The organism is Oceanobacillus sp. CF4.6, assembly GCF_051262635.1.
In the GTDB taxonomy this organism is placed as follows: Bacteria; Bacillota; Bacilli; order Bacillales; family Amphibacillaceae; genus Oceanobacillus.
Window position 1 is genome coordinate 1 of sequence record NZ_JBIMEX010000019.1, and the last position, 50,050, is coordinate 50,050.

General features: G+C 37.6%; 47 protein-coding genes and 1 other annotated feature. Of the genes, 44 read left to right on the forward strand and 3 right to left on the reverse strand.

Annotated elements, in window-relative coordinates; all coding sequences use genetic code 11:
• Positions 1 to 477 precede the first annotated feature (477 nt).
• The gene (gene rsmD, locus ACHABU_RS19865) at positions 478 to 1,029 is read left to right on the forward strand and encodes a 16S rRNA (guanine(966)-N(2))-methyltransferase RsmD (protein WP_435766699.1); all 552 of its coding nucleotides are present in this window, start codon (positions 478 to 480) and stop codon (positions 1,027 to 1,029) included.
• 11 nt (positions 1,030 to 1,040) lie between these two features.
• Positions 1,041 to 1,526 (forward strand): pantetheine-phosphate adenylyltransferase, encoded by a 486-nt coding sequence (coaD, locus tag ACHABU_RS19870; RefSeq protein ID WP_379495727.1) that lies wholly within the window; start codon positions 1,041 to 1,043, stop codon positions 1,524 to 1,526.
• 24 nt (positions 1,527 to 1,550) lie between these two features.
• On the opposite strand, the gene ylbJ is transcribed toward coaD, so the two are convergent.
• Positions 1,551 to 2,765, reverse strand: coding sequence for a sporulation integral membrane protein YlbJ (gene ylbJ / locus ACHABU_RS19875; protein ID WP_435766700.1), 1,215 nt, complete (start codon positions 2,763 to 2,765; stop codon positions 1,551 to 1,553).
• A 191-nt stretch (positions 2,766 to 2,956) separates the two neighbouring features.
• Between ylbJ and ACHABU_RS19880 the strand changes: the two genes are divergently transcribed.
• Positions 2,957 to 3,976, forward strand: a complete 1,020-nt coding sequence (locus ACHABU_RS19880; protein WP_435766701.1) for a SepM family pheromone-processing serine protease — start codon at positions 2,957 to 2,959, stop codon at positions 3,974 to 3,976.
• Positions 3,977 to 4,021: 45 nt separating this feature from the next.
• Here ACHABU_RS19880 and ACHABU_RS19885 read toward each other — a convergent pair whose 3' ends face one another.
• On the reverse strand, positions 4,022 to 5,230 hold the full coding sequence (locus ACHABU_RS19885; protein WP_435766702.1) for a nucleotidyltransferase: 1,209 nt from the start codon (positions 5,228 to 5,230) through the stop codon (positions 4,022 to 4,024).
• A gap of 183 nt (positions 5,231 to 5,413) precedes the next feature.
• On the opposite strand from ACHABU_RS19885, the gene ACHABU_RS19890 reads away from it, so the two are divergent.
• The 4 genes from ACHABU_RS19890 to ACHABU_RS19905 all read left to right on the forward strand — a co-directional run bounded on the left by ACHABU_RS19890 (position 5,414) and on the right by ACHABU_RS19905 (position 7,569).
• Complete coding sequence (locus ACHABU_RS19890; protein ID WP_435766703.1) at positions 5,414 to 5,944, forward strand: YceD family protein; 531 nt, start codon at positions 5,414 to 5,416, stop codon at positions 5,942 to 5,944.
• 46 nt (positions 5,945 to 5,990) lie between these two features.
• Positions 5,991 to 6,164 carry a 50S ribosomal protein L32 gene (rpmF, locus tag ACHABU_RS19895; RefSeq protein WP_379495722.1) on the forward strand — a complete coding sequence of 58 codons (174 nt, stop codon included), beginning with the start codon at positions 5,991 to 5,993 and terminating at the stop codon, positions 6,162 to 6,164.
• A 153-nt stretch (positions 6,165 to 6,317) separates the two neighbouring features.
• The gene (locus tag ACHABU_RS19900) at positions 6,318 to 7,025 is read left to right on the forward strand and encodes an enoyl-CoA hydratase/isomerase family protein (RefSeq protein ID WP_435766704.1); all 708 of its coding nucleotides are present in this window, start codon (positions 6,318 to 6,320) and stop codon (positions 7,023 to 7,025) included.
• 64 nt (positions 7,026 to 7,089) lie between these two features.
• Entirely contained in the window at positions 7,090 to 7,569 is a 480-nt protein-coding gene (locus tag ACHABU_RS19905) for an RsfA family transcriptional regulator (RefSeq protein WP_435766705.1), read from the forward strand.
• A gap of 199 nt (positions 7,570 to 7,768) precedes the next feature.
• Here the strand turns inward: ACHABU_RS19905 and ACHABU_RS19910 are convergent, their stop codons facing one another.
• Complete coding sequence (locus tag ACHABU_RS19910) at positions 7,769 to 8,245, reverse strand: N-acetyltransferase (protein ID WP_435766706.1); 477 nt, start codon at positions 8,243 to 8,245, stop codon at positions 7,769 to 7,771.
• Between the two features lie 272 nt (positions 8,246 to 8,517).
• Here ACHABU_RS19910 and ACHABU_RS19915 point away from each other — a divergent pair, with 272 nt between their 5' ends.
• From ACHABU_RS19915 to pyrE, 37 genes are all read left to right on the forward strand, one after another.
• Positions 8,518 to 8,901 (forward strand): DUF3397 domain-containing protein, encoded by a 384-nt coding sequence (locus ACHABU_RS19915; RefSeq protein WP_435766707.1) that lies wholly within the window; start codon positions 8,518 to 8,520, stop codon positions 8,899 to 8,901.
• An 88-nt stretch (positions 8,902 to 8,989) separates the two neighbouring features.
• On the forward strand, positions 8,990 to 10,612 hold the full coding sequence (gene bshC, locus ACHABU_RS19920) for a bacillithiol biosynthesis cysteine-adding enzyme BshC (protein ID WP_435766708.1): 1,623 nt from the start codon (positions 8,990 to 8,992) through the stop codon (positions 10,610 to 10,612).
• 202 nt (positions 10,613 to 10,814) lie between these two features.
• Entirely contained in the window at positions 10,815 to 11,246 is a 432-nt protein-coding gene (gene mraZ, locus ACHABU_RS19925) for a division/cell wall cluster transcriptional repressor MraZ (RefSeq protein WP_435766740.1), read from the forward strand.
• Between the two features lie 61 nt (positions 11,247 to 11,307).
• Positions 11,308 to 12,285 (forward strand): 16S rRNA (cytosine(1402)-N(4))-methyltransferase RsmH, encoded by a 978-nt coding sequence (gene rsmH, locus ACHABU_RS19930; protein ID WP_435766709.1) that lies wholly within the window; start codon positions 11,308 to 11,310, stop codon positions 12,283 to 12,285.
• Positions 12,285 to 12,659: a cell division protein FtsL gene (gene ftsL / locus ACHABU_RS19935; protein ID WP_435766710.1), complete on the forward strand. Its 375-nt coding sequence runs from the start codon at positions 12,285 to 12,287 to the stop codon at positions 12,657 to 12,659. Before rsmH ends, ftsL begins: the two co-directional genes overlap by 1 nt.
• A 16-nt stretch (positions 12,660 to 12,675) precedes the next feature.
• Complete coding sequence (locus ACHABU_RS19940) at positions 12,676 to 14,922, forward strand: penicillin-binding protein (protein ID WP_435766711.1); 2,247 nt, start codon at positions 12,676 to 12,678, stop codon at positions 14,920 to 14,922.
• A 99-nt stretch (positions 14,923 to 15,021) separates the two neighbouring features.
• Complete coding sequence (locus ACHABU_RS19945; protein WP_435766712.1) at positions 15,022 to 16,956, forward strand: stage V sporulation protein D; 1,935 nt, start codon at positions 15,022 to 15,024, stop codon at positions 16,954 to 16,956.
• 121 nt (positions 16,957 to 17,077) lie between these two features.
• Complete coding sequence (locus ACHABU_RS19950; RefSeq protein WP_435766713.1) at positions 17,078 to 18,562, forward strand: UDP-N-acetylmuramoyl-L-alanyl-D-glutamate--2,6-diaminopimelate ligase; 1,485 nt, start codon at positions 17,078 to 17,080, stop codon at positions 18,560 to 18,562.
• Positions 18,563 to 18,564: 2 nt separating this feature from the next.
• Complete coding sequence (locus tag ACHABU_RS19955; protein ID WP_435766714.1) at positions 18,565 to 19,932, forward strand: UDP-N-acetylmuramoyl-tripeptide--D-alanyl-D-alanine ligase; 1,368 nt, start codon at positions 18,565 to 18,567, stop codon at positions 19,930 to 19,932.
• Positions 19,933 to 19,986: 54 nt separating this feature from the next.
• Positions 19,987 to 20,970: a phospho-N-acetylmuramoyl-pentapeptide-transferase gene (gene mraY, locus ACHABU_RS19960; RefSeq protein WP_435766715.1), complete on the forward strand. Its 984-nt coding sequence runs from the start codon at positions 19,987 to 19,989 to the stop codon at positions 20,968 to 20,970.
• Complete coding sequence (gene murD, locus ACHABU_RS19965) at positions 20,970 to 22,319, forward strand: UDP-N-acetylmuramoyl-L-alanine--D-glutamate ligase (RefSeq protein ID WP_435766716.1); 1,350 nt, start codon at positions 20,970 to 20,972, stop codon at positions 22,317 to 22,319. Before mraY ends, murD begins: the two co-directional genes overlap by 1 nt.
• Positions 22,320 to 22,455: 136 nt before the next feature.
• Positions 22,456 to 23,556, forward strand: coding sequence for a stage V sporulation protein E (gene spoVE / locus ACHABU_RS19970; RefSeq protein WP_435766741.1), 1,101 nt, complete (start codon positions 22,456 to 22,458; stop codon positions 23,554 to 23,556).
• Positions 23,557 to 23,744: 188 nt separating this feature from the next.
• Complete coding sequence (locus tag ACHABU_RS19975) at positions 23,745 to 24,557, forward strand: cell division protein FtsQ/DivIB (protein ID WP_435766717.1); 813 nt, start codon at positions 23,745 to 23,747, stop codon at positions 24,555 to 24,557.
• Between the two features lie 238 nt (positions 24,558 to 24,795).
• A complete protein-coding gene (gene ftsA, locus ACHABU_RS19980; RefSeq protein WP_435766718.1) occupies positions 24,796 to 26,076 on the forward strand; it encodes a cell division protein FtsA in 1,281 nt (426 codons plus the stop codon).
• 64 nt (positions 26,077 to 26,140) lie between these two features.
• A complete protein-coding gene (gene ftsZ, locus ACHABU_RS19985; protein ID WP_435766719.1) occupies positions 26,141 to 27,304 on the forward strand; it encodes a cell division protein FtsZ in 1,164 nt (387 codons plus the stop codon).
• Positions 27,305 to 27,963: 659 nt separating this feature from the next.
• Complete coding sequence (gene spoIIGA / locus ACHABU_RS19990) at positions 27,964 to 28,884, forward strand: sigma-E processing peptidase SpoIIGA (RefSeq protein ID WP_435766720.1); 921 nt, start codon at positions 27,964 to 27,966, stop codon at positions 28,882 to 28,884.
• 29 nt (positions 28,885 to 28,913) lie between these two features.
• On the forward strand, positions 28,914 to 29,618 hold the full coding sequence (gene sigE / locus ACHABU_RS19995; RefSeq protein WP_435766742.1) for an RNA polymerase sporulation sigma factor SigE: 705 nt from the start codon (positions 28,914 to 28,916) through the stop codon (positions 29,616 to 29,618).
• A gap of 121 nt (positions 29,619 to 29,739) precedes the next feature.
• Positions 29,740 to 30,522 (forward strand): RNA polymerase sporulation sigma factor SigG, encoded by a 783-nt coding sequence (gene sigG / locus ACHABU_RS20000; protein WP_435766721.1) that lies wholly within the window; start codon positions 29,740 to 29,742, stop codon positions 30,520 to 30,522.
• A 165-nt stretch (positions 30,523 to 30,687) separates the two neighbouring features.
• Entirely contained in the window at positions 30,688 to 30,951 is a 264-nt protein-coding gene (locus ACHABU_RS20005; RefSeq protein WP_435766722.1) for a YlmC/YmxH family sporulation protein, read from the forward strand.
• Positions 30,952 to 31,024: 73 nt separating this feature from the next.
• Entirely contained in the window at positions 31,025 to 31,834 is an 810-nt protein-coding gene (pgeF, locus tag ACHABU_RS20010; protein ID WP_435766723.1) for a peptidoglycan editing factor PgeF, read from the forward strand.
• Between the two features lie 27 nt (positions 31,835 to 31,861).
• Entirely contained in the window at positions 31,862 to 32,533 is a 672-nt protein-coding gene (locus tag ACHABU_RS20015) for a YggS family pyridoxal phosphate-dependent enzyme (protein ID WP_435766724.1), read from the forward strand.
• A 27-nt stretch (positions 32,534 to 32,560) separates the two neighbouring features.
• A complete protein-coding gene (locus tag ACHABU_RS20020; protein WP_435766725.1) occupies positions 32,561 to 32,992 on the forward strand; it encodes a cell division protein SepF in 432 nt (143 codons plus the stop codon).
• 6 nt (positions 32,993 to 32,998) lie between these two features.
• Positions 32,999 to 33,265, forward strand: a complete 267-nt coding sequence (locus tag ACHABU_RS20025; protein WP_379495699.1) for a YggT family protein — start codon at positions 32,999 to 33,001, stop codon at positions 33,263 to 33,265.
• A gap of 17 nt (positions 33,266 to 33,282) precedes the next feature.
• On the forward strand, positions 33,283 to 34,059 hold the full coding sequence (locus tag ACHABU_RS20030) for an RNA-binding protein (RefSeq protein WP_435766726.1): 777 nt from the start codon (positions 33,283 to 33,285) through the stop codon (positions 34,057 to 34,059).
• A gap of 95 nt (positions 34,060 to 34,154) precedes the next feature.
• Positions 34,155 to 34,658: a DivIVA domain-containing protein gene (locus tag ACHABU_RS20035; protein WP_435766727.1), complete on the forward strand. Its 504-nt coding sequence runs from the start codon at positions 34,155 to 34,157 to the stop codon at positions 34,656 to 34,658.
• Between the two features lie 63 nt (positions 34,659 to 34,721).
• Positions 34,722 to 34,938: a binding site (T-box leader), on the forward strand.
• Between the two features lie 143 nt (positions 34,939 to 35,081).
• Positions 35,082 to 37,838, forward strand: a complete 2,757-nt coding sequence (gene ileS / locus ACHABU_RS20040) for an isoleucine--tRNA ligase (protein ID WP_435766728.1) — start codon at positions 35,082 to 35,084, stop codon at positions 37,836 to 37,838.
• A gap of 177 nt (positions 37,839 to 38,015) precedes the next feature.
• Positions 38,016 to 38,492, forward strand: a complete 477-nt coding sequence (gene lspA, locus ACHABU_RS20045) for a signal peptidase II (protein ID WP_435766729.1) — start codon at positions 38,016 to 38,018, stop codon at positions 38,490 to 38,492.
• Positions 38,489 to 39,400: an RluA family pseudouridine synthase gene (locus tag ACHABU_RS20050; protein WP_435766730.1), complete on the forward strand. Its 912-nt coding sequence runs from the start codon at positions 38,489 to 38,491 to the stop codon at positions 39,398 to 39,400. The genes lspA and ACHABU_RS20050 overlap by 4 nt, the downstream gene beginning before the upstream one ends.
• A gap of 254 nt (positions 39,401 to 39,654) precedes the next feature.
• Positions 39,655 to 40,197, forward strand: a complete 543-nt coding sequence (pyrR, locus tag ACHABU_RS20055; protein ID WP_435766731.1) for a bifunctional pyr operon transcriptional regulator/uracil phosphoribosyltransferase PyrR — start codon at positions 39,655 to 39,657, stop codon at positions 40,195 to 40,197.
• 146 nt (positions 40,198 to 40,343) lie between these two features.
• Positions 40,344 to 41,273, forward strand: a complete 930-nt coding sequence (locus ACHABU_RS20060; protein ID WP_435766732.1) for an aspartate carbamoyltransferase catalytic subunit — start codon at positions 40,344 to 40,346, stop codon at positions 41,271 to 41,273.
• Positions 41,227 to 42,510 carry a dihydroorotase gene (locus ACHABU_RS20065; protein WP_435766733.1) on the forward strand — a complete coding sequence of 428 codons (1,284 nt, stop codon included), beginning with the start codon at positions 41,227 to 41,229 and terminating at the stop codon, positions 42,508 to 42,510. The genes ACHABU_RS20060 and ACHABU_RS20065 overlap by 47 nt, the downstream gene beginning before the upstream one ends.
• On the forward strand, positions 42,503 to 43,603 hold the full coding sequence (locus ACHABU_RS20070; protein WP_435766734.1) for a carbamoyl phosphate synthase small subunit: 1,101 nt from the start codon (positions 42,503 to 42,505) through the stop codon (positions 43,601 to 43,603). The genes ACHABU_RS20065 and ACHABU_RS20070 overlap by 8 nt, the downstream gene beginning before the upstream one ends.
• Positions 43,596 to 46,799, forward strand: a complete 3,204-nt coding sequence (gene carB / locus ACHABU_RS20075) for a carbamoyl-phosphate synthase large subunit (protein WP_435766735.1) — start codon at positions 43,596 to 43,598, stop codon at positions 46,797 to 46,799. The genes ACHABU_RS20070 and carB overlap by 8 nt, the downstream gene beginning before the upstream one ends.
• Positions 46,796 to 47,551, forward strand: coding sequence for a dihydroorotate dehydrogenase electron transfer subunit (locus tag ACHABU_RS20080; RefSeq protein ID WP_435766736.1), 756 nt, complete (start codon positions 46,796 to 46,798; stop codon positions 47,549 to 47,551). Before carB ends, ACHABU_RS20080 begins: the two co-directional genes overlap by 4 nt.
• Positions 47,548 to 48,465, forward strand: coding sequence for a dihydroorotate dehydrogenase (locus ACHABU_RS20085; protein ID WP_435766737.1), 918 nt, complete (start codon positions 47,548 to 47,550; stop codon positions 48,463 to 48,465). The genes ACHABU_RS20080 and ACHABU_RS20085 overlap by 4 nt, the downstream gene beginning before the upstream one ends.
• Positions 48,462 to 49,175 carry an orotidine-5'-phosphate decarboxylase gene (gene pyrF, locus ACHABU_RS20090; protein WP_435766738.1) on the forward strand — a complete coding sequence of 238 codons (714 nt, stop codon included), beginning with the start codon at positions 48,462 to 48,464 and terminating at the stop codon, positions 49,173 to 49,175. The genes ACHABU_RS20085 and pyrF overlap by 4 nt, the downstream gene beginning before the upstream one ends.
• Positions 49,159 to 49,773, forward strand: coding sequence for an orotate phosphoribosyltransferase (gene pyrE, locus ACHABU_RS20095; RefSeq protein ID WP_435766739.1), 615 nt, complete (start codon positions 49,159 to 49,161; stop codon positions 49,771 to 49,773). The genes pyrF and pyrE overlap by 17 nt, the downstream gene beginning before the upstream one ends.
• Positions 49,774 to 50,050: the final 277 nt, after the last annotated feature.

The window sequence follows — 50,050 nt, forward strand, 5'->3', positions numbered from 1 at the left end:
GAAGAAAGGCATAGGTGAGACTCTGAAATGCGTTAGCATGAAGGGGCTCACCAGCCGCCCGTGGAAAGCGAAGTATATTTCCCAGAGCGGTCGCCGAAGTAACTTATCCTAGTTCGAAGTTTATACATTTTGTGGAATAACAACAAATCTTTTTGGTGGGACGAGTAATCTTTTAGAATACAGCCTAAGACAAAAGAAAAACCTGCAGAATATTCTTCTGCAGGTCCCTTTGTTTTTCGCTTGAAAAACAAAAAGGCAAAGGGAGAGGAGAAACCGGAGGAAGAACTTATGGGGAAGTGTAAGTCTTCTCCGTTTTTGAAACAACCAAACTAACGATTAGTTGAATCATTATGATATTATGGACATTGAAAGAGATAATATACATATACAATTATTTATTTATATTTTAATTGGAGTTTTCTAAACAAGATTTTTATGGTAGGATAAGTGTCGAATACGTCAAGCTGAGGTGAATTTATGCGAGTTATAGCAGGCGATTTAAAAGGAAGACAATTAAAAGCGGTTTCAGGGAAATCTACGCGTCCTACAACAGATAAAGTTAAAGAAGCTGTCTTTCAAGTGATGGGACCATTTTTCGATGGGGGTAATGTGCTAGATCTGTTTGCTGGAAGTGGGTCCATGGGAATAGAAGCATTGAGTCGTGGAATGGAATATGGCATATTTGTTGATAAACATCCAAAAGCAATACATACTATTTATGAAAATTTAAGAACAATGAATTTGGATCAGTGCTCAGAAGTATTTCGTGCCGAAGCTCACAGGGCACTAAAAGCAGCAGCTAAAAGAGAACTGAAATTTGATTTAATTTTACTGGACCCACCATATGGAAAAGTTGACTATGAAGAAATTCTAAACGACATTATAAAATTAAATTTAATTCAATCGGGTGGAACAATTTATTGTGAACATGATTTATCCGAAGAGTTGCCGAGCAAAGTCGAACACTTGGAAGTGTATAAAGTGGAACGTTATGGTGGAACGATTGGTATTACTATATATAAAGCATAGGAGCGTTTACAATGGGAAAACTGGCAATCTGTCCTGGAAGTTTTGATCCTATTACCAATGGACATTTAGACATTATAACTAGAGGTGCAAAAATTTTTGAAACTGTTATCGTAACTGTGTTTAATAATCAGTCCAAGTCACCTCTGTTTAATGTAGAAGAAAGAATGCAATTACTGGAAGAATCAACAAAGGACATTCCTAATGTATCGGTAGATTCTTCAGATCATTTATTAATGGACTATGCAGCGGAAAAGAAAGCACATGCTGTTATTCGGGGTCTACGTGCTGTCAGCGATTTTGAATATGAAATGCAAATCACTTCAATGAACAGAAAACTGAACGAAGATATTGAAACATTTTTTATGATGACAAATAATCAGTATTCGTTTCTCAGTTCGAGCATGGTGAAGGAAATAGCTAAATATAATGGGAATATCTCTGGCTTGGTTCCAGAACATGTGGAAGAAGCTCTAAGAAGGAAATTTAACAGTAAGTAAAAAGATGGCTTAACGGCCATTTTTTTACTTACTTCTTTTATATAAGATCATTACGGATAGTGCCAAAAAGCAAATTGTTATGAATGGACCGAAATCTTTTAAGTAATGAAAAATGGTCAACCAAATATTCTCTGTAATCCCGTCTTGTGAAACAGGGATTTCATTCAAATCTATCGTATGCCTGTCCAAGTATAATGGCTTGTATAAAATGATCGTTAGGATAACCGCAAATGTGCCATGTAAAATTCGTGCAAAGAAATAGGGAGCGAATCGAATATCTGTTTTTGCGAGAATACTGGCTACTTGCGCATGAATGGAAAGCCCATTAAAACCTAGAATAAAACTGACAAGCATTGCTTTTGGCAGAAGAGAGTCTGTTGTTGTTTGTGAAATCATATTGGCACCAATCGTAATTTCAAACAATCCGGAGAAGAACGGGAGTGCCAGATCTTCTGGTAGGCCGAGTGTTCTTAATAGTACTTCCCCAAACATTGCGATTGCGGGTGATACGCCCACAAGAAATAATAATTTAATTAGGACTGAAAAGAGAATAATAAATCCTCCAACCATTACTAATGTTTTAATGGAATTCAAAACGGCGTCACCAAGAATTTCACCAAGCGGTTTATTCTCCTTCATCCGTGTTCGGTGCATTTCTCTAAACGCTCTTGTAATTGAATAGGTAGGTTTACCTCGCCATTCCATCCTTTTTTGCCTGTTTCCATCCTTTTTCCCATGGAACCTCATGCACATACCCACAAGAGCATTACTTGTATAGTGGGAGAATGCTAAAAGCGTTCCAAGCTTCAAATCGTGAAAGAAACCTGCAGAGATGGCTCCAAAAATAAATAAGGGACTGGAATTATTTGTAAATGAGACAAGTCTCTCTGCTTCAATCTTCGTCAATTGTTTTTCTTCCCGCAGACGAGCAGCTATCTTTGCCCCAGTGGGATAACCACTTGCCATGCCCATCATCCAACCAAAACTACCTGCACCTGGAACATTAAATAAGGGACGCATAATTGGTTCAAATAATATCCCAATAAATGTAACAACTCCAAATGCAAGCAGGAGTTCAGCTGTAATAAAGAAAGGTAGCAGTGAAGGGAAAACCACTTCCCACCACATATTCAGTCCTCGAATGCCGGCTTCTAATGCCTGGTCAGGAAAACTGATTAGAGATATAGTTAGAAAAACAGTTAAACCGGAATACATGAAAGTTTTAATGATATGCTTCAATAGAAAGCCCCCTAGTTAATGAGCCTAGCTCTGTACAACTTATTTTGTTAGTAGTAAAATTATTCTATTGTTTTAGGCGTAGCAAATTGAATAAGACAAGTCTGTACAATATACGCTCATACATAGGTGAATTATTCCATAGACATGAGAAAGAATTGTTTGGGGAATACAGGAAGGAGCTATACGATACGATGAAAGTGACTAAAAGAAATATAATATTTTTTATTATTACCGTTGTTATTGTCTATTTTTTGGGAGTGTATCAACTCCCGTATTACATTCAGAAGCCAGGAGGTGCAAATCCGTTGAATCCGATTGTTGAAGTCTCTGAGGGATTTGAAAGTGAAGGTGATATGCATCTAGTAACCGTAAGCGGCCTCCAGGCAACCCCTATTCAGTATATAATGGCTAGGATGTTCTCCTATCAGGATATTCTTCCGCTTGATCAGGTCTTTCCAGAAGGGATCTCTCAGGATGACTATATGCATGCACAGCTACAAGTGATGGAGAGTTCACAAGAGGCAGCAACCGTTGTGGCCTATGAAGCAGCTGGAGAGGATATCATCATCGATTATAATGGGGTATACGTTGTTTCTGTTGTAGAAGGAATGCCGGCAGAAGGAAAGCTTGAAACCGGAGATCGTATTATTGGTATTGATGGAAATGAGATTAAAGAGTCAGCAGATTTAATTGACTATGTAGACTCGAAAAAGAAGAATACTGTTATTACAATTGAATTTGTACGTAACGAAGAAACCTTGAGTGAAGAGATTACATTAGAAGAATTTACTGAGATTGAAAATAAAGTAGGAATAGGTATCAGTCTTGTAACCGATCGTAATGTATCGGTAGAACCGGAAATTGAATTTACAAGTGGTAATATTGGTGGTCCGAGTGCTGGTCTCATGTTCTCATTGGAAATATATGATCAACTAACAGAGGAAGATCTTACGAATGGTCTAGAAATAGCTGGAACCGGTGAAGTAGATTATGAAGGTAATGTTCTCCGAATTGGTGGAATTGATAAGAAAATAGTTGCGGCTGATAAAGAAGGAATCGATATTTTCTTTGCACCAAACGAAAATGGAGCTAACAATTCCAATTATCAACTAGCAGTAAATACGGCAGAAGATATTAATGCCGATATGGAAATCGTGCCGGTCGATACGTTTGAAGATGCTCTAGACTATTTAAATCAATTGCAGAAGTAACCCTCGGCACATAAACAAAAATAGACCTTTCAAAAAGGTCTATTTTTATAAGCGGATTGGGGACTGCAATTCTTGCTGAAACAATGAATTCCTTTTTTCTGGAGGAAGGACACTATAATAGGCCTGAGCAGCTTTCTCTTCGATGGCCAACACAGGGTGCTGATTACGTGTTAGTTTCGATAAAAGGGGTACGTGCATCTGTTTTTTTTGTCGATTTAAATAAGTACGTCCTATTTGTGTCATACCAAGCACACGAACATATGGAACAGAAGGTAGATGAACAGTTTCAAAGTCAGCTTTCTTTGTGTTCGTTAAAATATGAACGAACATACGCTGAATCCTTGTCCAAGTATAGCGTTTTGTTTTAATCGATTCTATCCATCTGTAAATAGAGGTTGCTTTTTTTGCCGTTTTTATAATTCGGTTTTCCAAGCCTTCATCTACACCCTGAATAGCTTTAATCTCGCTGGCAGACATGGTCATAACACGATATTGAAGGAGCGGAAAATAATTCTCCCACTGATGCCAAATAGATGATTTATCTTTATATACCATTAGCTGACTTTCCGTTTCTTTAGGGATTGCAGGTAGGATTTGTGCTGTTAACGCGTTATGCTTTAATAGTTCTTTTCTAATGCTTGTCGCACTAGCAATCGTACTCGTGATGGTTTGATCATGAAAGTCATTATTTGTACGCTTAATCGTTAATGGTGAAATAGACAAGTTATTTTCCATGATCGATTTTACATAGCTATAACCAAGTATATTATTAGGTTTAGTTAGATCTATATTTTGATCTGTTAACCCAATATTCGTATAAGCATGTTTACTTGCTTCTGGGAAGGAAATCCCTTTATCTAAATATTTTTTTAAGGTTTCCTCAAAAATTGCACGTTTTGCTTTAAAGGTGTGAAAACTTGTAATAAAATGTGAAATAGAACCAGATTCACTTCCGAAACAAATTGTGGATACGCCTGCTTCGTTCAGTGTTTTTACTGCACCATCTGCAAAAAGGTCACTATTTTGTACAGCATAGATATACGGGAGTTCCAATACGATATCAATTCCTGAATTTAGAGCAGTTCTTGTACGATGGAACTTATCGATGACAGCTGGTTCACCACGTTGCAGAAAATTGCCACTCATAACAGCAATCATACAGTCTGCTCCAGATGCCTTTTTAGCTTCCTGTATATGGTAGATATGACCATTGTGAAAAGGGTTATATTCGACGATTAAACCACAAGCATTCATAAACTCAACTCCTAGAGATTGTCTATTAATTATTGTAACAAATTATTAATTGTGACGCACGGAGGAGTATAGTATGATTAGTACAGACAGATGCGGGAAATATAGTAGTATGTGTAAAGAAAATATGTTGACAAAAGTTCTTTTTTCTTTTAAAATAACTCTTGTTGCCTAGAGGTGAAATTAATGAAATTAACATTAAGCCAAATCAGAAAAAACGCGGTTAAAAAACCATTTGAATTTGATGAGATGGTGGATGTTTCCGAACTGGAAACAATGAACAATGATATTCGCGAAATAAAACCTGTCCGGGTTCATGGAAAAGCTGACATTCAAGGAGATCAGTTCTTTTTCTCTTTTACGATAGAAGGGGAAATGATATTACCTTGTGCCAGAACATTGGTAGATGTACCTTATCCGTTTACAATCCAAGCAAACGAAGTATTTTCCACGTCTTCCTATTATGGAAGTGATGAAGTTGAACATGAAATTCATCCAATAGATGGAGAAGTTCTTGACTTAACACCTTATATAGAGGAAAATATTATATTGGAAATCCCTTTTCGGGTTTTTACAAAAGAGGATAACCCTGAAGGAGGAGCTCCTTCTCAAGGTAATGGATGGGAATTAGTTTCGGAAGTAAAAGAAGAAAAGACAATAGATCCCCGTTTAAAAAAATTGGAATCGTTGCTTGAAAATAAAAAGGAAGAAAAATAAGAATTACGATTCAAGTTTTACTTTCATTTTGAAGGAGGTGTAAGTCATGGCAGTACCTAAGCAAAGAACGTCTAAAAAAGTAAAAAATCAACGTCGTACTCATAAAAAATTACACGTACCTGGCATGGTAGAGTGTTCAAATTGTGGAGAATTAGCAAAACCGCACCATGTCTGCAAATCTTGCGGACATTATGACGGAAAAGAAGTAGTCAACAACTAATCTTCTAAGTGTATAAAGAGACAGATCACAAATTATGTGGTCTGTTTTTTTATATGTATGCTAATCTATATACATAAAAATGAGTGTGAAGGAGCGATCATTGTGTCGGAATTGGTTACATATAAAAGGAATCAAGGGTATGGGGAAATTTGTTTGAATAGACCTGACAAACGTAATGCTATTTCATTAGCGATGCGGGAAAGTTTGTCAGCCTGTCTTCAAAAGGCAAGAAAGGATCCGATTAAATTTTTGCTCATTACGGGAGCTGGCGATAAAATGTTTTGCTCTGGAGGAGATTTAAATGAACTGCACGGGGACCTAAAGCCAGAAGAAGCATATGCATTACTATCCCCGATGAAGGAATTATTATATCAAATTGTTAACTTTCCAGTTCCTACAATTTGTTTATTAAATGGCGATGCTTTAGGGGGGGGTTGCGAAATTGCGACAGCTTGTGACGTTCGAATTGCAAAAGAGAACACTACATTTGGTTTTGTGCAATCAAGCCTTGGTATCCTTCCAGGTTGGGGTGGTGGAACACTACTGTATGAAAAAGTCAGTCCCCATTTTGCATTAAACTGGTTAATTGAAGCGAAGAGATACGATGCAGAGGAAGTAAAGGAGCATGGTTGGCTACATACTATTGTGACTGTTGAAGAGTGGGATGATCGACCGAAGCTATTACAGAACTATATTTCAAAATCATACAAACAAATGATCATGCTTAAAGAGCAGTACCTGGAAAAGGTAATGGGAGACAATTTATCGGCTCACATGGATCAAGAAGTCCTGAATGCTGCCAATCTTTGGGATTCTGCTGAACACAAGGTAGCAGTGGGAAAATTTTTAACTAGGAAATAAGAATTCTATTCTAGCACCCCTATTTTTTGCATACATTGATAGCAAACATATTAGGAGGGGTGTTATGAACGATACAAGACAGGATGCTTGGACCCAGGATGAGGATATTATCCTCGCAGAAACAGTTTTACGCTTCATTCGAGAAGGTAGAACGCAGCTTGAAGCGTTCAAAGAAGTTGCAGCTCAACTTTCCCGTACGTCGGCTGCATGCGGATTCAGATGGAATGCAACAATCCGAAAGCAGTATCAGCATGCTATTCAGTCCGCAAAAGAGGAAAGAAAAAGTGGAACAAAGAAAGAAGCAGTTATATCTGATCATCACGAACCAAAAGAGAAGTATACAATAGATTCTGCCATACAGTTGCTTGAAAAAATGAAATCACAATTTCCGAATGAGAAAAGCGTGGTAGATATAGCTAATGAGGAAAAATTGAAGTATCTGGAAAAAGAAAATGAAAAGCTTAAAAGCCAGGTACAAAGATTTGATCAAGCATGGCAGGAATTGTATAAATTATGGACATCCGTTAGGGATGGAGATTTATAAAGTGTCAATTCCCCTCTGCGAACTTTATTGTTTCCCCACAATAAAAAGACATGAATGGAAATTAATATTCATGTCTTCTCCTTATGGACGAAACTTTTTTAGTTCTGTTTTATTTAGCAAGTAAGAAAGTATAAACTTTCTTACTTGCATAAGTGCAACTAAGGCATTCGCCGAAAAGGCTTGGCGGATGCCAAGTTTTCTAAGATTCTTTTTCTTTAACACCTTCTGGGAGCCATATGAGAGGATTTTCACCTAAATCTCTTTCCATGTTATAATGGGCTTTCACAAAGCCCATTTTCTCCCAGAACCCATGAGAATTAATTCGGGGGCTAGTCTTAATAGGGAGATTGGATTCCTTAGCGAAGTCAACGAGAGCTTTTCCATACCCTTTCCCCTGGTAATCGGGTAATACTTCAAGTTTCCATAATGTTAAATAGTCTTGAGGTGGTGCAAAGTAATCGTCATATCTCTTATCTACTTCGTATAGGCTCATTCTTGCAATCAAATTATTACCATAGTAAATACCATGAAATGGGGATTTACTGTCATTTTCGATTATATTATTTTGCAAATCCTCCATCATCGTAAGTTCCTGGTTTCCGTATTCTTTAAACCTTTTAAACTTCTCAAGCGTTTTATAATTAACTAAGAGATTTTCCACTCTAATTTGTTCCATAAAAACTCTCCCCCTATATCTAATGTATTCTCCCTTTTAAAACTGCAGCTTTTGGAAGAATGATTTTTTTAATAATACAAAGAAAAGCTATAAATCATTCCAAATTTATTATAATATAAAAGTGATAATTTTAAAAATATTTGACGCTTTTATATACAAGACATGAAGTTATGACGCTGAGGATAAAGTGGATTGCTATTTGTGAGCCATAAAGTTTTTTTATCTGATACAATATATAAAGGAAAATACGAGGAGAGGGATTCTGGAAAAATATGTTCAATTACATTATTTATTTCATATCATTATTTATAACACTCCCGATTTTTGCGACCGTATCTATTTATTTGATATCTGTTAAGATTCTACATAGTAAAAAATTAAAAGCAGTACATACGGCTGTAAATTGGACTACTATTTTATATATAATAGCTGTTGTGATACTGTTTGATCTTATTTTTGGTGGGATTTTTATTGGCTGGATGATTGTTTTTTTTATCATCTCGCTTTCAATAATCATTATATATCAGTGGAAAACTAGTCTAGAGGTAGAATTAGGTAAAGCCATAAAGGTTATCTGGAGATTTTCCTTTATTTTGTTTCTAATGCTATATATTCTTCTTGTATTAGTAGGGATTATTCAACAAATTTTTGGTTGAGTAATTTTACAAACAGATTAGATGAAAAGAATGAGAAACTTATGTACAATATAACATGTACATTCTGAATAGAAGGAGCATGGGATCAATGCGTATCGACCCTATACAATTAAAAGCTCAAAGTCAGTTAATAGCTGATTATCGAAATAACAGGGAAGAAATTATGAGTTTTTTTGATTACTCGCCTTATAACGATGTTTATGAACAGAGAGTCAAGGACTTAAAAGGTCGTACTTTTGACCGTGAGAAATTAACATATGTATTACATAAAATGAATCATCAGTGGGATGCTCCTATATCAACTTTTAATAATATTGATAAATTAAATGATGAAAAAAGTGTAGTTGTTATTGGTGGTCAGCAAGCCGGTTTATTGACAGGACCAATGTATACGATTAATAAAGTGATTTCTATTATTCAATTTGCCAGACAACAGGAAGAAGAACTTGGGATTCCCGTAATACCAGTTTTTTGGATAGCTGGAGAAGATCATGATTTTGATGAAATCAATCATATATACTTACCCAAAATACCGCAAATGAAAAAGTATAAATTAGGACACCATATGATGGAAAAAAAGTCTGTTTCGGATATACCAATTGATCGCTCTGTTCTATCTGCGTGGGTAGATAACTTATTTGAACAACTTCATGAGACGGTGTATACAAAAGACATATACGATACGATTCATACTGCTGTGGAAAAGTCACAAACGTATGCTGATTTCTTTGCTAGAATAATTCATCACCTGTTTAAAGATGCAGGCGTTGTATTAATTGATTCAGGTAATCAAGAAGTAAGACAATTGGAAAGTCGCTTTTTCCAGGATATGATAAAACACCAACCTGGAATAAGTGAGGGAGTGTTCTCTGCCCTGTCAGATCTAAATAAAAAGGGATATCAGGTATCTCTTGAGTCTGGTCCCCATGATGGACACCTTTTTTATCATAAGGATCATGAACGTATTCTTTTAACGCGTGATCATTCGGGTGATTGGGTCGGAAAGCAGAATGAAATTCGTTTAACGACGGATGAATTAATGATAATAGCTGAAAATAATCCAGAATTATTAAGCAATAATGTTGTAACGCGTCCTTTAATGCAGGAATTATTGTTTCCCACTTTAGCTTTTATTGGTGGGCCAGGAGAAGTAGGATACTGGGCAGGACTTAAACAAGCCTTTCATACATTGGACTTAAAGATGCCTCCAGTACTTCCTAGATTATCTATTACAGTAGTTGAAAGACAAGTTGCAAAAGCTCTCCAAAGGTACGAAATTGATGTTGTGTCTGCTGTTAATGAAGGGGTAAATAGTAAAAAAGATAAATGGCTGCAGTCGAAGAGTAATCCACAAGTCAATGAATTGACCTCTGAAATTAAAACAGTTATCGAAAAGGCACATAAACCGCTTCGAGATTTGGCTAAAGATATACGGAGTGACCTTGGGGATTTAAGTGAGAAAAATTTGTCCTATCTATATAGGGATATCGATTTTATTCAGGGTAGATTAGTTAAAGCGTTAGAAGAAAAATATGCAAAGGAACTATATGAATTTGACCTTATTAATGCTTCACTCCATCCTCATGGTGGTTTGCAGGAACGCGTATGGAATCCGCTGCAATGGGTTAATGAATACGGAATGGAATTCATTTCTTATATAACGATGACACCATGTTCTTTTGAAGAAGAACATTATGTAGTTTATCTTTAAATGTGGGATGAACACCCACTCTTTACCACAATAAAAATATATTTTAGAAAAAGCTGTCTATCATTGATATGACAGCTTTTTTTTGTGGATAAATAGTTGTTTAAGAACAAGACTTATCCACATCGGAAAAAATGTTAGTTATTATGTGGTAGATAGTGGGGGAATGTGGTATTATAAAAAATATGAAAGTGGGGCGGACTATATGTTCATGGGTGAATTCCTTCATAGCATTGATACAAAGGGTCGAATTATTGTCCCTTCCAAGTTCCGTGATGAACTTGGGCCAAGCTTTGTTGTTACTCGTGGACTGGATAAATGTCTATTTGCATACCCCATGGATGAATGGAAAATTTTAGAAGAAAAATTAAAAAAACTCCCACTAACTAAGAAGGACGCCAGAGCATTTACACGATTTTTCTTTTCTGGAGCTGTTGAATGTGAAGTGGATAAGCAGGGAAGAATAAATATTCCGCAAGGACTTCGCAAATATGCAGGTTTGGAAAAAGAATGTAATGTCATAGGTGTTTCCAATCGGATTGAATTCTGGGCAAGTGACAGTTGGGAAGATTATGTCACAGATTCTGAAGAATCATTTGCAGAGCTTGCAGAAAATCTAATGGATTTTGATATCTGATTATTGTTGTTATCCACAATCAGTATGAAATCATTCGAAAACTAATTAAGTGGGTGTATGTATGTTTGAACATTACAGTGTTTTAAAGAATGAAACGATAAAGGGATTGGCAATCAAACCAAACGGTACGTATATAGATTGTACGGTTGGTGGTGGTGGCCACTCATGGGAGATAGCATCTAGGCTTAATGAAAATGGATTGCTTATCGCTTTTGATCAGGATTTAGATGCATTGAAAGCGGCTAAAGAAAGATTGAAAACATACGAGGATCGGATTTTATTTGTTCATTCAAACTTTCGTGGATTAGAGCGAGAACTGTCCGGGCACAATATATCGACCGTTGATGGTATTTTATTTGATCTTGGTGTATCTTCGCCACAGTTGGATCGAGGCGAGAGGGGATTCAGTTACCAGCATGACGCTCAATTGGACATGCGCATGAATCAAACACAAGAATTGACTGCATATGAAATTGTGAATACGTGGACATACAATCAGATTGTGTCCATCTTTTTTAAATACGGGGAAGAAAAGTTTTCTAAGCAGATAGCAAGAAAAATAGAGGCACATAGAGAAGTGGAAGAAATTAGAACGACGCATCAGCTTGTAGAGATAATCAAGGAAGGGATCCCTGCACCGGCAAGAAGAAAGGGTGGTCACCCTGCCAAACGTATTTTTCAAGCACTACGAATAGCAGTAAACGATGAACTGGCAGCATTTAATGATGCATTGCATCAGGCTGCAAGGGTTGTGGATATTGAAGGCAGAATTGCTGTAATTACATTTCATTCACTTGAAGATCGTTTATGCAAGCAAGCTTTTAAAAAATGGAGTACGGAAAAACCAACTCCTAGAAACCTTCCAGTAGTACCAAAAGACCATCAAGCTCCATTTGAATTAATTACCAGAAAACCATTAATAGCAGCTGATCATGAACTTGAGGAAAATCGTAGGTCACGTTCTGCAAAATTACGGGTAGTAAAAAAGAATTCCGAATGGAGAGACGAATTTACTTATGAAGAAGGGTGGAAAAAATAATGAGTGCAAATCAAGCCCGCAGTTGGCAGCAAACGAATCCACAACATAATCCGACTAAAGAACCAAAAGTAGCAGTAAAGATAAAAAAGAATGGCTGGATTACAAAAGGAGAAAAGATAATTTATTCGTTGCTTGGTGTAACTGTAATTGTATCTAGTATTTTTATCGTGTCATATTCATCAACAACTGATACAATAAATAGAGAATTACAGCAGCTTGAACAAACCGTTAGTACCCAGCAAGTGAAGAATGAAGGTCTTTTATTTGAAATGAAAGAATTGTCGAGACCTGAAAGAATTATTCAAATTGCAGATAAAAATGGGTTGAAAATCCAAAATACGGAAGTAAAGCAAGCACAGTCATTTAACAACTAGGCAAGGGGCTTAACCTATGAAAAAAAACAAGACAACTCATTTGATGGCAGGTGTTTACATCATTATCTTTGTCGCAGTTTTCTTGGTTTTAACGGGAAGGTTTATGTATATACAGGCAACTGGAGAAATAGACGGCGTTTCTTTAAACGAATGGGCCGATCAAAAACGAACATCATCTTATTCGATAAGTGCTGAACGAGGTAAGATTTTTGATAAAAATGGAATGACACTCGCATACGACCGACCTACATACACGATGTATGCCATTTTAGATGAAGCTTATTCAGAAAACTCAGAGGAGCCCTTACATGTAGAAAATCCGCAAAAGACAGCGGAAACGTTGGCTCCTCTTTTAGATGTTGAAGTTAATGAAATATTGGAACCTTTACAAAATGGGATGGACAGGGAACTGTTTCAAGTTGAGTTTGGTAAGGATGGAAAAGAACTATCTCAACAGAAAAAGGATGAAATTTCCGATTTGGACATCCCTGGGATAAATTTCGAAGAAGAAGCAATTCGGTATTATCCAAATGGAATGTTTGCCTCACATATCATTGGCTTTGCCAGAGAAACTGAAGTGGAGACAGAAGAAGGATACGAAAATGATATTATTGGTATTGCCGGCATGGAGAATGAGATGAACGATCTTCTAAGTGGTAAAGATGGGTTTATTTCTTATCAGCGAGACAGATATAATAAAACATTGCTAGACCCTAATGAAGTCATACAAGCGCCGGAGGATGGCGATGATGTTTATCTGACGATTGATCAAAAGATACAGACGCTACTAGAAGACGTTTTAACCCAGGTTGATGAAGAATATAAACCGAGTAAGATGAATGCAGTAGTAATGGATGCAAAAACTGGACAAGTACTCGCAATGAGCAGTCGTCCAAGTTATGATCCAAACAATCCTGCAAATGTAGAGAACTGGTACAATGACATTATTTCCAACCCTTTTGAGCCTGGTTCCACGGTGAAGATGTTTACATGGGCCGCGGCGATTGAAGAAGGTGTATACGATGGTTCGGAAGGTTTTAAATCAGGAAGTTTCCAACCGAATGAACAAGTAAAAAAAATCCACGATCACAATGGTGGTAATGGATGGGGTATTATTTCCTATGATGAAGGTTTCCAGCGATCTTCCAATGTAGCAGCAGCAAAGCTGGTTTGGGAAAAAATGGGTACAGAAACATTTCTGGAATACTTACAAGCCTTTGATTTTGATGAAAAAACAAATATTGACTTACCAGGAGAAGTTGCAGGAGAGATTCTGTATAACTGGCCATTAGAAAAAATAACATCCTCATTTGGTCAAGGCTCAACAATGACACCTATTCAGCAGATGAAGGCTGCAACGGCAATTGCAAACGATGGGAAAATGATGCAACCCTATGTTATTGATAAAATTGTCGATTCATCAACAGGTAAACTTATGGAACAAAAATCTCCATCTGTTGTTGGTGAACCAATTTCAAAAGAGACATCGGATCAAGTATTGAAACTGCTGGAATCAGTTGTAAATGGTGAACATGGAACAGGGAAGATTTATCAATTGGATGATTATTCAGTTGGTGGGAAATCAGGAACTGCCGAAATACCGAATCCTGAGGGTGGCGGATATTTGAATGGACGAGAAAATTATGTTTTTTCCTTTCTTGGTATGGCCCCTATAGAAGATCCGGAGTTAATTATGTATGTATCGGTTCAACAGCCAGAATTGAAGCCGACGGAAACTGGATCTGTGCCACTTTCGTTTATATTTAAAAATGTTGTTGAAAATGGTCTGCATTATTTAAATATTGCCCCTGATAAGGACGAGATAGAGACAGTCGAACAAGTTACCATGCCGCAAGTAATCGGTGAGAAATCTACCGATGTAAAAGAAATGTTATCAGAACAAGATCTGAAAGTTTCATTGGTTGGAAATGGAGAAGAAATTGTTTCATCCAGTGCAATGGAAGGGGAAATGGTTCTGCCAAGCGACCGCATTATATTAGTTACGGATGAGCCCACAATGCCAAATATAATTGGGTGGTCACTAAGAGATGTTATGAAACTTACAGATCTTATGAGCTTTAAGATTGAAACATTTGGCAATGGTTATGTTATAACACAAAATATAGAAAAAGATACACCAATAAAAGAAAACGATTATTTGGGAATTGAGCTTGCGCCTCCAGATGAAAATGCAAATGCAGATAAGGAAAACAGTGAAGAAACAGAGGAAACGATAGATGAAAGCTCCTCGGAAACAGAATAAAATACCCTTCAAATCGTAATCAATAGACAAACAGTGTTCTATTCAGTTTTTTTTACTCATATAGTTGATACAAACCAGCCTAGGAAAAGGGGATGGAAAATGAAACGTGTATCAACTGTTACAGTTAAAAAACGAATAGTTACTGTTTTTCTTTTTGGGCTACTATTACTAGCAGTTATCGTAGTTCGTTTAGGTTATGTCCAATTCATAATGGGCGAACAATTGACAGGACAAGCCAATGATCTTTGGACAAGAGATATCATATTTGAAGCGGAAAGAGGGTATATTTTAGACACTGAAGGAGATATTTTAGCGGAAAATGTAACAGCTCCGTCAGTTGTAGCCATTCCAAGACAAATACAGGATCCTGATGATACAGCAAAGAAATTGGCAGGAATTCTAAATGTTTCTGAAGAAAAAATTAAGGGAACCATAACAAAAAATGCTTCTAGTGTTAGTTTAAGACCGGAAGGAATAAAAATATCAGAAGCACAGGAAAAGGCAATACGCGACATGAATTTAGCTGGAATATATTTAGCGAAAGACTCAAAACGCCATTATCCCTATGGGGATGACTTATCCCATGTACTCGGATTTACCGGTATAGATAATCAAGGATTAATGGGTCTTGAGCTCTCTTATGAAGAAAAGTTGAGCGGAGAAGAAGGGAGCCTTTCGTTTTATTCAGATGCAAAAGGTAGAAGACTTGATAGCCTGGCCGATGTCTACACACCACCTACTGATGGCCTAAATCTTAAAACAACGATAAATTCAAAAGTGCAAACCATTATGGAGCGGGAGCTTGATGCTGCAGTTTTAAAGTATAACCCGGACGAAGCCTTAGCGATAGCGATCAATCCTAAAACCGGCGGAATACTCGGTATGACCTCACGCCCTAATTTTCATCCGGAAAAATATCAGGAAGTCAATGCCTCTATTTTCGGGAGAAATTTACCCATTTGGAGTACCTATGAGCCTGGATCCACATTTAAAATAATTACACTTGCTGCTGCTTTGGAAGAAAACGAAGTTGATTTGGAGGAAGATGATTTTTACGATGATGGTGATATTTCAGTAGGGGGCGCAACGATACATTGTTGGAAAAGTGGGGGCCATGGACACCAAAGCTATTTGGAAGTTGTCCAGAACTCATGTAACCCAGGATTTGTAAATTTGGGACAAATGCTTGGAACTGAAAAACTATTTTCCTATATTGACGCCTTTGGATTTGGCGAGAAAACGGGGATTGATTTACAGGGAGAAGGGAATGGTATTTTATTCAAACCTGAAAATGTTGGGCCAGTTGAGCTGGCTACCACATCTTTTGGCCAAGGGGTCTCTGTAACCCCTATTCAACAGGTTAACGCAGTAGCCGCCGCAATTAATGGAGGCTATCTATATGAACCATATATTGCTGTAGAATGGATAGACCCTAAGACTGGTAAAGTAGTAGAAAAAGTTGAACCTAACCTGAAAAGAAGAGTTATTTCTGAAACAACTTCCGAAGAAATTCGTCTTGCATTGGAAAGTGTTGTTGCTCAAGGGACGGGACGACCAGCATACGTAGATGGTTATCGTGTCGGCGGGAAGACAGGTACCGCTCAAAAAGTTGGGCCTAATGGAGCGTATTTAGACAATAATTACATTGTTTCATTTATCGGGTTTGCTCCAGCAGATGATCCTGAAATGGTTGTATATTTGGCTATCGATAATCCAAAAAATACGGTTCAATTTGGTGGGGTCGTTGCGGCGCCAATTGTTGGAACAATCATTGGAGATAGCTTAAGAGCAATGGGTGTGGAACCGAGAACAGATGGACTGGAAAAAGAATATATGTGGCCTGAAATGCCAAAAGTGGAGGTTCCTGACCTGATTGGTCATTCCAAGCAGGAACTTGCTGAGTATCTGCTGGATTTATCGATTGAATCTAGTGGGGAAGGCGAATACATTACAGATCAGTCACCAGAACCAGGCACCAAGTTAGAACAAGGGTCCACGGTAAGAATATATCTATCCGATGAAAAACATCGTTAAAAGTAATGAAGTTTGCTATAATATATATGCAAATATACAAAAGAGGGTGAGTACCACCCTCTTAAAAATGGATAGATTCAAGAATACATATGTAGGATCTAAATTAGATAGGATGTTTATGATGAAATTAAAAGAATTGCTTCATGTATTACCTTTTTATGAAACTAATTCAGCAACAATAGATACCATTGAATTTAATAATATTGAAATGGATTCCCGTAAAGTAAAACAAGGAAATGTTTTTATTTGTATTTCTGGTTTTACTGTTGATGGACACGATTATGTGGCTGAGGCTGAAGCTAATGGTGCTGTAGCAGTCATTTCTGAGAAACCGGTAAGTGTAAAAGTATCTATTCCGATTATTATGGTATCGGATACTAACCGAGCTTTACCAATTCTTGCAGCAAAATACTTTGATTACCCAACTGCAAAGCTTCCGCTCATAGGTGTAACGGGTACAAACGGCAAAACAACTGTAACCTATTTATTGGAAAAAATATTTAATCTTCATAAAAAGAAAACGGGAGTAATTGGTACCATACAATTAAAAATTGGCGAAGATACGTATCCAGTTGCCAATACAACCCCCGACGCATTAATCTTACAAAGAATTTTTAACAAGATGCATAACGATAACGTAGAGCAGGCAATTATGGAAGTTTCATCTCATGCGCTTGATCTTGGAAGAGTATATGGCTGTGAGTATGACATTGCTATTTTTACGAATCTTTCACAAGATCATTTGGATTATCATACTGATTTGCAGGATTATCTTCGAGTAAAAAGCCTATTGTTTTCCCAACTCGGAAATAGCTACAGTAACGACTCTCAAAAATTTGCAGTAATAAATGAAGATGACCCATCAAGCAACCTATTAAAACATAGTACAGCACAACATGTTTTGACATATGGATGCAAGAATAAAGCAAATGTAATGGCTGAAGACGTTAAGCTAGAAGCAACTGGTACATCGTTTCATTTAAATTCTCCAGCAGGAAACATCCATATCAGCAGTAAACTGATTGGGATGTTTAATGTTTATAACATGCTGGCAGCAAGTGCTGCTGCAATAGCAGCCAGAGTGCCTTTACCTGTAATTAAAGCGGCACTTGAAAGTATTCAGGGAGTGAATGGACGTTTTGAACCTGTTGCTGAAGGACAGGATTTTGCGGTAATCGTTGATTATGCACATACACCGGATTCTCTTGAAAATGTACTCCAAACGAGTAAAGAGTTTGCTAAGAAAAAAGTATATGTTGTGGTAGGATGCGGTGGAGATCGTGACAGGTCAAAGCGTCCACTAATGGCAACCATTGCACTAAAGTATGCTGATCATGCACTATTTACTTCAGATAATCCAAGGACGGAGAACCCTAAAGAAATATTGGATGATATGATTGAGGGACTAGATGCATCTAATGGAAGTTTTGAAGTTATTGAAGATCGTCAAGCGGCAATTATAAAAGCTGTTAACTATGCCAAAAAAGACGATATCATCCTTATTGCTGGAAAAGGACATGAAACATATCAGGTAATCGGTCATACGAAGCACGATTTCGATGATCGTGAAGTGGCCAGAACAGCAATACATGCTAAGGAGAAATAAAAATGCTATTTACAACGAATTGGTTATCGCAAATTTTTACAGACAATCAAGGGCACGTCCAAGATAACAAGAAGATTAACGTAGTTACAACAGATAGTAGAAGTAAGGAAAATAATTCCTTGTTCATACCAATTATTGGAGAAAATTTTGATGCACATGTTTTTATCGAACAGGCGATAAAAAACGGAGCTGCTGCAGTCCTCTGGGATAGAAGTAAAAAAGTTCCTGAATCTGTCTCACCGAAATTCCCTGTTTTTTTCGTTGATGATACGTTAAAAGCGTTGCAGGATTTGGCAGCGCAATACAGAAATGAGGTAAACCCGTTTGTTATAGGTATAACCGGTTCCAATGGAAAGACAACAACTAAGGATCTAACGGCAGCCGTTGTGAAAACGAGCTATCGAACCCATTATACGAAGGGGAATTTTAATAATCACATCGGTTTGCCACTTACGATACTGTCTATGGACAGGAATACCGAAGTATTGATTCTTGAAATGGGTATGAGTAATTATGGTGAAATTGATTTATTATCCCGAATTTCCAGACCAGATTATGCAATTATAACGAATATTGGAGAATCCCATATCGAATTCTTAGGTTCAAGGCAGGGAATAGTAAATGCAAAGTTAGAAATTGTAAATGGGTTAAATGAAGCCGGAGTTCTAGTTATTGATGGAGACGAACCATTGCTTCAGGGTTTGCAGGTAAAACAAAAAGTAGTCAAAAATGGTTTTGAAAAAACAAATGATAATATGCTCTCGAATGTATTAATTACTCCAACAGGAACAGAATTTAATTTATCAGATGGAATAAACTATACAGTACCACTGCTTGGAAGACATCATGCGAAAAACGCTTCATTTGCTTTAACAATAGGAAATCAGTTGAAAATAGCTCCAGAAAAAAGCAATTCGGCTTTCCAGGAACTGGAGCTTACTAGCATGCGATTTGAACTAATAAAAGGAAAGAACGATGCTTCGATTATTAATGATGCATATAATGCTTCACCAACATCGATGAAAGCATCCATCGATGTTGTAAAGCAAATGGATGGTTTTCCACAAAAGGTATTGATCTTGGGAGATATACTGGAACTTGGAAATCATTCAGAATCACTGCATCGATCAATAGCAGATGCCATTGAATCCCCTATTACTGCTCTATTTACCTATGGCGAACAGGCAAGACTGATTTCAGAGGAAGTAGAGAAAAAGGCAAGCACTATTGAATGCTTGCATTTTGATTCCAAAGAAGAAATGGCTAAAGCATTGCATACGTACTTAACAAAAGATGCGCTATTACTATTTAAGGCTTCACGAGGATTGAAGTTTGAAACAATTATAGAAGGTTTACAGAAAAACGAATAAAGAAAAATATCATTCCAATCTTAGTTGGGCGGTTATGTATGAGGAGGATACGAAGTGAATATAACTGTACTATTAGTAGCAATAGCTATAGCATTTCTCATTACCGTTCTTCTATCTCCAATATTTATTCCATTTTTAAGAAGATTAAAGTTTGGGCAAAGCATTAGAGAAGAAGGACCAAAATCACATATGAAAAAAACGGGCACTCCCACAATGGGCGGCCTTATGATAATCTTCAGTGTTATCATTACATCTATTATTATGGCCAGTAGAACAGGTGATACGGGTATAGGTTATGAACTTTGGCTGTTAATTTTTGTTTTATTTGGCTATGGACTGCTCGGGTTTCTTGATGACTTTATTAAAGTTGTTATGAAACGAAATCTTGGACTTACATCGAAGCAAAAACTGTTTGGCCAAATTATTATTGCACTTGTGTTTTTCTTTATTTTAAGAAGCCAGGAATTTTCAACAGCAGTACATATCCCGGGTACTGATATTCAATGGGATTTCGGTTGGGCCTATGCATTCTTGATTATATTTATGATGGTTGGTGCCTCAAATGCCGTCAACTTAACGGATGGCTTGGATGGTCTATTGGCTGGAACAGCAGCCATTGCATTTGGTGCTTTTGCTGTCCTCGCCTGGTATGGCACCCCACAAACGGAAGAAGCAATATTTGCACTTGCAGTAGTTGGTGCGTTGCTTGGATTTTTGGTGTTCAACGCACACCCAGCAAAAGTATTTATGGGAGACACGGGTTCCTTAGCACTTGGGGGAGCCATCGCAGCGCTTGCAATTTTAATGAAAATGGAAATCTTATTGGTAATTATCGGCGGAGTATTCGTTATTGAAACCCTCTCTGTAATTATCCAGGTTATCTCTTTTAAGACAACAGGAAAAAGAGTGTTTAAAATGAGTCCCTTACATCATCATTATGAATTACTTGGCTGGTCTGAATGGCATGTCGTTACAACATTTTGGCTTGTAGGACTTTTATTTGCTGCACTCGGCATCTATATTGAGGTGGGCTTATAATGAAGAAGTTTACGAATTTCCCTTATACAAACATACTAGTGCTCGGTCTGGCTAAGAGCGGTACAGCTGCTGCTGAAACGTTACTTGCAAATGACAAAAAAGTTATTGTTAATGATATGAAAGCAACTGAAAATGATGAAAATGTAGTGAAACTGAAAAAGATGGGTGCCGATGTGATCGTTGGCTCCCATCCTATTTCTATTCTGGATGGAATCGAACTTCTTGTGAAAAATCCTGGGATTCCATATGAAAATCCGATAGTGGCGGAGGCTTTAAATTTAAGGATACCTGTAATTACTGAAATTGAGCTAGCGTACCACTTAACAGATGGACCGATTATCGGGGTAACTGGATCAAATGGGAAAACGACAACGACTACATTGGTAACAGAAATGCTTAAGGAAAGTAAACAGCAAGTCAAGGTAGCTGGTAATATCGGGATTGTAGCTACAGAAGCTGTCCATTCATTGAGTGAAAAAGAAACACTTGTACTTGAATTATCATCTTTTCAATTGCAAGGAATCGAAAAGTTTAGACCGACCACAGCTATTTTACTTAATATATTTGAAGCACATTTGGATTATCATAAAACGCTGGATAATTATAAACGAGCCAAATTCAATATCTTCAAGAATCAAACAGAAGATGATTATCTTATATACAACGCAGATGATAAATCGATTGCTGATGAAGTAAGAAAGGCAAAAGCAAAACTTGTTCCATTTTCTGTTAAAAGCAAAGTAAAGTCTGGCGCATGGGCTGATTCAGAATATATTTATTTTGCGGACGAAAAAGTGGTCGAGAGGCAAAATATTGTTCTTGTTGGAGAGCATAATCTTGAAAATATATTAGCTGCAATTGCTGCCGCAAAACTGAATGGTGCTACTAATGATGGTATTCGTACCGTGTTAACGACTTTTACTGGAGTGAAGCATCGTCTCCAGTTTGTAGGAAATATAAATGGACGGTCATTTTACAATGATTCAAAAGCGACAAATATGTTGGCAACTCAAAAAGCTTTACATGCATTTACACAGCCCACCATTCTGCTCGCTGGTGGACTTGATCGAGGAAATGAATTTACAGACTTGTTGCCATTTCTTGGAAATGTGAAAGCCATGGTTGTGTTTGGTGAGACTTCCGAGAAACTTAAGCAATTATGTATGGAAGCAGGCATTAAAACCGTTCTGGAATCTGAAAATGTGGCGAAAGCAACCGAACATGCGTATTCCATTTCCGAAGAGAAGGATGTGATTCTCTTGTCACCGGCATGTGCCAGCTGGGATCAATATCGAACGTTTGAAGAAAGAGGAGACATGTTTGTACAAGCCGTGCATAAACTAAATTAGGGGCAATGCAAAAGCTTAAACCTAGGCGTGGCTGTTTAGGTAACTAATTTATCTACAGCATTACAATCTTATAATAACTACATCGAACGCCCCTGATCCTATATTGGAAAAAAGGGGTGTTTTTTTGTTTAATAAACTGTTTAAGGAGCAAAGAAAACCAGATTTAACTTTGCTTTTTGTTATATTAATTCTATTGACTGCTGGAATTGTTATGGTCTACAGTTCTTCCTATGTGTGGTCTGAATACAAATATGATGACGCATTTTACTATTTAAAAAGACAGCTTCTATTTGCTGGTGCTGGGGTAGTTGCTATGTTCTTTTTTATGGTGATTCCTTATTACACCTGGAAAAAATATGCGAATATTATTCTAATCATATGCTTTGCACTATTATTACTCGTATTAATACCAGGAGTAGGTTTGGTCAGAGGTGGGGCACAAAGTTGGATAGGAGTGGGAGCATTCAGTATTCAGCCTTCCGAGTTTATGAAGTTGGGTTTAATTATTTTCTTGGCGGCAATCCTATCGGCTAACCAAAAATATATTACATCTTTCAAAAAAGGTTTCTTTCCATGTATCATGTTAATTTTCACTGCATTTGGGTTAATTATGCTGCAACCTGATCTTGGTACTGGAATGGTCCTTGTATTGACTTGTATGATTATGGTTTTTACAGCGGGAGCGCGACTAACACATTTTTTCGGATTAGCAGCACTTGGTATGCTCGGATTTGTTGGATTAATCGCTTCGGCACCATATCGAATAAATCGAATAACTGCTTTTCTGAATCCATGGGAAGATCCATTGGGAGATGGTTTTCAAATCATCCAATCTCTTTATGCAATTGGACCTGGTGGATTAATGGGGTTAGGTTTGGGAAACAGTCTGCAAAAATACTTTTATTTGCCTGAGCCGCAAACAGATTTCATTTTTGCTATATTGGGAGAGGAACTCGGATTCATCGGTGGCACAGCAGTGATTCTGTTATTTTTCCTGCTTTTGTGGAGAGGAATAAAAATATCTCTGGAAGCACCAGATTTATTTGGACGTTTTTTATCTCTAGGAATTGCTGCTATGCTCGCCGTACAGGCGATGATTAATATCAGTGTTGTGATTGGCCTTATTCCAGTAACAGGTATAACCTTACCGTTTTTAAGTTATGGTGGCTCCTCACTGACGTTGACATTATGTTCTGTAGGAATATTGTTAAATATTAGCATTTATTCTAAAGTTTAATCACATTATTTCTGTAATCGTACAATTGGAAGCTCTTTATACTTTATTAATGGGCAAAAAACTTGATAAACTATAGTGAGTACAATGCATCTTCCTCTCTGTTTTATGATATAATTCATTTAAATAGATAGAAACGGCTCATGTGTTGCCGTTAATTCTTTTAATATGGTAAAAAGGACGAAATGGAGATGAGCAAAAAAAATATTGTTTCAATCGAAGATCGAATTCCAAAATTGAAACAAGCCCGTAAGAAAAAAGCAAACCGACGTCTTATATTTTATCTTTCCATCTTTTTCTCTTTAATAGCGGTCATTGTCTATCTGCAATCACCATTGAGTCATGTAAAGACAATTAATGTTGATGGAAATTCATATATCGTGGATGAGGAGATTATTGAATACAGCAATTTAACATCAGGTACCAATATTTGGACAATCAATCAATCTGAGATTGAGAGGCTAATAAGTAAAGATCCTATTGTCGAATCTGTATCAGTAGAAAGAAGATTGCCATGGACGGTAAATATACATGTTTCGGAGGAGCAGATTGTCGGGTATGTGCAAGAGGGTACAAATTATAATCCCATTATGGGTAATGGTGAGATTTTAAAAGTGTCAGGAGATACATACCGTGGTGACGCACCATTAATCAATGGGTTTAATGACGGAGAATATCTGAATCGAATGGCTGAAGAATTAAAAAAGTTACCTGAAAGCATTCTAAATTTAATTTCTGAAATTTATTGGGAACCAACAGAAGATAACAATAATAACATTCAATTGTATATGAATGATGGGTATATTGTTAAAGGCACAATTCGTGAATTTGCGGAAAGAATGAAAGTTTATCCGTCGATTGTGTCCCAGCTTGATTCCGAGAATCAAGGAATTATCCATATTGGCGTGGGAGTTTATTTTGAATCCTTCAATAACGAAGAGGAAGAGACGGAAATTGATGTTAATTTTGAAGAAGAAGTTGAAATACATGACTCCGACCAATAACAGGTGCTTGAATGATTAAAAGTCATATAATTTAAGTTCCTATCGAAGGATATAGTAAGGAAATTTATTTTTTTAAGAAAATGAAAAGGTATATGACCATTCTATGTGGAATAACCTATATATATTTTATTTTTTTAATCTTTTCCTTTAAAATAGTAAATTATACAATAAAACAAAGCAGTTAATAGAAACATAATTAAGAAATTATGGATGTTTCTGAATCGGGAGGTGCCTTTCATTGAACAATAGTGAAATATTAGTAAGTCTTGATATAGGTACAACTACAATCAAAGTGATCATTGGAGAAGTTCTAAACGATTCATTAAATATAATCGGTGTAGGAACTGCAAAATCAAATGGTATGAAAAAAGGTGCAATAGTTGATATCGATCAAACCGTGCAATCTATCAGAAGTGCAGTCGAACAAGCTGAACGTATGGTAGGAATGCATATAGAAAGAGTCGTTGTTGGAATTAATGGAAACCATATTCAATTACAGCCCTGTCATGGTGTTGTAGCAGTACAAAGTGAAAACAGGGAAATCGGAGATGAAGATGTTACAAGAGTTATCGAAGGTGCACAAGTAATTTCCATCCCACCAGAACGTGAAATTATCGATGTTATTCCTAAGCAATTTATTGTTGATGGTTTGGATGAAATAACCGATCCACGTGGAATGATTGGTGTTCGTCTGGAAATGGAAGGTACAATTATTACTTGTTCCAAAACGGTATTACATAACATTCTCAAATGTGTGGAACGTGCTAATTTGCAAGTATCAGACATTTGTTTACAGCCGCTTGCTTCGGGTACAATTGCTCTTTCCAAAGATGAAAAAAATATGGGCGTAGCACTGATCGATGTCGGTGGTGGCTGTACAACTGTTTCTATATTTGAAAATGATCATCTTGTAACAACAAGTGTTGTCAGTTTGGGTGGAGATAATATTACAAAAGATTTGTCAATTGGACTTCGGACATCAACGGAAGAAGCAGAAGATGTTAAACTTAATTATGGGCATGCTTTTTATGATGATGCACAGGAAGAAGAGACTTTTGAAGTTTCGACTATCGGTAGTAACAAAAGTCAAACCTATAACCAATTGCAGATTTCTGATATGATTGAGGCAAGATTGGAAGAAGTCTACGCATACGTGGAAAGAGAAATAAGAAAAATGGGTCATGAATTACCTGGTGGCTATGTACTAACTGGTGGTACAATTTCGATGCCAGGCAGCCTAGAACTTGCTCAAGACCTTTTTCAATCCAATGTTCGCGTAGCTATCCCGGATTACATAGGTGTCAGAGAACCGCAATATACAGCAGGAGTCGGGATATTGCAGTTTGCTTATCGTAATGCGAAAATACAAGGGAAAGAATTATTTCCGTCAGTGGCTATAAGTACAGATGAACCGAAACCTAAAAGACAAATGAAACAATCAAAGGTAAAGAATGAATCGAACGAAAATAAGAAAAAAGAATCTGGTTTTGCTAATTTGTTTAAGTACTTTTTTGATTAAGAACTAGACCTTATAGATTAGATATTGGATTTCTTGTAATCTTGTACATTAGGAGGAAAGATATATGTTGGATTTTGATACAAATATGGAGGAATTAGCTACAATTAAAGTAATCGGCGTCGGCGGCGGTGGTAACAACGCTGTAAACCGAATGATTGAGCACGGTGTAGAAGGTGTTGATTTCATCGCGGTTAATACAGATGCACAAGCATTAAATCTATCAAAAGCAGAATCGAAAATTCAAATTGGCGGTAAATTGACCCGCGGGTTGGGTGCAGGTGCCAATCCGGAAGTAGGTAAAAAGGCTGCTGAAGAAAGTAAAGAGCAATTGGAAGAAGTACTAAAAGGAGCCGATATGGTTTTTGTAACTGCCGGAATGGGTGGCGGTACCGGTACTGGTGCAGCTCCTGTTATTGCGCAAGTAGCAAAAGATATCGGCGCATTAACTGTTGGGGTTGTAACTCGTCCTTTCTCTTTCGAAGGTAAAAGACGATCCACGCAGGCGATTACTGGTATTGATACACTTAAAGGAAGTGTTGATACTTTAATCGTAATACCAAACGACAGATTACTTGAGATTGTTGATAAAAATACACCAATGCTTGAAGCATTCCGGGAAGCGGATAATGTATTAAGACAGGGTGTACAGGGAATCTCTGATTTAATTGCAAAACCAGGTTTGATTAATGTTGACTTTGCTGATGTTAAAACAATCATGTTCGATAAAGGATCAGCATTGATGGGTATAGGTATAGCAACTGGTGAAACACGTGCAACGGAGGCAGCCAAGAAAGCAATTTCTTCTCCATTGCTTGAGACTTCCATTGATGGTGCACACGGAATATTAATGAACATAACGGGTGGTCCAAATCTTAGCCTTTATGAAGTACAGGAAGCAGCTGATCTTGTAACATCTGCTGCAGATAAAGAAGTTAATGTTATTTTCGGTTCCGTAATCAATGAGAATTTAAACGATGAGATTGTTGTTACTGTTATTGCAACTGGTTTTGATGATACAATTCAAAGAGCAGATAGTAAACAAAAACAACCTCGTTCAATGATTAATCATAATCAGCATGCTGCTACCAAAGCGACTGAGGATCAACCTATTCAGCGGGAGCAACAACAAACTCAGCAACAACCAACACAACAACAACCTCGAGTAAAAAAAGAGGATGAAGAGCTGGATATACCGACATTCTTAAGAAATCGCAATCGAAACCGATAATTAATTCATTCGGGTGATTTTAAGAGGCTGTCTCAAAGGGAATGATTGCTTCCTTTTGAGACAGCCTCTTTTTTGTTTATGGTTATGATGAAAAATCTTTCGCTTCAGGTGACTCTTTATAATTACTACTGCTGCTTATTTCTATCGAATTCATCTCTGGTTTGTTGTGTTCGGGGGTTTCCATATGGAACTGACCGGTTAGGCGGATTTTGCTTCTGAAATCAATGAGAAATTACTCAGTTCCAAGTAAGTATTAGGATAGAAAAACGAGGCTGTCTCAATATTTGGGACAACTTCGTTTTTTTATGATTGGGAATTTCGACTGAAGTCGTCATTTCACATGAATCACTTGGAATGTCGACCCACCTCACATCATTTACTCTACATCCCTTGCTTAGCTTCTAACCAGTCACTTCCCTTACTTACTGTGTTACATTTATCTTTTGCGGTTACGTACCTCTCATACGCCGCCACTCGGCCCTTACGTTTTTGATCCCCGACAGGGTTTCCTAGGAATAGTGAAAATTAGCTTTATTATGCATACAAGAAGTGACAGACTTTGCTTCCGTAGTCATCTATAATTTTGAGTAATTCCATATATATCTATGTAATATCTCTGAGCGTTTTCCAGAAGGGATTTGGAGGAAGGAAGAGAAAAATTGACCATTTATCTTGATGCCGTTTGGGCATTAAATTTTTTTCTCGATTTAATGCTTTTAATGCTTACAAAAGCTTTAGCCAGGGATAATGTAGGGAAAGTCAGGTTGCTTTTTGGAGCATTTATTGCTTCTCTAATTGTGCCCATTAGCCTTTATTTTCCTGGTTCCTTTATTAACGGGTTACTAGGGAAAGTGTTGTACTCATGTTTTATTATCCTATGCACGTTTGGTTTTAAGGGTTTCTATCGAATGTCGAAATTATTATTATTATTTTATTTTACATCATTTGCAGTTGGGGGTGGATTAACAGGAATCTATTTTTTACTTGCCAATCCTGTTTCGGTTACCGAGAACGGAATTTTAACATTTAACAAGGGATATGGAGATCCGATTAGTTGGCTGTTTATACTTATAGGATTTCCGATTGTATGGTACTTTACTAAATCACGAATGGACGAGCATGCAGGCGAAAAAATTAGATATGACCAACTTTGCCAGGTGAACATCCAACTTAATAATAAATCTTTTTCAACAATGGGCTATATTGACAGTGGAAATCAGCTTATTGACCCACTGACCAAAAAACCAGTAGTCATATGTGATGAAGTATTTTTAAAGAATTGGTTTTCAGATGAAGAATGGGAGCAATTGAGAGAAGCAAATGATCAGTTGGCTCTCGATCGGATTCCAGAAGAATGGGAGAATAAAGTTCAGGTTATTCCGTATCAGGGGGTTGAAGGAAAAAGCATGTTTCTGCTGGCAATCAGACCTGATCAGGTAATGGTTGATTATGAGAATCAAAAATTGATAACAAGCAATGTTCTAATTGGTATTCAGTTTGCATCACTCGTTAAGGATCAAAGCTATCATTGTTTATTGCATCCGCAAATTATTAAATTAGCTACAATTCAATCTGCATAAGGGAGTGGAGGAACGTGAATCTTTGGAATATGAAGTTTAAACTGGGTTGGTATAAACTATTAATTAAATTAGGATTTAAGTCTTCAGAAATATATTATATTGGAGGTAGTGAGGCACTTCCACCTCCCCTTTCCAAACAGGAAGAACAGGAGTTACTTATATTATTGCCAAAAGGAGATAAAGCAGCAAGAGCAATGCTTATTGAGCGGAATTTGCGTCTTGTTGTATATATTGCACGTAAATTTGAAAATACAGGAATCAATATTGAGGATTTGATTAGTATAGGTACTATAGGACTTATAAAGGCAGTTAATACATTTAACCCCGAAAAGAAGATTAAACTTGCTACGTATGCATCCAGATGTATCGAGAATGAGATCTTAATGTATCTTCGCAGGAACAATAAATTGAAATCAGAAATTTCCTTTGATGAACCGTTAAATATTGATTGGGACGGAAATGAATTATTGTTATCTGATGTTCTTGGAACGGAAGAAGATATAATAACGAAAAACTTGGAATCGAGTGTGGATAAGACACTACTTAAAAGCGCACTGGAAACACTGAATGCACGGGAAAAACAAATTATGGAACTGCGGTTTGGACTTATTGGTGAAGAGGAGAAAACCCAGAAAGATGTAGCTGATATGCTCGGAATTTCTCAGTCCTATATTTCAAGACTTGAAAAGAAAATTATACGTAGGTTGCAAAAAGAATTTAATAAAATGGTTTAGGCAGACATCACAAGGTTTTGACCTAATATAGGCACTTAAATTGAATTTTGCATTTGCATAAAAACCCTCCAGTGGGGAGATACTGTCCTTGAACAGCATCACCGACTGGGAGGGTTACAGAATGACTAGACATAAAGTTGAGATATGTGGTGTTGATACATCTAAACTGCCTGTACTTAAAAATGAAGAAATGAAAAAACTGTTTATACGAATACAACAGGAAGGCGATATATCTGCACGTGAAGAGCTTGTAAACGGAAATTTAAGGCTAGTATTAAGTGTTATCCAAAGATTTAATAACCGCGGCGAGTATGTAGATGATTTGTTTCAAGTTGGTTGTATTGGATTAATGAAATCAATCGATAATTTTGATCTATCCCATAATGTAAGATTCTCCACGTATGCTGTTCCTATGATTATTGGAGAGATCAGAAGATACCTTCGTGACAACAATCCGATACGGGTTTCTAGGTCATTACGTGATATTGCATATAAAGCATTAACAGTAAGAGAGAAACTAATTAGCAAGTCATCAAAAGAACCGACACCTGCTGAGATTGCAGAAGAAATGGGTATACCACATTCAGAAATTGTATTCGCACTTGATGCCATTCAGGACCCGGTATCTTTGTTTGAACCCATTTATAATGATGGAGGAGATCCTATTTTTGTAATGGATCAAATTAGCGATGATAAGGACAAGGATTCCTCTTGGGTAGACAAACTATCCCTTAAAGAAGGCATGCATCAATTGAATGAAAGAGAAAAGATGATATTAAACAAGCGCTTTTTTCAAGGAAAGACTCAAATGGAAGTCGCTGATGAAATTGGAATTTCTCAGGCGCAGGTATCCCGCTTGGAGAAAGCAGCAATAAGTCAGATGAATAAGCAGATGTTTGAATAAGTTTATAAAAGATGTTTAAACACGATAAGTATCCAACTATACAATTAAATAAAGATTAAAATAGACCAGAAAAAACAGGCTATTCCTGTTTTTTCTGGTTTTTTGCGGAATTACGAAATAATCCTACCTGCCAGCATATATTAAAATAGAGGGCAGGTGAGCATAATGGTAAAATTATCCGAATTGCAATTAAAGGAAATTATCGTTATTGATGATGGAAGAAGACTTGGTCATATTACCGATTTGGAAATCAATGGTAACTCAGGTAAAATTATTGCTATTGTGGTTGATGCAAGAGAGAAGAAAAGTGGCGGTATGTTTTCCAAAGCTGATGAGTTACTGATTTCCTGGGATCAAATTGTCCGAATCGGATCTGATGTTATTCTTGTAAAAGAAGTTCAAGGGCCAGATTTGTATCGCGGCGCTTAATTTAGTAATTAGCTAATCCATACATGTCAAAATATGATAAAATAAGACAAGTCTATTTCCAGGAGGAAAAGTAATGAATGAACCATTTAAGGAAAAGGATGGGTCCTATTTACATATTGAAAAATGGCAGCAGCTAACTCCAAATCTCGTCGCTGGTTTCACAACTAGAAATGGAGGAGTGAGCAGAGAACCTTATCACACTTTCAATTTAGGACTCCATGTACCAGATCGGCAAAACGATGTATTGGCAAACAGAAGAAGGTTGGCTGATAAATTGAATATTCCTGTTGAAAACTGGGTATCCGGAGAACAGGTACACGGTACTTCTGTTAAAAGGATAACAGTAGCTGATAAAGGTAAAGGATCAATTTCTTATGATAGCTCAATTAAGGGAACAGATGGAATAATTACAAAAAATAAGGGGCTTCTTTGCACCGCATTTTTTGCAGATTGCGTTCCGTTATATTTCTTTGATCCGGTGACTCAATATATTGGAATTGCCCATGCTGGATGGAAAGGTAGTGTGGGTCGGATTGCAGAGAAAATGGTGGAGGCATTTAAAGAAATGGGAGCACAACCTGAAAACCTTCTTGTTGCAATCGGTCCATCCATTTCAAAGGAATATTATGAAGTGGATGGTCATGTTATCTCCTGCATCAGTAAAGAAAACAGGAAAAAAACAGTCACACCATTGCATAATAATCATTTTTTATTGGATTTAAAACAATTAAATGTAGAAATCCTTTTACAATCTGGTGTAATCAGTCATAATATAGAGGTAACAAAATATTGCACTTATCGTGATGAGAACTTATTCTTTTCACACAGAAGAGATTTTGGGAAAACAGGGAGAATGTTAGGATTCCTTGGATTCTTAATATGATAATTTAATGGAGGAATTAAAAGATTTATGGAAGTGGTAGGAAATCTAAAAATTATTCAGGAGAATATTGGACATGCCTGTGCAAGAAGCGGGCGTAAGCCGGAAGATATTACAGTAATTGGAGTTACAAAATATGTTACAATAGAGCGAACCAAGGAAGCAATCGATTCAGGGATAGAGAATCTTGGTGAAAATCGTAACGAAGGTTTCCTTGAAAAGTACAATCATTTTGGAAATCAAGCAAAATGGCATTTCATAGGGACTCTCCAGTCGAGAAAAGTAAAAGATGTTATCGACAAAATAAACGTTCTTCATTCGTTGGACAGAATGTCTCTTGCTAAGGAAATAAATAAGCGGACGGCTGCACCAATGGATTGTTTTGTACAGATAAATGTAAGCGGGGAAGAATCAAAGCATGGCATTGAGCCGGAAGAAGTACTCCCTTTCATTGAAAAACTTGAAAAGTATCATCACATCCATGTGGTAGGTTTAATGACGATGGCTCCGCATATTGATGATCCACATCGAATTAGGAAAGTGTTCAGAAGTCTGGCAGAACTAAGGGATCGTATTAAAGAGAAGAAATTTAGTCATGCCCCATGTGAATACTTGTCAATGGGAATGAGTAATGATTACGAGATTGCTATTGAAGAGGGTGCAACCCATATCCGAATCGGTTCCAAACTCGTAGGCAGCTGATCAGATATTAATTAAAGAGGTGAGAAAATGAGCATAAAAAATAAGTTAAAAAATTATTTCACCATGGATGAAGAATATGAGTATGAATATGTTGATGAAGAAAACGTACAAGAAAACGAGAAAAATACAAATCAAAAGTCACAAAATATTGTTAGCCTGAAAAGCGTACAACAGTCGTCATCCAAGGTGGTTTTGTGTGAACCACGAAACTATAATGAAGCTCAGGAAATAGCCGATAATATCGTAAATAGACGTGCGGTAGTGATTAATCTTCAACGAGTGGAACATCAACAGGCAAAACGTATCGTAGATTTTTTAAGTGGAACCGTGTATGCCGTAAATGGGGATATTCAAAAACTTGGTTCAGAAACATTTTTATGTACACCTGATAATGTGGAAGTATCCGGAACGATATCGGAAGCATACACAGAGCAGAATGAATTTGAAAAAGGATGGTAGCATTAAATGGTTGAATTATATACAATATTGCATTATGCATTAGTCTTCTATGGCTATGCACTTATCGTTTACATTTTTATGTCATGGTTCCCGGGAGCGCGTGAATCATCATTTGGTCAGTTCTTAACAAAAATTTGTGAACCTTACCTGGAACAATTCCGCAAATTTATTCCGCCACTTGGTATGATTGATTTATCGCCAATCGTTGGAATTCTAGTTTTACAATTAGCTCGAGCGGGACTGGGTGAATTTTTCCGGATGTTTTTATTTTAAAGGAAGTATGATTTAACATGGATATATATCAGCACTTTAGAAAAGAAGAACAGCCATTTATAGATCAAGTGTTATCCTGGAAAGAACAAGTAGAACTAACATTTCAATTTAAGTTAACGGACTTTCTTGATCCAAGGGAGCAACAGATTGTTGAAATGCTAATCGGTTCTAACAATGAAGAATTAAAGCTGTATAAAGACGGTGGTGGATCCGAAGCTGAAAGAAAGCGAATTGTGATTGCACCATTTTATGAAGAAATGTCTGATCGTATGTTTCAGCTGACTCTCTTGGAGGCAACCTATCAACACAAATTTACTACACTTGAACATAGGGATGTAATGGGAGCTTTCATGTCACTAGGAGTCAAAAGGAAAAAGCTTGGTGATATAGTGGTTGGTGATGGAATCATTCAAATTGTCCTGGCTGAAGAAATAGCTTCATATATTACAATGAATTTAACATCCATTAAGAATGCGAATGTAACGTTCGAAGAGAAACCATTATCGCATTTGAAACAAGAAAATGAGAAATGGGTAGAGTCGGAAAAGACAGTTTCTTCGTTAAGACTTGATGCAGTACTAAAGGAAATCTATCACATCTCTAGAAAAGATGCGGCTTCTTTTATTCAGAAACTTCAAGTTAAGGTGAATTATAAAGTTGTCGAGGACGGTAAATTTCAGCTGCAGGAAGGTGATTTAATCTCCTTACGCGGTAAAGGAAGAAGTAAGCTTACTGAAATTAAGGGTTTGTCGAAAAAAGATAAAGTTAGAATAACGATTGCAATATTAAAATGATCGTTGCAGGATTTACCGTTTTTTTGTCAAATTAGTTAAATATTAATGATTAAACTATATTTTAACTACATAAATTCCTTAAGGAGGTGGCCATTGTGCCATTAACACCACTTGATATTCATAATAAAGAATTTACGAGAGGCTTTCGCGGTTATGATGAAGATGAAGTAAATGAATTTTTGGATCAGGTTATTAAAGATTATGAATTAGTTATAAGGGAAAAGAAAGAGCTCACTGAGAAAGTTACGCAGTTAACAGAAAGACTGGGTCATTTCACAAACATTGAAGAGACGTTGAATAAGTCAATTCTTATTGCGCAGGAGACAGCCGAAGAAGTCAGAGGAAATGCAACGAAGGAATCCAAGTTGATTATAAAAGAGGCAGAGAAAAATGCTGATCGAATTATTAACGAAGCATTAAGTAAATCTCGTCGTATTTCAATGGATACAGAGGAACTTAAGAAACAAGCGAAGGTTTTCCGTACAAGATTAAGAATGCTTGTGCAGGCACAGCTTGAGATGCTGGGTACCGATGATTGGGAAGATTTATTTGAATCAGAGATTGGTGAAGAGCTTGAGCTTGTTGACAACGAATCATAGACCTTGACGTTTAGTGAAATTTTACATATAATTCATTTACAGATAAAGGTCATTATTTAAATAACAAATACATTGATAGAGAAAGTATAAAAGTTATTTGCTGTTCAGCGAGCCGGGAAATGGTGTAAGCCCGGCCAGCACGCTTTTAGAAAATCACTCTTGAGTATCCATTATGAATTGAGTAATAGTGGACGGTTATCCCCGTTATGGATTTCGAGTGAATTTAAAAGGATTATTTTAAATTTATAAGGGTGGTACCGCGAGTCTTCTCGTCCCTTTTGGGATAAGAAGGCTTTTTTGTATACCAAAGTTGGTGCAGGATCTAGCCGATACATTAGAGGAAACCCAGTTAGCGACGTATAGAGTGAAATTGACGATAGACAAGTAATTAATGAGGTATTATTTAAAGGAGGAAGCACACAGATGGATTATAAAGACACATTGCTCATGCCAAAAACAGAATTTCCAATGCGAGGAAATTTACCAAATAAAGAACCGAAGAGACAGGAACATTGGGACGAAATAAATATTTATGAGAAGAGTTTGGAACGTACGAAAGGGAGACCATCATTTGTATTGCATGATGGCCCTCCTTATGCAAATGGAGATCTTCATATCGGTCACGCGCTTAATAAAGTCTTAAAAGATTTTATTGTTCGTTATAAATCCATGACTGGTTATCATGCACCATATGTACCTGGATGGGATACACATGGTTTACCAATCGAAACAGCATTAACAAAAAACAAAAAAGTAAAACGCAAAGAGATGAGTGTAGCAGAGTTCCGACAGCTTTGTGCTGAATACGCACTTGGACAAGTGGACAGCCAACGTACTCAATTTAGACAGCTGGGTGTCCGTGGTGATTGGGATAATCCATACATTACGTTATCGAAAGATTATGAAGCAGCACAGATTAAAGTATTTGGTGAAATGGCGAAAAAAGGATATATCTATAAAGGATTGAAACCTGTTTACTGGTCTCCATCTTCTGAATCAGCTCTTGCAGAAGCTGAGATTGAATACCAGGATAAGCGTTCTGCTTCTATCTACGTTGCTTTTGAAGTTACAGATGGTAAAGATGTATTTGATGGTGGTGAGAAAATTATCATCTGGACAACAACGCCATGGACGATTCCAGCAAATCTTGGAATCAGCCTGCACCCTGATCTTGAATATGTTGTAGCAGAAGTAAATGGGGAAAAATTTGTTGTGGCACATGCATTACTTGAGGCTGTATCAGAAGAACTAGACTGGAAGAACGTAAATGTAGTCAAAACCTTTAAAGGTCAAGAAGCGGATCGTGTTGTTGCAAAACATCCATTCTACGATCGTGACTCACTTGTTATGCTTGGTGATCATGTCACAACAGATGCTGGTACTGGCTGTGTACATACAGCACCAGGGCACGGAGAAGACGATTTCTATGTATCAAGAAGCTATGGCATTGATGCATTATGTCCTGTGGATGATAAAGGGGTATTTACACAAGAAGCACCTGGTTTTGAGGGATTATTTTATGATAAAGCAAATAAAGTAATTACTGATAAATTGGAAGAAGTCGGTGCATTATTGAAATTGAGCTTCATTACGCACTCCTACCCACATGACTGGCGTACGAAGAAACCGACAATTTTCCGTGCAACAGCACAATGGTTTGCCTCCATTAAAGATTTCCGTCAAGAAATTCTGGATGAAATCAAAGAAGTGAATTGGTATCCGAAATGGGGAGAAACAAGATTATATAATATGGTCCGAGATCGTGAAGACTGGTGTATATCCCGTCAACGTGCATGGGGTGTTCCGATTCCGGTATTCTACGGAGAAGATGGTACACCAATTATTACAGATGAAACGGTTAACCATGTATCCAATTTGTTTAGAGAGCATGGGTCAAATATCTGGTTTGAAAAAGAAGCAAAAGAATTGCTGCCGGAAGGATTCACGTCAGAACACAGTCCAAACGGTACATTCACCAAAGAGACAGATATCATGGATGTTTGGTTTGATTCTGGTTCTTCCCATGAAGGAGTTCTTGAGAATCGCGAAGATCATAGAAGACCTGCAGATATCTATCTGGAAGGAAGTGACCAGTATAGAGGATGGTTTAACTCTTCCTTGTCAACAAGTGTAGCTGTGACAGGTAAATCGCCATATAAAACGATTATCAGCCATGGTTTCGTATTAGACGGGAATGGCAGAAAGATGAGTAAATCACTTGGGAATGTCATCCTTCCGTCAAAAGTACAAAAACAGCTCGGATCAGATATATTGCGTTTGTGGGTTGCAAGTGTGGATTATCAAGCCGACGTGCGTATTTCAGATGACATTTTAAAACAGACTTCTGAAGCATATCGTAAAATAAGAAATACGTTCCGTTTCTTATTGGCTAATTTAGCTGACTTCAATCCAGCAACTGATACAGTACCTGATCAGGAATTGGAAGAAGTGGACCGCTATATGCTTCACCGATTACAGCAATTGGTATCAGATGTTCGTGAAAACTATGATAAGTATGAGTTTTCACCAACTTTCCACCAAATCCATAATTTCTGTGCGGTTGATTTGAGTTCATTCTATTTGGACTTTGCAAAAGATGTTTTATATATCGAAGCTGCTGACAACAAACGTCGTCGCAGTATACAAACAGGTTATTATGAAATCCTGACAACACTGGTTAAATTATTAACTCCAATTATTCCACATACCATGGACGAGGTTTGGGAATATATCCCTGGTGTAGAAGCGGAAAGTGTCCAATTGACAGATATTCCAGAAGCGCGTAAAATTGCCGGAATTGAAAATCTGGAAACGAAATGGGATCACTTTATGGAAGTTCGGGATGATATCCTAAAATCTTTAGAAGAAGCAAGAAGTGAAAAAGCAATCGGGAAATCACTGGAAGCAAAAATTACCATTGTTCCAAAAGATAAAGAGACGAAAGAAGTTTTATCATCCATGGAACATTTACATCAATTTCTAATTGTATCGGATGCTGTTATAAGTGAAAGTAATTCCGATGCAAAAGAATATAAATTTGTGAATGTATTAGTGGAGAAACATCCTGGTGAAAAATGTGAACGATGCTGGGTTGCTTCCGAAACAGTTGGAGAAGATCATGACCATCCTGAATTATGTACTCGTTGTGCTACCGTAGTTAAAGAGCACTATACAGCTTAATTGCAGATAACATTAAAATATCCCTCTTCATAGAGGGATATTTTAATGGTTCTCTTGCAGTTGTCTTGTTTCTGCTTGATCAGTTCCAGTGATCAGTCTACTTTTGTTTGCTCTTGAAAACAAGGTAGTTAAAGTATAAGATATAGGGACATAGAAATGGGAATCGGGGGAAATCGAATGCACTGGTATTATGTCTTCGCACTCATCATCATTGGTATGGACCAGCTGACAAAATGGATTGTTGTTAAATCCATGGAGCTTGGTGAACAAATAACTGTGATGGAGAACTTTTTTTATCTTACATCACATCGTAATTCTGGTGCTGCCTGGGGTATTTTAGAGGGGCAGATGATATTCTTTTATATTGTTACAGTCATCGTTGTGATTGGAATTATTTATTACATGCAAAGTTATGCAAAATACGATAAACTTCTTGCAATTGGATTGAGCTTAATACTTGGCGGTGCCATCGGTAACTTTATTGATCGCATATTTCGTAAAGAAGTAGTTGATTTTGCAGATTTCATCATTTTTAATTATGATTTTCCGATCTTTAATGTGGCCGATTCAGCTTTAACAATTGGTGTCATATTAGTGATTATTGCTACTATAATCGATGAAATGAAACAAAGAAAGGAAAAGCCGAAAAAATGACCTATTTTAAACATGATGTAACTGAGGAACAAAATAAAACAAGATTAGATAAGGTTCTGGCTGAAATTAATCCGGAACGCTCCCGTTCTCAAATTCAAACATGGATCAGTAAGAATCATGTTTTGGTGAATGGCGAGCCTGCGAAAGCAAACCACAAATGTCAAACAGGTGATGAAATCACATGGTCTATACCGGAAGTAGAGCCATTGGATATTAAAGCAGAGGATATTCCATTATCTATTGTTTATGAGGATAGTGATCTACTCGTTGTTAACAAGCCAAAAGGCATGGTTGTTCATCCTTCTGCGGGACATCAGAATGGAACCCTTGTTAATGCACTGCTTTATCATTGCAAGGACTTGTCCGGAATAAATGGAGTTGAAAGACCGGGGATTGTACATCGAATCGATAAAGATACAAGTGGACTACTCGTTGTTGCTAAAAATGACCATACACATGTCCATTTGTCGGAACAGCTTTCCAATAGAGAAATAAAGCGTAAATATGAGGCTATTGTGCACGGAGAAATTACGCATGAAACAGGAATGATTGATGCACCTATTGGAAGAGATCCGAAAGACAGGCAGAAAATGGGAATTGTGGATAAAGGAAAACCTGCTATTACCCATTTTAAAGTACTCAAACATTTTCCTGATTTCACCCATGTGGAATGCCAGTTGGATACCGGACGTACCCACCAGATTCGTGTTCATATGCGTTATATTGGATTTCCATTAGTTGGTGACCCAAAATATGGCCAGAGAAAAACACTGGATACAAATGGACAGGCATTACATGCGAAATCGCTTGCGTTCGTTCATCCGAGAACAGAAGAGTGGCTTGAATTTGAAATAGATGCCCCAGCGGTGTTTCAGGAAGTGCTTGAAACGATTATAAAAATGTATTGACATCTAGAGCAGAGTTTGTAATAATAAACTAAATGAATAGATGACCTTTAAACGTTAGTCCTGTGAGGCTAAAAAGGGAGCGGTATAAGTATGATTATGTATTCTCAAACCCTTTTTTCCTATCAGGAGAAAAGGGTTTTTATATGGCAGTTAAGAAAGTATAAATACTTTCTCACTGCATAAGTGCGGGCGTTGAGCATTCGCCGAAAAGGCTTGGCTACGCCTTAGTTTTCTAAGAATTGAGGTGCATTTCAGTGAAGAAGAAGACGGAAATATTAGATACAGCTGCCGTGAACAGAGCGTTGACACGAATGTCCCATGAGATATTGGAAAAAAATAAAGGCGGCGAAGACCTAGTACTGATTGGTGTGAAAACCAGAGGTGTACCACTAGCAAAACGAATTCAAGAAAAAATTAAACAAATTGAAGCAATAGAAGTTCCATTTGGTGAACTTGACATTACGATGTATCGTGATGATTTGAAAAAAGTAAATATCAGTAACGAACCTGAAATCAATTCAGCAACCATCGATGTTGAGCTAACCGGAAAGAATGTGATCCTCATAGATGATGTATTATTTACAGGAAGAACAGTGAGAGCGGCAATGGACGCAGTAATGGATATTGGAAGACCATCCCAAATTCAACTGGGAGTATTAGTTGACCGAGGACATCGTGAGCTACCAATCCGGGCTGATTATGTAGGGAAAAACATCCCGACATCCGATAAAGAAATTATTGTTGTTCAATTAAATGAAATTGATAATAGGGACCAAGTTTCCATTTATGAAAAATAAATAATTCAACTTTTAATCAAATCCAGAGAGGTTTGAAAGGTTGCCCAAGATAACGTGTAGTAACTACACGTATACCTCTTTGCAGCCACCTGCAAAGAGTTTTTTTATGGGAAAATTAAGTTATTCATTATAAGGAGGAGAGACTTTTGAGACATTTTATATCCGTTAATCAGCTTACTGTAGAAGATATTTACTCCATCCTGGAAACAGCAGAATACTATCGGACTCATGAGGTCAAATTAAACAAACAATTATTTGCAGCTAATTTATTTTTTGAACCGAGTACAAGGACGAAAATGAGCTTTGTCGTGGCACAGAAAAAATTAGGGTTGGAGATTCTTGATTTTCATTCCGATTCATCCAGTGTAATTAAAGGAGAGTCTCTTTATGACACAGCAAAGACATTTGAATCCATTGGATCTGATCTTCTTATTGTCCGACATCATTCGGACAGCTGGTTTGAAGAGCTTGACGATAGGATTTCGGTTCCGATAATTAATGCAGGTGCAGGGAAAGAGGAACATCCAACACAATGCATGTTGGACTTGCTAACTATTTATCAGGAATATGGCTGTATTAAAGGACTAAAGGTCGTAATTGTCGGTGATATCAAACATAGCCGGGTGGCACGTTCCAATGCTTTTGCGCTTCGTAAGCTTGGTGCGATTGTATATTTAAGTGCTGCCCCTGGATTTGAAGATGATGAACTAGATTTTCCTTATATTTCAATAGATGAAGCAGCTGAAACTTGTGATGTTGTCATGCTTCTCCGTATACAGCATGAGAGACATCTTCATAAAGCAGAGACTTCGGATTATCTTGAACTTTATGGATTAACTAAAGAACGGGAAAGAAAGATGAAGAAGCAGGCAATAATTATGCATCCTGCCCCAATTAACCGAGGAGTTGAGATGGATACTGACTTGGTTGAATGCGGTCGATCACGAATTTTTAAACAAATGGAAAACGGAGTTTTTGTGAGAATGGCGATTATGATGAACGTATTAAATGAATGGGGGATTATCACTAATGAAAACAATTTTAAAAAACGCAAAGCGCTTGCTTTCATCAAATGAAATGGAAGCATGTGAAATAGTAATAAACGGTAATCGAATCGATAAATTGGATACTGTAATAGCAGAAGAAGCAGATAAAATTATCGATCTTAAAGGAAAACTCATTTTACCAGGCTTTATTGATGTTCACATTCATCTCCGTGAACCTGGTGGAGAGCATAAAGAGACAATCATTAGTGGTACAGAAGCAGCAGCACGAGGTGGATATACAACCGTCTGTGCGATGCCGAACACAAATCCAGTTCCTGACAGTAAAGAATCTCTAACAGCAATTTTAGAAAAAATAAGAACGGACGCTTTGGTTCGTGTTCTTCCATATGCAGCAATCACAAAAGGATTAAAAGGCGAAGAACGAACAAATATTAAAGAATTAAGCGAAATAGGCGCATTTGCCTTCACGGATGACGGTGTTGGGATTCAGACAGCAGATCAGATGCTTCGTGCTATGAAGGATGCTGCGGCATGTGGTACTGCAATCGTTGCGCATTGTGAAGACAACTCAATCGTATATGGTGGTGTTGTTCATGATGGGGAAGTAAGCGAGAGACTAAATCTGCCTGGAATCCCTTCAATAACTGAATCGGTTCAAATTGCCAGAGATGTTCTGCTTGCTGAGAAAGCAGGCTGTCATTATCACGTTTGTCACGTTAGCACAAAGGAATCTGTACGTGTGATTCGTGATGCAAAAAGTGCTGGAATTAATGTCACGGCAGAAGTTACACCACATCATTTACTAATGACTGAACAAGATATTCGTGAAAATGATGCGGATTATAAAATGAATCCTCCTTTGCGCTCCAAAGAAGATCAACAGGCCTTACTGGAAGGATTGTTGGATGGGACAATTGATTTTATTGCAACCGACCATGCACCACATGCAGCAGATGAAAAAGCACAAGGATTTTTGAAAGCACCATTTGGTATTGTTGGTCTTGAAACTGCTTTCCCGCTTCTTCATACAAATCTGGTACAAACAGGAAAAATTACGCTTCAACAGTTAGTTGCGTGGATGACAAATAAACCTGCAGAAGTTTTCAACCTTCCTTATGGAACACTGGAAGAAGGTAGTATTGCAGATATTACAGTAGTAGATCTTGAGAAAGTATCCGTTATAGATAAAAATAGTTTTTATTCAAAAGGGAAGAATACACCATTCCAGGACTGGAAGGTTAAAGGAATACCAGTATTAACAATCGCAGAAGGTAATATTGTTTATAAGGAGGATATTCATGGCTAAAAGACAATTGGTTCTAGAGGACGGTACAGTATTTATTGGCGAAGGATTTGGTAGTGAGCGGGTCACAACCGGAGAAGTTGTATTCAATACAGGTATGACAGGCTATCAGGAAGTTATATCTGATCCTTCCTATTGTGGACAGATCGTTACGATGACTTACCCACTTGTTGGAAACTATGGAATTAACCGGGACGACTTTGAAACTGTTACCCCGTTTATTCACGGTTTGGTTGTGAAGGAAGTAAGTGACGCACCTTCCAATTTCCGTAATGAGGAAAACTTGGATCACTTTTTAAAAGCACATGATATTCCAGGCATTCAAGGGATTGATACAAGAAAACTGACAAAAATTATTCGGAAATACGGAACGATGAAAGCAATCATTACCGATCTTGAACCGTCCGCCGAAGGGCTAGCAGAAGAGGTAAGAAATCTTGTTCTGCCTACGGACCAGGTTAAAAGAACCTCGACAATCAAGCCTTACGTCGTTCCAGGACGTGGTCAGCGCATTGTAATGGTTGATTTTGGTGCAAAACATGGTATTCTTCGCGAATTAACAAAAAGAAATTGTCATATTACAGTTGTTCCACATGATTATAGTGCAGAAGCTATTTTGCGTTTGAAGCCTGATGGAATTATGCTGACAAATGGGCCTGGGGATCCAAAGGATGTCCCTGAAGCAATTGAAATGATTAAGCAGGTTTTAGGAAAAGTTCCGGTTTTCGGTATTTGTTTAGGTCATCAACTACTAGCACTTGCTTGCGGAGCTGATACAGAGAAGATGAAGTTCGGTCATCGTGGTGCAAACCATCCGGTTAAAGACTTGAAAAAATCCAAGTCCTATCTAACATCACAGAATCACAGCTATGCGGTAAGAGAAGCATCACTTGATGATACTGCACTTGAACTTACCCAAATTGCATTGAATGATAATACGGTTGAGGGGATTCAACATAAACTGTATCCGGCATTTTCTGTACAGTACCATCCGGAAGCTTCCCCAGGTCCAGAAGATACTAATTACCTGTTTGATGAATTTTTAAAAATGATTAAAGACAATCAAGTAAAGCATGAGGAGGAATCATATGCCTAAGAATACAAACATCCAGAAGATTTTAGTTATTGGTTCCGGCCCAATTGTTATTGGACAGGCAGCAGAATTCGATTATTCCGGTACACAAGCATGTCAGGCGTTGATGGAAGAAGGTTATACTGTCATTCTTGCCAATTCAAATCCTGCAACAATTATGACAGATAACACAGTTGCAGATAAAGTTTATATGGAGCCTTTAAATGTAGAATTCCTGACTAAAATCATTCGAAAAGAACAACCAGATGCATTGTTGCCGACGCTTGGTGGACAAACCGGTTTGAATCTGGCAATTGCGCTAGAAGATAAAGGAATCCTTTCCAAATACAATGTTCAGTTGTTGGGTACAACACTCGAAGCTATTCAAAAGGCGGAAGATCGTGAGAAATTTAGAGATTTGATGCATGAATTGAAAGAGCCAGTTCCTGAAAGTAGTATTGTCACAACGGTTGATCAAGCACTTGATTTTGCAGCAGAAATCGGCTATCCCCTAATTGTACGTCCTGCATATACGCTTGGTGGAACCGGCGGAGGGATGTGCTACAGTGAACAGGAATTAAAAGAAGTTACGAAAAATGGGCTTGCATTGTCTCCTGTTCATCAATGTCTGATAGAAAGAAATATTGCAGGATTTAAGGAAATTGAGTATGAAGTAATGCGTGATAAAAATGACCAGGCTATTGTTGTCTGTAATATGGAAAATGTGGACCCAGTCGGCATTCATACTGGGGATTCGATTGTAGTGGCACCATCACAAACATTGAGTGACAGGGAATACCAAATGTTACGAAATGCTTCGTTGAAGATTATACGTTCCTTGGAAATAGAAGGTGGCTGTAATGTTCAGCTTGCTCTTGATCCGAACAGCTTTGATTACTTCATTATTGAGGTAAATCCACGGGTCAGTCGGTCATCAGCACTTGCCTCTAAAGCAACAGGATATCCGATTGCAAAAGTGGCTGCAAAAATTGCTGTAGGCTATACGCTGGATGAAATTATAAATCCAATTACGGGAAAAACATATGCTTTGTTTGAGCCTTCATTGGACTATATAGTAACCAAATTCCCAAGATTCCCCTTTGATAAATTTACAACTGGTGATCGTAGACTTGGTACACAAATGAAGGCAACTGGTGAAATTATGGCGATTGGTCGTACGTTTGAAGAATCTCTTTTAAAAGGTATCCGTTCTCTTGAACTTGGTACAGAAGAACTTTGGTTGAAGTCACTGATCGATGTGTCTGAGGAAATTCTGGAAAAACGCTTGAAGAAGGCTGATGATGAACGAATCTTTGTCATTGCAGAAGCTTTCCGTAGAGGATTTACCGTAGAAAAGATTTTCCAACTTACTAAAATAGATGCATTTTTCCTAGTAAAACTGGAAAGAATGATCCAGTTCGAACAAGAATTGGCAGTAAACCCATTCTCTGATCAAGTTCTGGAAAAAGCAAAAAAATTAGGTATAGCAGATGCACAAATTGCCAGAATTTGGAATACGACACTAGACGAGGTTTATTTACGGAGGATGTCCCTTAATATTAAACCTGTTTACAAAATGGTAGATACGTGTGCGGCAGAATTTGAATCAGAAACACCTTATTTCTACAGTACGTATGAGGATGAAAATGAGTCTATTGCTTCCGACCGTAAAAAGATTCTTGTACTTGGTTCAGGCCCAATACGGATTGGACAAGGAATAGAGTTTGATTATGCAACGGTTCATTCTGTACTGGCAATCAAAGAGATGGGCTATGAAGCAATTATTATGAATAATAATCCCGAAACGGTATCCACTGACTTCAGTATTTCCGATAAGCTCTACTTTGAACCATTAACATTGGAAGATGTGATGCATGTTGTGGAATTGGAAAAGCCAGAAGGGGTTATCGTACAGTTTGGTGGTCAAACAGCAATCAATCTGGCAGCAGGTTTGGAACGCCGAGGGGTAGAAATTTTAGGGACAAATCTGGAAGCAATTGACCGTGCCGAAGATCGTGATAAATTTGAAATATTATTAGATGAATTGAATCTTTTGAGACCAAATGGAAAAGCGGTTCGCAAGTTGAATCAGGCAATTGAAGTAGCCAATACAATTGGTTATCCGGTTCTCGTAAGACCTTCCTATGTAATAGGTGGAAGCAGAATGGAAATTGTGTATGACGATACTGAATTACACACATATCTTGCCAAATCTGACAATATCGACCCGGAACATCCTATCCTGATTGACAAATACCTAACAGGAATTGAAGCAGAAGTGGATGCAATCAGTGATGGAGAAACTACAATTGTACCAGGGATTATGGAACATATTGAACGTGCAGGCGTCCATTCAGGGGATTCCATGGCCGTTTATCCACCACAACGTCTCAGTCCGGCAGTAAAGCAAAAATGTATGGATGCTGCAGAAAGAATCGCTAATGCGCTTCATGTTAAAGGATTGATTAATATCCAATTCATTATTCGTGGGGAAGATGTTTATATCCTGGAAGTAAACCCACGAGCAAGCAGAACGATTCCTTTCTTGAGTAAAATAACAGGCGTTACCATGGCAAATCTGGCAACAAAATGTATTTTAGGAACTAAACTGAAAGACTTAGGATATGAAACTGGAATCTTACCTGAACAAAAACAGGTATCCGTTAAAATACCGGTGTTTTCTTTTGAAAAACTCCGTAGTGTGGATACAATTCTAGGACCGGAAATGAAATCAACGGGTGAAGCGATTGGTTATGATAAAACATTGGAAAAGGCACTTTATAAAGGTTTAATTGCAGCAGGACTGACAGTTCCACAAGAAGGTGGAGTTCTTCTGACTGTGGCAGATAAAGACAAAGAAGAGATGCTTGAGATTGCAGATCGTTTCCATCAACTTGGTTTCCTGCTTTATGCAACGAAAGGAACTGCAGAATATGTACGAAATGCTGGAGGAATTCCAGTTGTTGAAGTAGCAAAAATTGGTGCTACGGAACCAAATGTACTCTCTATTATCGAAAAGGCTCAAGTACAATTTGTTATCAATACACTTAATTCCGGTAAAAAACCGAGATCAGACGGATTCTTAATTCGAAGAGAAGCAGTGGAACATGGAATTGCTTGTTTAACAAACATGGATACAGCTAATGCAATTCTGAATGTGATTGATTCAACAACTTTCAGTGCAAAACCAATGGACCAAAAAAAGGTTGTTGCTAAATGATGAGAAAAGAGATAATGCTCATAAACGCTGTTGAAAGAATAGCACTGGATACAATTGAAATGGTTGTAGAAAATCCCTATATTAGTCAAACAGCGACTCCAGGTCAATTCCTGCATGTATCCGTGGAAGGACATACGCTAAGAAGACCGATATCGATTGCAGATATAAACAGCGAAAATAATACAATAACGATTCTCTTTAAAATTGTGGGGACAGGAACAGCTAAACTTGCTACTTTAAATCCTGGTATGTCATTTGACGTACTGGGTCCAAGTGGCAATGGATTTCAGATAGAAGGTAATCAAAAATCAACAATTCTATTAATAGGTGGAGGAATCGGTGTTCCTCCCCTCTATTATCTTGGAAAAAAACTAGCAGAAAAAAATACAGAGATCATCTCGATTCTGGGTTTTCAAACAGAGGTAAATGTATTTTACGAAGAGAAGTTCAGTAAATTTGGAAAAACTTATATTGTAACCAATGATGGGACATATGGAGAAGAGGGATTTGTTACAGATATTATAGAGAAGGCAGGAGATTTTGATAGCTATTATTCCTGTGGACCATTGCCAATGTTAAAAGCCATTACTGCAAAACTAAAGGACAAACCTGGAATGATCTCTCTGGAAGAGCGAATGGGATGTGGTGTAGGAGCATGCATGGCATGTGTTATACCAACGGATGAAAAAGGTGGATATAAGAAAATTTGCAGTGATGGGCCAGTCTTTCATGCGCAGGAGGTATCTCTATGACTAATCTAGCAGTAAATTTGCCTGGACTGAAACTGAAAAATCCAATTATGCCTGCTTCAGGGTGTTTCGCATTTGGCAAAGAATATAGTGAATTTTATGATCTAAGCAAGCTTGGTGCAGTGATTATGAAAGCTGCAACAGGGACGGAAAGATTTGGCAATCCGACTCCAAGAGTTGCTGAAACTGCTTCTGGAATGCTAAATGCGATTGGACTGCAAAATCCGGGAGTGGAAAAGATTATTGAAAATGAAGTTCCGTTTCTCGCAAATTACAATACACAAATCATTGGTAATATTGCAGGAAGTACACTGGAAGAATACGAAAAAGTGGCTGCAGCCTTCAATCAGACGGACGATGTACATGCACTTGAGTTAAACATATCCTGTCCAAATGTGAAAGAAGGCGGAATTCAATTTGGTACAGACCCGGGTATGGCAGCAAAGGTAACGGAAGTCGTTAAGAAAGCAAGTCAATTACCGGTCTATGTGAAATTGTCACCTAACGTAACGAATATAGTTGAAATGGCAAAAGCAGTGGAAACAGCGGGGGCAGACGGACTTTCTATGATTAACACCCTAACAGGTATGCAAATCCACTTACCTTCAAAAAAACCATTAATAGCCAATAAAACAGGGGGACTATCAGGTCCCGCAATCAAACCAGTTGCAATTCGTATGATCTATGAAGTGAAGCAGCATGTATCCATTCCAATTATTGGTATGGGTGGTGTCAGTAGCGCAGAAGATGTACTTGAATTTTTACTTGCAGGAGCAAGTGCTGTTGCAGTTGGTACTGCGAATTTTAACAATCCATATGCTTGCCCAGAGATTATTGATGCGCTTCCAGACACACTGAAAAGATATGGGTTTGATTCCGTTGAAGACGCCATCGGAAAGGGGATTGTACAGGTATGAATAAGAATATTTACCTTGCACTAGATTTTCCGGATTGGGAAGAGACGAAACGGTTTATCCACGATTATAATTTTCAAGGCGTTCCGGTAAAAGTAGGCATGGAGCTATTTTACAAAGAGGGACCTTCCGTTATAGAAAAACTAAAAACAGATAACCATCCAATCTTTCTTGATCTGAAATTGCATGATATTCCGACAACAGTGATGCGTGCGATGAAAAATATTGGTAAGCTAGGAGTCGATCTCACGAATGTACATGCTCTTGGTGGTAGTGAAATGATTAAATTTGCTAAAGAAGGACTTATTTCAGGTAGTGAAAATCATGATACAAAACTAATTGCGGTCACATTGTTAACTTCAATGGATGAAGATTCGCTAAATAAACAATTGCGAATTCCAGGTAATTTGGAGAATAATGCCGCTTATTTTGCCGAATTTGCTCAAAAAAGTGGAGCAGATGGTGTTGTTTGTTCGGTTTATGAAGCAGAAAGAATAAAACGAATATGCGGAAATTCTTATCTCACAGTAACTCCTGGTATTCGTTTAAAGAATTCAGACAGTAATGATCAAAAAAGAATTGCTTCGCCAGGATTTGCCAAGGATAATGGATCGGATTACATTGTTATTGGCCGCAGTGTTACAAAGGCAGATAATCCGTATGAAGCATATCAACAAGCAGTGGAGGAATGGAACAATGGCATTAAAGGATGAGCTTGCAAGAGACTTACTTGAAATTAAAGCAGTACAAATTAATCCGGACAATTATTTCACATGGACTTCCGGCATCAAATCACCAATCTATTGCGATAATCGATTAACGATGTCCTATCCGGAAATTCGAAAGAAAATCAGTGAGGCATTTGCTGAAAAAGTAGCGGTAATGGATGAAAAGCCGGATGTGATTGCAGGTTGCGCAACTGCAGGTATTCCGCATGCTGCATGGCTTGCAGACCAGTTGAACCTCCCTATGGTTTATGTTCGCTCAAAACCAAAAGGACATGGTAAAGGAAACCAGATTGAAGGAAATATTACAAAGGGACAAAAAGTTTTGGTTATTGAGGATCTGATCTCTACAGGTGGTTCTTCCATCGATTCTGCGAAAGCTCTGCAGGCTGAAGGTGCTGATGTATTAAGCGTCTTCGCCATATTTACTTATGGTCTTCAGAAAGCTAGCAGGCAGTTTGCACAGACAAATATCCAATTCGAAACAATCACTAATTTTGATGAATTAGTGGAAGCCTTAGTTGAGGATGGTAAACTGACTACTGACGAAAAAGCTGAATTATTAAGCTGGAGAGACAGTTTATAAAACAAATGGCCACCATATGTTTCTATCCACAAAGCGCCGTTACTTCTGGGTGATGTGCTAAGATGTGTGCTATTGCTGCCGTCCGTGATCGCTCTGGGCGGATGCTTTCCGCGGGCACGGCCTCAGCCTCCTTGCGGAAAGCCCACCGCTGCGGGGTCTTCGGACACGTGCTTTTCCCGCAGGAGTCACCGCCCGCCGCTCACCCGGACTGGTGGAGTTGTATGATCCGGTTTTTATATCAATTACTAAGGTGTTAATCGTTTGCGAGCTTAAACCG

Coding starts and splice junctions, on each gene's coding strand:
- rsmD (WP_435766699.1), top strand. CDS start 478: ATGCGAGTTATAGCAGGCGATTTAAAAGGAAGACAATTAAAAGCGGTT.
- coaD (WP_379495727.1), top strand. CDS start 1,041: ATGGGAAAACTGGCAATCTGTCCTGGAAGTTTTGATCCTATTACCAAT.
- ACHABU_RS19880 (WP_435766701.1), top strand. CDS start 2,957: ATGAAAGTGACTAAAAGAAATATAATATTTTTTATTATTACCGTTGTT.
- ACHABU_RS19885 (WP_435766702.1), bottom strand. CDS start 5,230: ATGAATGCTTGTGGTTTAATCGTCGAATATAACCCTTTTCACAATGGT.
- ACHABU_RS19890 (WP_435766703.1), top strand. CDS start 5,414: ATGAAATTAACATTAAGCCAAATCAGAAAAAACGCGGTTAAAAAACCA.
- rpmF (WP_379495722.1), top strand. CDS start 5,991: ATGGCAGTACCTAAGCAAAGAACGTCTAAAAAAGTAAAAAATCAACGT.
- ACHABU_RS19905 (WP_435766705.1), top strand. CDS start 7,090: ATGAACGATACAAGACAGGATGCTTGGACCCAGGATGAGGATATTATC.
- ACHABU_RS19910 (WP_435766706.1), bottom strand. CDS start 8,245: ATGGAACAAATTAGAGTGGAAAATCTCTTAGTTAATTATAAAACGCTT.
- ACHABU_RS19915 (WP_435766707.1), top strand. CDS start 8,518: ATGTTCAATTACATTATTTATTTCATATCATTATTTATAACACTCCCG.
- bshC (WP_435766708.1), top strand. CDS start 8,990: ATGCGTATCGACCCTATACAATTAAAAGCTCAAAGTCAGTTAATAGCT.
- mraZ (WP_435766740.1), top strand. CDS start 10,815: ATGTTCATGGGTGAATTCCTTCATAGCATTGATACAAAGGGTCGAATT.
- rsmH (WP_435766709.1), top strand. CDS start 11,308: ATGTTTGAACATTACAGTGTTTTAAAGAATGAAACGATAAAGGGATTG.
- ftsL (WP_435766710.1), top strand. CDS start 12,285: ATGAGTGCAAATCAAGCCCGCAGTTGGCAGCAAACGAATCCACAACAT.
- ACHABU_RS19940 (WP_435766711.1), top strand. CDS start 12,676: ATGAAAAAAAACAAGACAACTCATTTGATGGCAGGTGTTTACATCATT.
- ACHABU_RS19945 (WP_435766712.1), top strand. CDS start 15,022: ATGAAACGTGTATCAACTGTTACAGTTAAAAAACGAATAGTTACTGTT.
- ACHABU_RS19950 (WP_435766713.1), top strand. CDS start 17,078: ATGAAATTAAAAGAATTGCTTCATGTATTACCTTTTTATGAAACTAAT.
- ACHABU_RS19955 (WP_435766714.1), top strand. CDS start 18,565: ATGCTATTTACAACGAATTGGTTATCGCAAATTTTTACAGACAATCAA.
- murD (WP_435766716.1), top strand. CDS start 20,970: ATGAAGAAGTTTACGAATTTCCCTTATACAAACATACTAGTGCTCGGT.
- ACHABU_RS19975 (WP_435766717.1), top strand. CDS start 23,745: ATGAGCAAAAAAAATATTGTTTCAATCGAAGATCGAATTCCAAAATTG.
- ftsZ (WP_435766719.1), top strand. CDS start 26,141: ATGTTGGATTTTGATACAAATATGGAGGAATTAGCTACAATTAAAGTA.
- sigE (WP_435766742.1), top strand. CDS start 28,914: ATGAAGTTTAAACTGGGTTGGTATAAACTATTAATTAAATTAGGATTT.
- sigG (WP_435766721.1), top strand. CDS start 29,740: ATGACTAGACATAAAGTTGAGATATGTGGTGTTGATACATCTAAACTG.
- ACHABU_RS20005 (WP_435766722.1), top strand. CDS start 30,688: ATGGTAAAATTATCCGAATTGCAATTAAAGGAAATTATCGTTATTGAT.
- pgeF (WP_435766723.1), top strand. CDS start 31,025: ATGAATGAACCATTTAAGGAAAAGGATGGGTCCTATTTACATATTGAA.
- ACHABU_RS20015 (WP_435766724.1), top strand. CDS start 31,862: ATGGAAGTGGTAGGAAATCTAAAAATTATTCAGGAGAATATTGGACAT.
- ACHABU_RS20020 (WP_435766725.1), top strand. CDS start 32,561: ATGAGCATAAAAAATAAGTTAAAAAATTATTTCACCATGGATGAAGAA.
- ACHABU_RS20025 (WP_379495699.1), top strand. CDS start 32,999: ATGGTTGAATTATATACAATATTGCATTATGCATTAGTCTTCTATGGC.
- ACHABU_RS20030 (WP_435766726.1), top strand. CDS start 33,283: ATGGATATATATCAGCACTTTAGAAAAGAAGAACAGCCATTTATAGAT.
- ileS (WP_435766728.1), top strand. CDS start 35,082: ATGGATTATAAAGACACATTGCTCATGCCAAAAACAGAATTTCCAATG.
- lspA (WP_435766729.1), top strand. CDS start 38,016: ATGCACTGGTATTATGTCTTCGCACTCATCATCATTGGTATGGACCAG.
- ACHABU_RS20050 (WP_435766730.1), top strand. CDS start 38,489: ATGACCTATTTTAAACATGATGTAACTGAGGAACAAAATAAAACAAGA.
- ACHABU_RS20065 (WP_435766733.1), top strand. CDS start 41,227: ATGAAAACAATTTTAAAAAACGCAAAGCGCTTGCTTTCATCAAATGAA.
- ACHABU_RS20070 (WP_435766734.1), top strand. CDS start 42,503: ATGGCTAAAAGACAATTGGTTCTAGAGGACGGTACAGTATTTATTGGC.
- carB (WP_435766735.1), top strand. CDS start 43,596: ATGCCTAAGAATACAAACATCCAGAAGATTTTAGTTATTGGTTCCGGC.
- ACHABU_RS20080 (WP_435766736.1), top strand. CDS start 46,796: ATGATGAGAAAAGAGATAATGCTCATAAACGCTGTTGAAAGAATAGCA.
- ACHABU_RS20085 (WP_435766737.1), top strand. CDS start 47,548: ATGACTAATCTAGCAGTAAATTTGCCTGGACTGAAACTGAAAAATCCA.
- pyrF (WP_435766738.1), top strand. CDS start 48,462: ATGAATAAGAATATTTACCTTGCACTAGATTTTCCGGATTGGGAAGAG.
- pyrE (WP_435766739.1), top strand. CDS start 49,159: ATGGCATTAAAGGATGAGCTTGCAAGAGACTTACTTGAAATTAAAGCA.